This window comes from Selenomonas dianae, from assembly GCF_030644225.1.
Classification (GTDB): domain Bacteria; phylum Bacillota; class Negativicutes; order Selenomonadales; family Selenomonadaceae; genus Centipeda; species Centipeda dianae.
In genome coordinates this window covers 1,770,229-1,827,745 of the sequence record NZ_CP128650.1, presented here as the reverse complement: position 1 = coordinate 1,827,745, position 57,517 = coordinate 1,770,229, and the positions used below count along the sequence as shown (strand labels likewise).

The window sequence follows — 57,517 nt, the reverse complement described above, 5'->3', positions numbered from 1 at the left end:
TTGTCCGCGTGCGCCCGTGCCGCATCCTTTGCCTCCGTTACAACGCCGAGCGTGACCTCCGCCATATCGGGCGCGATCTGAGCCGAGCCGACCCCGTTCATCGTCAGCGTCGGCACTGCCTCCTCGGCGGATGCCGTCCCCGTCGGAATCACCAGCGCGAGGGCAAATATTGCCGCGCATACGAGTGAACCCAATGAAAAATGCTTCATGATAACCCTCCGTTCTTTCGAGCAGAATGCCTAAAACTGCGTTCATTATAGCATAGAGGGAGAGAAAATGGATTATGCAGAGGTAAAGATTTTGATGTGTAAATGCGCGGAGATATTTGCGAAAGACTTTCGGATTTGTTACAATAAATTTATCCTGATGGAACGGAAATGAATGGAATTGGAGCATCACATGCGGATACTGCTGGCGAATTTCTCAAAGATGGTCGGAGATACGGGCGGAGCGGCGAAGGTGAATGTCGCGTTTGCGAATGAGATGGTGCGGCGCGGGCATACGGTGACGACGGTCTACACGGACGACCGTGAGGGGGCGTTTTTCTATCCGCTGGACGAACGTGTGACGGCGTACAATCTCCAGCATTTTCGCGGGACACACTGCACGTTCCCGACCGCGCTCAAGATCAAGCGCGAGGTGCTGCGTGCATTCGGACAGCGATATGGACGCAGCGTCAACGATGAATTTTTTGCGAAACACATCCAAAAGAATATGGCGGCGGTACTGGATGAGGTACAGCCCGATGTCATTATCTGTTTTCAAACGAGCTCGGCAAAGATGCTCCTCTGTGATCTTCGGATCGAAACGCCCGTCATTATCATGTCGCACGGCGATCCCGTGGATCTGTTTCAGACCCATCCGAAGGAGGAACTGCCCGCACTCGAACGCTGTGCCGTGTTCCAAGTGCTCCTGCCGGGCTTTGCCGAGCGTGTGCAAAAATACATCCCAAACGTGCGCGTCGTTCCCATCGGCAACGTCGTTCCTCAGTATACGGAGCAGGCGGATTTGGCGCGTGAAAAAGAGATGTACAAGATCATCTTTATTGGGCGTATGGTACGCAACCACAAGCGCCCGCATCTCTTGATTGCGGCATTTTGTAAGATTGCGGCAGAGTTCCCCGACTGGACGCTCGAACTCTGGGGAGCAGAGGACAGCAAAAGCTATCAGAAGGAAATGCTGCGGATGATTGCGGCGGCAGGTCTGGAAGATCGCATTTTGTTTTGCGGGACGACGGCGGAAATCCCGCGCGTGTTACAGGGCGCTGATCTCTGTGTTGCGCCGAGTGCATACGAAGGTTTCAGCCTTGCGCATACGGAGGCGATGAGCATGGGATTGCCGCTGATCGGCTATCAAAGTTGTGTTTCTGTCGCCGAACTGATTGATGATGGTGTGAATGGGCTGCTTGCAGCAGACGGGGCAGAACCCCTCGCGGAGAAAATGACAATCCTTATGCGTGACCGCAATTTACGCGTGAAGATGGGGAATGCGGCGCGTGTATCCATGCGCGCCTATGCCCCCAAGATCATCTGGACAAAGTGGGAGAATCTGATGCGGGAGGTTATGTCCTCATGAAAAGCCGAGCATGGGGGACGCAAGGATAGGAGATCGGAATGCATATTGTATGTGTTATGTCGGCGCGATTTGATGGCTTCTTGCATATCACAGAGACGCTTGAGAAAATGGGACATATCGTGCGTTTCTTTCCAACTGAGCCGTATCGGGAAATATGTTCGTACGCCGAGAAGAAACTGGATAAACTCGGCTTTCATCAGGGGCGGGAGCGTTACCTTCACCAATGGCGGGAAAATCTTTATCGGACGATGGAGAAGTTTCATCCCGATGTGATCCTGTTCATCAATATCCCAAAGGCGATATTGGACGAGGTTGATCAAAAGAAAATCAAACAAGCGTTTACCCCTCCCCCCGAAAATTCTGTGCTGGCTCGTGGACAGCATTGTTGGTCAGGGAGGATGGGAGGCGTTTTTCCCATATTGTGATCGCATCTATGTCTTTGAGAAACGGGATGTGCTGTTTTTGCAGGAGCGGTATCAGATCCCCGCTGCATATTGTCCCGTGGGATATAACGCAGCATATGCGAGGGTGGAGGCACGCCGGGATAAGGAGATTGATATTGCCTTTATGGGGGCGCCGTATCGAAATCGTCTGCATATCTTGGAACAGGCTGCTGCCCATGCCGTGCGCAATGGATGGCGCATGGCAATTTATGGCCCGTTTTATGAAGAGCGATATTTTTGGAAGAAGCACCTCTTTCAGAGAAAATATCCATACATCACAAAATATCTTACCAATGGCATGGTGCTGCCGGAGGAGGCTGCGGAACTCTATGCACGCTCGAAAATCTGCCTGAACATCCATCTCTCCGCACATAAGGGGGTCAATCCGCGCACGTTCGAGATCATGGCGACGGGCAGTTTTCAGCTCGTTGACGAACGCGAGGACTATGCGGGGCTTGTGCCGGAGCAGGACATGGCGATTTTTCGCTCGACGGAGGAACTGATCGAAAAGATTTCATATTATCTTGCGCACGAAGATGAGCGCGAGCGCATTGCCGCACGCGGTCACGCTGCCGTTCTTGGTCGGTACAGTATGGAGGCATCTTTGCATCGGATACTCAATTGTTGCAGTGAATAACTTATTTTTGACTTTTTGTCATTTTTGGTGTACTATATTCACAGTTTGGAATTGCATACTTTAGAGAACTATGCAAAATAATCGAATACAAGGGGAGAACGATACTATGGCAAAGGAAACGTTTGAGTTTCAAGCGGAGACAAAGCAGCTGCTCGATCTGATGATCCACTCGATCTACACGAACCGCGAGATTTTCCTGCGCGAGCTGATTTCGAATGCGTCGGATGCGATGGACAAGTTGCATTTCGAGAGCCTGACGAACCGCGATATGCTTGAGGGCGATGAGAACTATGAGATTTTCCTCGTGCCCGACAAGGAGAGCAAGACGCTGACGATCTCGGACAGCGGCATCGGTATGTCGCGTGCGGAGGTCGTGGAGAACATCGGCACGATTGCAAAGTCGGGCACGAAGGCGTTCATGGAGCAGCTCGCAAAGGCGAAGGAGGAAAGCGGCGGCACACCCGACAAGGAGCTGATCGGGCAGTTCGGCGTTGGCTTCTACTCGGCATTTATGGTTGCGGAGCGTGTGACGATCGTAACGCGTCGTGCGGGTGAGCAGCAGGCGACGCGTTGGGAGTCGGCGGGCGACGGCAGCTACACGATTGAGGACGCGGAGAAGGAGACGCGCGGCACGACGGTGACGATCCATCTCGCGAAGGAGTTCACGGAGGGCGAGACGGACTATACGGATACGTTCACATTGGAAAGCCTCGTGAAGAAATACTCCGACTATGTGCGCTATCCGATTCGCATGAACGTCACGACGGAGGAGATGCCGCGCGACGATGAGGGCAAGGTCATCGAGGGCGCGGAGAAGATCAAAAAGACGGAGCTGCGCACGCTGAACTCGATGCAGCCGCTCTGGACGCGTGCAAAGTCCGAGATCAAGCCGGAGGAGTACAACGATTTCTTCCGTGACCAGTTCCACGAGTGGGAAGCACCGATGGAGGTGTTCCACACGAAGGCAGAGGGCACGGTGGAGTACACGGCACTCCTTGAGATCCCCGCGCGTGCGCCGTTCAACCTCTATCAGGCGGACTATGAGCCGGGGATTCAGCTCTACTCGCGCCATGTGTTCATCATGGACAAGTGCAAGGATCTCCTGCCGGACTACCTGCGTTTCGTCAAGGGGCTTGTGGACTCGCCCGACCTCTCGCTCAACATCTCGCGTGAACTCTTGCAGCAGAGCCGTGAACTCAAGACCATCGGGCGTGCGCTTGAGAAGAATGTACTCAAGACGCTCGGCAAAAAACTGGAGAAAAACCGCGAGGACTACGAGAAGTTCTGGAACGAATACGGCCGTATGCTGAAGATCGGCGTCTACAACAGTATGTACGCGGGGCGCGACACGGTGGACAAGCTGAAGGATCTCCTGCTCTTCCACAGCTCGAAGGAGGGGGCGCTCGTCTCCCTCAAGGAGTATGTTGCGCGGATGCCCGAGAGCCAGAAGAGCATCTACTACGCGACGGCGAAGGATCAGGCGACGATTGAGCAGCTGCCGCAGATGGAGCAGCTGCGCGAGCGCGGGTTGGAGGTGCTGTTCCTGCTCGACCCCGTGGATGAGTTCGCGATTGAGACGGTGCATGAGTACGAGGGGAAAAACTTCCATTCGATCAGCCGCGGCGACTTGGGTCTCGATGATGCGGAGAGCGAGGCGGCGAAGAAGGAAACGGAGGACATCGCCAAGGCGAACGACGATCTCATCAAGGATGTGAAGGAAGCCATCGGGGATAAGATCGCCGAGGTGAAGATCTCACAGCGGCTGCGCTCAAGCGCGGTCTGTCTGGTCGCGGATGAGGCGGGACCGTCGCTGTCGATGGAGCAGACCTTTGCCGAGATGAACAATCCGATGTTCAAGGCACGGCGCATCCTTGAGATCAATCCGCATCACGATCTCTTTGCGAAGCTGAAAGAGGTGCACGCGGCGGGCAAGGACAGCGAGGAGTTCAAGGACTACTGCGACCTGCTCTATACGCAGGCACTGCTGATTGAGGGCATCCTGCCGGAGAATCCCGTCGCCTTTGCGCAGAAGCTCGCAAAAATGATGGCAAAATAAGGAGAGACCGTGGAAGTCGAACTCTTTTCATCACAGTTCTTTGTGGCACTCTTTTCGATCATCGTGCTCGATCTCGTGCTCGCGGGTGATAATGCCGTCGTCATTGCGATGGCATCGAACCGGCTGCCCGCGCACCTCCGAAATCGTGCGATCTACGTCGGCACGGCGGGGGCGATCGTTGTCCGTCTCATCATGACGTATTTCGCGGTGCAGCTGCTCTCCGTGCCCTACTTGCAGGCACTCGGGGGGCTGGTGCTGCTGCCGATTGCGGTGAAGCTGATGAAACCGTCGGGCGGCGAGGCGCATATCGAGGCGGCGGAAACGTTCGCGGGCGCGGTCAAGACGATCATCGTTGCGGATGCGGCAATGGGCATTGACAATGTGATCGCGATTGCGGGGGCGTCGCACGGCGACTTTCTGCTTGTTGTGATCGGACTTCTCATCAGTATCCCCATCGTGGTGGGCGGCAGTCAGCTGATCGGCAAGCTGATGGAGAAATATCCCGTGCTCATCGTGCTCGGTACGGCAATTCTCGGATGGACGGGCGGTACGATGATCGTACACGACCGTACCATTGGTGTGATGATCTTGGCGGCGCTGCCGCAGGCGGAGCACCTTCTTCCTGCGGCACTCGCAGGCGCGGTGTGCGGCATTGGCGGCTATTTGCAGCGGAGAAAATGATATGGTCGGACTTGTGATTGTAACGCACAGCGCGACACTCGCGCACGGCATCGCCGAGACCTGCCGGATGATGGCAAAGGACGCACACATTGCGATTGCGGGCGGCATGGAGGACGGCGGTTTCGGGACGAGCTATGCGCGGATCGTTGCGGCGATCAATGCGGTGTACGGCGCGGATGGCGTTGTCATTCTCGTGGACGCGGGCAGCTCCATCCTCACGGTCGAGACAATCCTTGAGGAGATGTCGGAGCGTCGTCTGCGCGTGGCAGACTGCCCCGTGGTTGAGGGCAGTGTTGTGGCGGCGATTACTGCGGTCTGCGGCGGCAGCCTCGATGAGGTCGTCCGGCGTGCGGAGGAAACGCGCGGCGCGGTCAAGATTGACGATTGACAGTACGAATCCATAGTGTTACAATAGCAGATGAACGATGCTCTTTGAGGCGGGGTGCAAATCCCCACCGGCGGTACAGCCCGCAAGCCACTCGTGAGAGCGGCACGATTCGGTGAAACTCCGAAGCCGACAGTGAAGAAGGCAGCTGCCTTCGCAGTCTGGATGAGAAAAGGCGCGTCTATGAAAGGAAGCACAGATAAGATGTTATCAGTGCGTTCTTGGGACGATTTATGTGCCGCCGGAGGAGGATTCTTCCGGCGGCATTTTGTTTTTGCAAATTGTGTTGTGCTCCCAAGCGAACCTTAGTGGAGCAAGTGAGTAAAGTGCGGGGTACGCCCCGTCGGATTTCTTTCGTTCAAGCGAAGCGCGTTTAAGAAGTCCGACGGTATTTAAGCGTACAAGCGCACGATCACTTGCGCAACTAAGCGTTCGCGGGGAGTACAACATCAACCTGCCAAGACGGCATAGAACAGAACGGGATTGCTATGAACGACATTGACGAATCCTATATGCGCGAGGCTCTGCGGATCGCGGAGTACGCGCGCGGGCGTACGGCGCCGAACCCGCTCGTCGGCGCGGTCATCGTACGGGATGGCACGATCATCGCGAGTGGGTGGCATCGTGCGGCGGGCGAGCCGCACGCGGAAATTCATGCGCTACGGATGGCGGGGGAACTCGCACGCGGCGCGACCCTCTATGTGACGCTCGAACCGTGCGCCCATCACGGGCGTACGGGGCCATGCGCTGAGGCGGTGATTGCGGCGGGGATCAAGCGCGTGGTTGTTGCGCTCTGTGATCCGAATCCGCTCGTTGCGGGACGGGGGCTTGTCCTTCTCAAGGAGGCGGGCATCGAAGTTGTAACGGGCGTGTGTGAGGCAGAGGCGCGGCGACAGAATGAGGTGTTCCTCAAGTGGATCACGCAAAAACGCCCCTTTGTGACGCTCAAGACGGCAATGACGCTCGACGGCAAGATCGCAAGCCATACGGGCGCATCGCAGTGGATCACGGGGGAGGCGGCACGCGCACGTGTGCATATGTACCGTGACGAATACGACGCCATTCTTGTCGGGATTGGCACGGTTCTCGCTGACGATCCGAGCCTTACCGCGCGTCTGCCGGATGGTACGGGGCACAGTCCCCTGCGCATCGTGCTCGACAGTGAGGGGCGCACGCCGCTCGATGCAAAACTCGTGACGGACTGTGCAGCACCGACCTTGATCGTCGTGAGTGAACGTGCCGATCAGCGGCGCGTCAGGCTTCTTCATGCGTGCGGTGTGGAAACGCTGACACTCGGTGCGGAGCGTGTGGACATCGCCGCTCTGCTTGACTACCTCGGTGCGCGTGAGATCACATCGCTTTTTGTCGAGGGCGGCGGGACGGTCAACTGGTCATTCCTCGCGGGCGGCTATGTGGACAAGGTGCACGCCTTTATCGCCCCCATGCTGATGGGAGGCGCGTCGGCAAAAACGCCTGTGGGCGGCACGGGCTTCGACAGCCCACAGACAGCGCTGCACCTGCATGATGTGAGCGTCGAGCAGATGGGCGCGGACATCCTTGTCACGGGCTATCCGTGTGCGGCAGAGTGAGGGGGCGGAATGTTTACAGGAATTATTGAGGAGGTCGGCACATTTGGCGGACTTTCGGGCGGCAATATTGCCATCGGTGCAAAGCTCGTTCAATCGGACGCGCACATCGGCGACAGCATCGCCGTCAATGGGATCTGCCTTACGGTGACACAGTTCGATGCGCACGGATTTCGTGCGGCGGTCATGCCGGAGACGATTCGGCGCACGTCACTCGCGGGGCTGACCCACGGTGCGCCGCTCAATCTTGAGCGTGCGCTGCTCCCGACGACGCGTCTGGGCGGACACTTTGTCAGCGGGCATATCGACGGCGTGGGCGAGATCGCGGAGATGCGCGCGGAGGGCAACGCTATTTTGATGACAATTTCTGCTGATACGGAGATCCTGCGCGGGATTGTCGAGAAGGGTTCGGTCGCTCTCGATGGGATCAGTCTTACGGTCGCGGCGGTAGGAACAGCGGATTTTACCGTCAGTCTGATTCCGCACACACGCACGGTGACGAATCTCGGTGCGAAGCGCGTGGGCAGTCCGCTCAACATCGAGACGGACATTCTTGGGAAATATGCGCTGAAACTCCTCGGCGGCGAAAATGCTGCTGCATGGGGCGCAGGGCTTACACGGGACTTCCTTTTACAGCATGGATTTTAGACAACATGGTGTAATAGGCGTTCTCTCTGCGGTGCAAGTCCCACGCGAACGCCTCGTTGCGCAAGTGATCGCGTGCTTGTACGCTTAAATACCGTCGGACTTCTTAAACGCGCTTCGCTTGAACGAAAGAAATCCGACGGGGCGTACCGCACGCTTTACTCACTTGCTCCACTAGGGTTCGCTTAGGGACATCGCACCGCAGGCATTTGCAGGAATACAGTCAAATTCTTAGGAGAGATAGTATGTCAGATTTTGCAACGATTGAACAGGCAGTCGAGGACATCAAAAGCGGCAAGATGGTCGTTGTCGTGGACGATGAGGATCGCGAAAACGAGGGCGATATTATCGTCGCCGCCGAGACGCTCACGCCGGAGCATATCAATTTTATGGCGACAGAGGCACGCGGACTGATCTGTACGCCGATTGCGGGCAGCCGCCTTGATGCGCTTGAGATCGGGCAGATGGTGAAGAACAATACGGATAATCATGAAACGGCATTCACGGTCAGCGTTGACGCGCACGATACCACGACGGGCATCTCGGCATTCGAGCGCTGTCATACGGTGAAGATGCTGATCGACCCTCAGGCAAAGCCCGCGCACTTCCGCCGTCCGGGACACGTATTTCCCCTGCGCACCGTTGAGGGCGGCGTTCTGCGTCGTGCGGGACACACGGAGGCGACCGTTGACCTCGCACGGCTTGCGGGCCTGTTCCCTGCGGGTATGTGCTGTGAGATCATGGCGGACGACGGGCATATGATGCGTACGCCCGAGCTCAAGAAATTTGCAAAAAAGCACGGGCTGAACATTATTACCATCGCCGACCTCATCGAGTACCGCAAGCATACGGAGACCTTTGTCCACTGTATCTCAAACGTGGATTTCCCGAGCAAATACGGGCATTTCCGTCTGTTGGCGTACGAGAACACGCTCAACAGCCGTTGTGATCTCGCCGTTGTCAAGGGGGAGGTGCACGGCAAGGAGAACGTGCTCGTGCGCGTGCACTCGGAGTGTCTGACGGGCGATGCGCTCGGCTCGATGCGTTGTGACTGCGGCGATCAGCTCGCGGCGGCACTGCGCCAGATCGAGGCGGCGGGCGAGGGCGTCGTCCTCTATGTGCGGCAGGAGGGGCGCGGCATCGGGCTCGCGAACAAGATGCGTGCCTACGCCTTGCAGGATCAGGGGCGCGACACGGTCGAGGCGAACGTCGAACTCGGCTTTGCGCCGGATCTGCGGGACTACGGGCTAGGGGCGCAGATTCTCGCCGACCTCGGGCTTTCGACCATCCGCCTCATGACGAACAACCCTGCGAAGCGTGCGGGGCTTGAGGGCTACGGGCTGAAGATCGTCGAGCGCGTGCCGATTGTCATGCACGCAAATGAGTTTGACCGCAAATATATGACGGTGAAGAAGGAAAAGATGGGACATATCCTCAGTGATGAGGAATTGGGGAACGCATGAAAGGAATCGGACGATGAAAACGGTTTTATTGGTTCTTCTGGAGCAGTATGCGGATTGGGAAGCGGCGTATGTATCGACGGGGATTCATATGCTTGGGCAGGGAAAAATCGTGGTCAAGACAGTTTCCCTTTCGGAAGAGCCTGTAGCCTCCATCGGCGGCATCCATGCGACGGCGGATTATACGGTGGATTCTGCACCGAAGGATTACGATGCTCTGCTGCTCATCGGTGGGCTGTGTTGGCGTGAAGAGCGTGCCCGGCAGATAATCCCGCTGGTCGAGCACTGTGTGAACAGCGGCAAAGTGCTTGGTGGTATTTGTGATGCGGCGGCATTTTTGGCATCCATCGGTGTACTCAACTCGGTTAAGCATACCGGCAACCGCTTGTCTGCACTGCAAGAGTGGAAGGGGACGAAGTACAAGGGCGCAGAGAACTATCAGGCGAAGCAGGCGGTTTTCGATCAGAACATCATTACGGCAAACGGTTCTGCACCTCTTGAATTTGCCGGAGCAGTTCTGACTGCGCTTCATGTCGCTGAGGAAACTATGATTGAGGATTGGTATGTCCTGCATAAGCTAGGATATTATAATACATCGGCGCACAATCGTTTTGTGAAGATGATGGAGGAGTAAGGAGCAAATCATATGGCGAACATCATTGAGGGCTATATCAGCGGAAAAAATCTCAAATTCGGCATTGTTGCCGCACGGTTCAACGAGTTTATTGTCGGGAAACTTGTGAGCGGTGCACTCGATACGCTCCACCGTCACGAGACGGCAGACAGCGATATTGACGTGGCGTGGGTGCCGGGTGCGTTCGAGATCCCGCTTGCGGCAAAGAAGATGGCGGAGAGCGGCAAATATAACGCGGTACTCTGTCTTGGTGCGGTCATTCGCGGCGCGACAACACACTATGACTACGTCTGTAACGAGGTGTCGAAGGGCGTGGCGCAGGTTGGGCTTCAGACGGGCGTACCGACGATCTTCGGCGTGGTGACGACGGAGAACATCGAGCAGGCGATTGAGCGCGCGGGCACGAAGGCGGGCAACAAGGGCGCGGATGCGGCAATGGCGGCGATGGAGATGGCAAGTCTCCTCGGAAAGCTGTGAGTAGATGAAGATCGGTATACTCAGCGACACGCACGGGCATGAGGGCGCATGGGTACGCGCCTGTGAAAAATTCTTCACGGGCGCGGATCTGATCCTTCATGCGGGCGATGTTGCCTACCACGGACCGCGCAACCCGATGAAGGAGGACTACAATCCGATGGGGCTGATCGAGCGCATCAACGCATCGGAGATCCCCGTCGTCATCGCCAAGGGCAACTGCGACTCTGATGTGGATGCGAGCTGCCTTGAAGTCCCTCTCATGTCCCCCTATGCCTACGCCTTTTGGGAGGGACGGCGCATCATCGTCACACACGGCGATGCCGTCATGACCGATGCGGAAAAGGATCGGATGGCGCAGCATCTAAAGGCGGATCTCTTTATCAGCGGTCACGTCCACATCAACGTGCTTGAAAAACGCGGCAATACCGTGTTCCTCAATCCCGGCTCTGCTGCGCTCTCGAAGCGTCCCGACGGACGGAATACCGTTGCCGTCCTTGAGGATGGTACGATACGGATTTTTGACATAGATACGGGCGATGTTCTGCACGAACTCGCGCTCGATTGGTAAGGATACATATGGATCAACTCATTAAGGCGACGGCGGCAAATGGAGAGGTGCGTGCGTTTGCGGCGGTGACGACGGATGTGGTCGCCGAGGCGATGCGGCGACACGACTGCTACCCCGTTGCGGCGGCGGCACTCGGGCGCACGATGACGGGTGCACTGCTCCTCGCTGCGAATCTCAAGAACAAGGAATCTGTTACGATCAAATTCAAGGGGGATGGGCCGCTCGGCACGGTGACGGCGGATGCGACAGCAGACGGCTCTGTGCGCGGTTCTGTCGATCATCCGCACGTCAATTTGCCGCTGAATGCGCTCGGCAAGATTGACGTGGGCGGCGGCATCGGTGCGGGGATTCTCTCGGTCACGCGTTTCACAGGGCTGAAAGAGCCTGTGACGGGCAGCGTGGATATTGTCAGCGGCGAAATCGCCGACGATCTCATCAACTATCTCTACACCTCCGAGCAGACACCGTCCTCCATCGGGCTTGGCGTGCTCGTCAGCCCTGAACTGAAATGCCTCGGCGCGGGTGGATTCTTCCTTCAACCCCTGCCGGGGGCATCGGAAGAGGTAATCGACCGCATCGAGGAGAACCTGCGGGGCATCTCCTCCGTCTCCCACATGGTCGAGGAGGGCTTGGATGCTGCGGGCATCATCGGCAGGGTTCTCGGCGGGTTCGGCGATGTGAAGATCCTTTCGGCCACCGACCTCGCATTTCGCTGCAACTGCTCGAAGAACTACATCACCGACCGTTTGCTGACGCTCGGCGAGGCGGATCTGCGTGCACTGCGCGACGACGGCAGGGCAGAGGTGAAATGCCATTTCTGCAACGAGATGTACACATTTGACAGCGAGGATCTGAGCGTGATCTACAACGTCGCGCAGAAAATGCGCACGATGCGTGCGCGTGGGCAGCTGTGAGGAAGCGTGTGCGGGTCGTACGGGAGCAGCACACCACGTTTGACGGGATTCCCGCGCTCATCCGCTATAAGAATATCAAGAACCTCTACCTTCGCGTCCGCGACGGACACATCGAACTGAGCGTACCGCAGCGGATAACACAGAGAGAACTTGCGAATTTTGTCAGCCGCAGACGTGCATGGATCGACGATCGTCTGCGGCTTTTGCGCGTGCGTGCGGAGAGGCCTGCGCCGCAGTACGCGGAGGGTGAGCGGATACGCCTTTGGGGACAGGAATATACCATTCGATGTCAAACGCTTCCGTGCGGCAAAGCATATGCGCAGTGCGAGGGCGATGTCATTATCCTTCACGTTTCCAAATGTGCGGATGTGGACGTACGCCGTGCGGCAATCGAGGCACTCTACCGTGTGGAACTCGCGGCGGCGATTGAGCGCGAAGCGCCCGTATGCGAGAACATCGTCGGCAAGCGTGCCGCACGCTGGCGCATCCGTGCGATGACAACGCGCTGGGGCAGCTGCAACGTCCGCACAGCGGCGATTACGCTGAACCTCCAACTCGCACAGTACGATGTGCGTGCGCTGCGCTACGTTATCACGCATGAACTGACGCACCTCTGGGTGCGCGGGCACGATTCCCGTTTCTATGCACGTATGGACAGATATTTTCCGGATTGGCAGAACGTGCGGCGGGAATTGAACGAATGTGAATTGATATGATAGCATATGAATAGAAATGAAAATAATCGTTGACTTTTTCATCTAGCTATGATAAAATCAAAATAAATCAAATGACAAATAGAAAGGAGCGATCATGGCTCAGGCAATGGTTAGCTTCCGCATGGATGCGGAATTGAAAAAAACAACAGAGGAGATCTGCAAAGGGATGGGACTTACGTTGACATCGGCATTTACGATGTTTGCGGCAAAGGTGTCACAGGAAAGGGCAATACCGTTTAAGGTAGGATTGCCCCCGATTGATCCATTCGATTCAGAGGAAAATTTATCGCATATCGAGCGCTCGCTTGACCAGCTTGACCGTGGAGAGGGGATTGAAATGTCTATGCAGGAATTGGAGGGATTTATGAATGCCGTTACATAGTAAGTTTATACTGTCGCCCGAGGCGAAGGCTGATTTGGAATACTGGAAGCGTGTTCCGGCACCGAAAACGGTGGAACGTATCATGAAGTTGATTCGAGATACCATTGCAAATGGTTACAGGGGGATTGGACGACCCGAGCCGTTGAAGGAAAATCGCTATCGTGGCTGTTGGAGCAAGCGCATTGACAAAGAACATCGGTTTATCTTTCGCATTCGAAATAATACCTTGGAGATTGTTTCCTGTCGAACGCACTACGGAAAATAAGCGGAAGAAGATATTGGACTAATACATGGACAATGAAACGAGGGTACTGCACATTGCAGTACCCTCGTTTGTGTTGTTTAGGGAATCACTGATAAAATAGACCTTCGGGTTGGTACAGATTTTGTCTTGTCGAGGAAATAAACCCGACGCATAGCAAGGAGGATGTGGAGGATTTGTTGACGAGGGGAGGATGGGAACGATGAGCCGGTGAGGTTGAATTTACTTCGCCGCGCCGACTTTCTCCGCTTCCTCGCAGACAATGAGCCGTCCCGTATGCACGTCATAGATATAGCCGTGGATCACAATGGAGGCAGGGACGAGCGGATGCGTCCGCAGACGGCGCACATCGCGCACAAGGTTCTCCTCGATCGTACCGCTGATCGGCATGAAGTCGATGTAATGCGCCTCAGTCGCGTCAATCCCGTGTACATGGGCATCCGACGCGAAGAGCTCCCGTGCCTCCTCGTTTGTAAAGCCCATCATCCCGCAGTGTGTGTGTTGAATCACGAACCATTCCTTTGTCCCGAGCATCTTGTAGGAGATGAGGAGGGAGCGGATGACATCGTCCGTCACGCGCCCGCCCGCGTTGCGGATCACGTGTGCATCGCCCTTTGCCAGTCCCGCAAACTTCGCAGGATCAAGGCGGCAGTCCATACAGGTGACAATGGCGATGTTTCGCGCCGGATGATGCGACAGACCTCCCTTGTCGCCGAAGGTTTCGACGTAACGTGCATTTGCCGCATGAATCTCTTTTACATTTTTGTCCATCCAATCATCCCTTCCTCAATTATAGAAAAAACCGCCCGACAGACGGACGGTTTCCTCTATGCACTTGCTTACACGGCACGCTCGACGTTGCCGGAACGCAGGCAGCGCGTACACACATTGACGTGTTTGACCTCACCCTTCACAAGGGCGCGGACACGCTGAATATTCGGCTTCCACTTGCGCTTCGTCTTTACATGGGAGTGGCTCACATTGTTGCCGCTCATCGCCCCTTTGCCGCAGACCTCGCATACACTTGCCATTGCTACACCTCCTCGACGCGCACTTCACTCAAGTCACGCGCAATACCGTGATATTATACTATGATTCCATCCATTAGGCAAGACACTAAAAATATTTTTTATATAAAATCGTATGAGCCTATCGAACGATAACAGGATTTTATCATTAAAAGATGAAAAACATTCAAGTTTTTCTTGATATTTGGAAAAAATGTAGTATTATGTTTATAGAAGGAAAAATGTCTTTATACGGGGTGTGGTTATTTGACGGGCTGTGCGGACAGCTTGAGAAAGAGGGGGATTCAGATGATTACATTGCTGGGAAAAACACGGCAGATCAATCGTCTGCTTCAGCGCTCGGAAAGCGTTGAGTACGATGGGATCTCACGCGTGTTGAGCAATGTCCTTGAGGCGAACGTCTACATTACCGACGAGGGCGGAAAAATTTGCGGATATGCCCTGTTCGATGATGACGATGACCTCATGGTGAACGAAGTGATTGAGTTGGGACAGTTCCCACGGAAGTATGTCGACTGGCTCAACCGTTTGGAGGAAACGCACGCCAATATTCGCGTGGATGCGGACGGCGTTTCCTATGAGAAAGAGATGGCGGAACTTTTCTCCGGACAGAACATGGTCGTCACACCGATCTACGGCCCACGGCGCAGACTGGGGACACTCGTCGTGGCAAGCGGAAAGAAAGAGTTTGGAGATCCTGACCTTCTGCTCTGCGAGTACGGTGCAACCGTGGTCGGTATGGAGATGCTGCGCGATGCTGCACAGAAAAGTGAGGTTGAGGCGCGTCAGCGCGAGGCGGTACGCATTGCTGTGGAAACACTGTCGTACTCCGAGCGCAAGGCGGCGCACGCGATTCTACAGGAGCTCGCGAGCCAGGGGAAGTTCGAGGGTCGACTGATCGCCTCGCGCATCGCCGACGAGGCGAAGATCACGCGCTCGGTCATTGTCAACGCGCTGCGTAAATTCGAGTCTGCGGGGGTCATTGAGTCGAAGTCGCTCGGCATGAAGGGGACATTCGTGCGTGTCACGAACTCCTACCTCATGGAGAAGCTGCCCGAACTTGAGGAGTATGCCGCTGATGTCCAGTGGGCGAACCTCGGCAGCGGCGTGAGCCTCTGAGAACGTCGATACTATAACATAAATAAAAGTAGTTGACAAGCGGTCAAAAATCTCATATAATCACTTTCGTGAGTGTGCGGCGGATGCCCTTGAGGGCTCTCCGCCGCCTTCATGAGTTTGGCGCGTTGGTCAAGTGGTTAAGACACCGCCCTTTCACGGCGGCTTCACGGGTTCGAATCCCGTACGCGTCACCAGATACGGCCCGGTAGTTTAGTTGGTTAGAATGCCGCCCTGTCACGGCGGAGGTCAGGGGTTCAAGTCCCCTTCGGGTCGCCATTTTTCCTTTTGCCTCGGTAGCTCAGTTGGTAGAGCAGGGGACTGAAAATCCCCGTGTCAGTGGTTCGATTCCGCTCTGAGGCACCACGTTGTTGTCAAATCTCCAGTACAGATGTGCACTGGGGATTTTTTTGTAGGGTTTCATGGGATAGGGGCGCAAAGGAGATTTTGCCGTGGAATACTTCTCTCAGATGTTTCTCTCGTTTATCGCGTCGTGGGGCTATGTTGCCGTCGCCGTGCTCATGGCGGCGGAAAATGCGTGCATTCCGATTCCGAGCGAGCTGATCCTCGGGTTTGCGGGCTACCTCGTTTCTGCGGGACATATGACCTTCTCGGGTGCGCTGCTTGCAGGGATGATCGGCGGGCTTCTTGGCTCGGTTTTTGCCTATGAGGTCGGTGCACGCGGCGGGCGTCCGTTCGTGGACAAGTATGGGAAATACTTCTTCATCAAAAAATCCCACGTCGATACGGCACAGGATTGGTTTGACCGCTATGGCCTCAAGGCGGTGTTCTTCAGCCGTATGCTGCCCGTGATCCGCACATTCATCTCGCTGCCGGCGGGATTTGCGCGGGTTGATCCGAAGCGGTTCTTCACCTACACCATCGCGGGATCGCTCCCGTGGACGGCGGCGATCCTCTACGCCGGACTGATGCTCGGCGAGAACTGGACGGATCTCATGGCGTACGGGCATGAGGCGAGCCTCATCTTTGTTGTATGCTCTGCTATCGCCATCGTCTATTTCTATCTCAAATGGAGGAAGAAGCAGCAGCGTCATTTGCGCTGAAACACAAAAAACGTCATCTGCACGAAGAGCTCATGCAGATGACGTTTTTTCTTTCTTTATGCCTCCTCCGCCGGCGTGGGCGCCGTCCGGAACAGCGAAACTCCGAAGCCGATGAGTGCGCCGACGATGGCAGGGCAGACCCAACCCATCATAATCGCGTAGAACGGGATGTACTCTACGAGCAGCGCGTGGAGCGGTGCGCTTGAGAGCCCTGCTGCGTGCAGACCGTCGAGCAGCGAGAAGACAAGCGTCAGCGCCATTGCACACCGATAGATGCTCCTGCGCCAACCGATCCAGCGGTCGAATAGGGAGAGAATGACGAACACGATGACGAGCGGATAGATCACGACAAGGAACGGAACGGCAAGCGCAATGATCTGCGTCAGCCCGATATTCGACGCGGCAAAGCTGAAGAGAATCGAAAACAGAAGCAGCCGCTCATACGAGATGCGCCCCTTCAGCAGCTTGTTGAAGAACATCGCCGCGCTTGAGGTGATGCCGCAGCACGTTGTCAGGCACGCGAGCGCGATGATGACGGCAAGCAGGAGATTGCCCGCAGAGCCGAAGAAGATGCCGACTGCGCCCGAGAGAATCTGACCGCCGTTCTCCGAGTGACCGAGCACGGATGCGCTCGTTGCGCCGATGTAGGCGAGCGATCCGTAGACCATCGCCATGAGCGTCACCGTGATGAGCCCGGAGATGAGACACGCGGCACCGATGGCACGGCTGTCCGTGATCCCACGTAGGCGCACCGCATTCGCCACAAGCGCACCGATGGCGATCGAGGCGAGCAGATCCATCGTCTGGTAGCCGTCCTGAAAGCCCTGTGCATATGGCGCGTCGATGTAGCTGCCCGTCGGTTGGAGCACCGTTCCGAGCGGCGCAAAAAACGCCTGCACAAAGAGGATGAACAGCACGAGCAGAAGCGCCGGTGTCAGCATCTTGCCCACGCGGTCGATGATCTTGTTCGGGTTCCGCGCGAGATAGTAGGATGTCCCGAAGAATATCGCCGTATAGATGAACTGCGCAAGCGTAAGGTTTTCCTCACCGAGGAAGGGACGGATACCGATCTCGAACGAAACTGCACCCGTGCGCGGCATGGCAAACAGCGGCCCGATGATGAGGTAGAGGATGACGAGCAGTGCCGTCGCAAAGAGCGGCCACGTCTTTGCACGCAGCAGCGGGACATACTCGCCGCCCGCAAGAGCAATTGCCGTGATGCCGAGCAGCGGCAGCCCGATGCCTGTCGTCATAAAGCCCAGCATGGCGAGCATCGTGTGCTCACCCGCCGCCTGACCGAGGGCAGGCGGGAAGATAAGATTGCCCGCGCCGAAGTAGATGGAAAACATCATAAAGCCGAGTGTCAATAGGTCTTTCTTTTTGAGTGCGTTTATGGCAGTTCCCTCCCCAAACATAGATACAATAGAATAACAAGGAAAAAAATAATATCCCCCATTATTGCAGAATAAATCGCTCCTGTCAAATGTTTTGGTGCTTGACCGCGTGAAATTGTTGACGGTCAGGTAAGCCCCGAGAGCGACCGCATGACGAGATCAATGTCCTTGTTCTCCAACTCCTGAATAATGTGCAGGTAGGTCTTTTGTGTCGTCGTCATACTTGAGTGTCCCAACCTCCGTGCAACACTCGCGATGGAAACACCCGTGAAGAGAAGAAGTGAGGCGTGCGTGTGGCGCAGCCCGTGAATGGAGATCACAGGGATGCGGCACGCGCGGCAATGGCGGCTGAGGACATCGTTCACCGTAGAGTTATAGACCTTGGTGCGGATGAAGATGGGGGCGTCTGCGGGGCAGTGCTTGACCAGCTCGGAGAACTGAATGACCGTCTGCCAGTCGATCTGGATTTTACGCACAGACGAGCGGTTTTTCGTCGGCTGAAAACCGCTATTTCCCTTGTAGTCCCATGTCTTGTTGATGGATAATGTCTGATGTGCAAAGTCAAAATCATTGGGGGTGAGAGCAAGCGCCTCGGAAAAGCGCATTCCCGTCTTTGCGACCAGAAGGATGAAATAGTCCCAGTTCACACGATCCTTTAGCGTAAGCGAGCCGAGGAGCGTATGCAGTTCGAATTGGTTGAGATATTTGATCTTTTTCGCGGTCGGCTGCCGTCCCTTGATGATCGCCTTGCGTGTCGGGTCACGTTCGATCAGCCCTTCGTCCACGGCATCGAGAATCGCACCCTTGAGCTGGTGGTGGAAGTCCATCGTCGTCTGCCGCTCGTGAAACTCCGCATAGTCGTTGAGCAGCTGCTGATAGGCAATGCGGTTCATCTCTCTGACCTTCAGCGCGGGGATGAGCTTCACGAGCCATTTGTGTGTCATGAGGTACTTGTCCATCGTCACCTTTCGGATCGCGCCCTTTTTGTAGACTGCAATCCATTTTGCATAATATACATGGAACTGCATCTCGGATGAAACGGCTGTAAACATAAAATCTCCTCCATTTCTGTCGGGAAAACACTTACGCTGATGAAGGGTGATAAGATGGTCGAGGTGATCCAAATAAGCGCCTATTTTTCGTTGTTCTGCCAACGTTGGCAAAGAGATTGCCCCCATACACAACTTATCATAGTAAAAATATAGGCGCACTCCGCCTTCCTGTAGACGAAGAATCATCTTTCGAAAATCATATGACTTAAACCAATGCCAAAGAAAGCGATCATCCACCTCGTCAGTCGTTTTGAATACTTCATAGAGGGAGCTGACTATCACATTTTTCGCGGTGTTCTGGTATCCAATCGAACCGACGTTGATTCGGGCAGGGTTGTAGGCAAAGGATTGCGGCGACACAATAATATACATCCGTTTATCTGCATCCCGCATCGTTCCACCGTTCTCGAATTTCTCGTCTTGCGGCATGAACCCATTTTCATTCGTTATCGAATAACTCTCATATGGAAGATTCTCCCGATTCTTTTCTCCCGCTGAATAGGTTATATCCGAGAACTCACGCTGTTCCCAAGCGGTACGAAGTCTATTTTCGCAGAAAAATTTTCGATAAGGGAACGCGGTATACGTATTTTATGGATATTTATGATATAATTATCGTATGAATGCCGTTTTTATGGTGGAAAAGAACAGGGAAGTGCGATGAACAAACAAAAGCTTGCACAGTATATATGGGCATCGGCGAACCAGATGCGCGGTACGATTGCCGCAAACACCTATAAAGACTATATCCTTGCCTTTATTTTTTACAAATATCTCTCCGATTATGAGATCAGCTTCCTAAAGGCGAACGGCTACGATGATGCCATGATCGCGGATGAGGTAAATGAGGCAGATACTTCTTTGGTTCAGTTTGTGCAGAACAACATCGGCTATTTCATCGCGCATGAACATCTCTATGCCACATGGCTTGCGATGCGCAATGATTTCGATGTGTCCAATGTCAGTGATGCACTCGCCGCATTTAACCGCCTCATCTCGCCGACACATACCAAGGTCTTTGAGAAGATCTTTGATACACTGCAGAGCGGTCTGTCGAACTTCGGCAACAGTTCCGGTGCGCAGACCAAGGCAATCCGCAGCCTCCTCGCACTCATCAAGGACATCCCGACGGACGGGAGGCAGGGCTACGACGTACTCGGCTTTATCTATGAGTACCTTATCGGTATGTTTGCGTCCAATGCCGGAAAAAAGGCGGGGGAGTTCTACACACCGCATGAGGTCTCTCTGCTCATGTCCGAGATCATCGCACGGCACCTGCAAGAGCGAAATACAATCCAAATCTATGATCCGACGAGCGGTTCCGGCTCGCTCCTCATCAACATTGGCAGGAGTGCATCGAAATATATGTCCCCCAACGCCATTAAATACTATGCGCAGGAACTTGAGAAAAGCACATATGATCTTACCCGTATGAATCTCGTCATGCGCGGCATCAGCCCCGCCAACATCGAGGTGCGCAATGCGGATACGCTTGAGGAGGATTGGCCCAACGACCCTGCGAAGCCGTATGAGCCGCTCTACGTCGATGCCGTCGTTTCCAATCCGCCCTACTCAAAGGCATGGGATCCGTCCGACAAGGAGCATGACCCGCGTTATGTGCGCTTCGGACTTGCGCCGCGTGGCAAGGCGGACTATGCGTTTCTCCTGCACGATCTGTACCATCTGAGACCCGACGGCATCATGACGATTGTCCTGCCGCATGGCGTTCTCTTTCGCGGTGGTGAGGAGGGGACGATACGGAAGAATCTCATCGAGGAAAACCACATTGATGCCATCATCGGACTGCCGCCGAACATCTTCTTCGGTACGGGGATCCCGACCATCATCATGGTGCTGCGTCAGCAGCGCCCGCATACCGATGTTCTCATCATCGACGCCGCCAAGGGATTCGTCAAGGAAGGGAAGAACAACAGGCTCCGCGCCTCGGACATCAAGCGCATTGTGGACGTGATCGCCCGTCGTGCGGATGTGGCACGCTTTGCACGCGTTGTTTCGCGTGATGAGATTCGCGCGAACGAGTACAACCTCAACATCCCGCGCTATGTGAACTCTGCCGAACCCGCCGAACAGTGGGATGTGTATGCGTGTATGTTCGGCGGGATTCCCCGGACGGAACTCTCGGCAATGGAGCCATATTGGCGGACACTGCCGACACTAAAATCCGCGCTCTTTCATGATGCGGATGCGCCCTATGTGCGGCTTGCCGTAGATCATGTGCGGGATGCCATCGAGTGTCATGCGGATGTACGTGCATTCGCGCAGAGCATCCATGCGGCACTGTCCTCCTATCCCGGCGTTCTGCGCAGTGTGCTGATGGATGGGATGGCGCAGGTTGACATCGCACGTGCGGAGGCACAGCTGGGGGATGCGCTTTTCGCGTGCCTTGCTGATGCGCCTCTCATCGACCCGTATGCCGCCTATCAGATGCTCGACGAGGCGTGGGAGCATATCGCCGTTGATCTTGAGATGATACAGACGGAGGGCTTTTCTGTTGTGCGGGAGGTGGATATGGAGGAGCAGGACGGCCGTATCATCCCTTTTGCGCTCGTGCAGAGAACACTGCTCCGCACAGAGGTGGATGCCCTGCAGGCGATGCGGGAGGAGTTGGCGGAGATCCCGAATGCGTATGCGGACATCCTCGAAAATATGAGTGCGGATGAGCGTGAGGAATGCGCGGAGATCCTGAGCGAGGAGGGAGATGCGTTCCTTTCGAAGGAGGTCACGCGCAAGGAAAAAGAACTGCACAAGGACAACCGTCTTGCGTTTGGCGCATTGTGCCGGATCGTGGACAACGTGAGTGCGGTCATGAAGCGGGAAAAGAAACTCAAAAAGGAGATCAGAGAAGCGGAAGCGGCACTCACGGCAAAGACAAAGGCGTGCATCGAGCAACTTTCCGATGATACGGCGCGTGATCTGCTTGAAAAGAAATGGATTGTTCCACTGGTGGAGGACTTGCAGAGCCTCCCCGCGACGGTCATCAAGGAAGCAGTACACCGTATCGAGGTACTGCAAAATAAGTATGCGGTCACATTCTCCGCCATCGAGGAGGAGATACGGGAGACGGAGACGGCTCTCGCGCAGATGGTCGATCTGTTGGAGGGGAGCACATACGACCGTCATGGACTGGATGCGTTCAAAGCACTGTTGATGGGTGAACAAAATGGATAAAACAAGAACAACGCCCGCAATCCGTTTCAAGGGATTTACAGACGCTTGGGAACAGCGTGAGTTGGGGGAGATAGTGCAAGTCACGATGGGACAATCGCCGGACGGAAACACATATTCCAACGAACCGAACGGCTATATTTTGATACAAGGGAATGCGGATTTACAAAATGGTTGGGTAGTACCAAGGGTATGGACAACACAAATAACAAAAATTGCGGCATCCGGAGACTTAATCATGAGTGTTCGAGCACCTGCGGGTGCAATGGGAAAAACCGCCTATCATGCGGTGATTGGTCGAGGAGTTGCTGCAATCAAAGGAAATGAGTTCATCTACCAGTTGCTTGTCAAAATGGATTCTGATGGATTTTGGAAGACCTATTCATGCGGGTCTACGTTTGAGTCACTGAACTCCGACAATGTAAAAAAAGCAGAGATTTCTGTTCCAAAAAGTGAGGAACAACACGCCATCGGCAGCTTTTTCTCACAGCTCGACCATCTTATCACCCTTCATCAGCGTAAGTATGATAAACTTCAAAACATCAAGAAGTCGATGCTCGAAAAAATGTTCCCAAAAAATAACAGCAAATTTCCGGAGATCCGTTTTCGCGGATTTACCGACGCTTGGGAACAGCGTGAGTTGGGGGAGATAAGTGATTCTCTTGAATACGGGCTTAATGCTGCGGCAAAAAGGTTTGATGGGAGAAATAAATATTTAAGGATTACAGATATTGACGATACAACCAGAAGTTTTATGCACACAGATATAACCTCGCCCGATTGTGATACAACCTACGCAGGAAAATATCAACTGCAAAAAAATGAAATTGTCTTTGCCAGAACAGGGGCGAGTGTTGGGAAAACCTATATTTATAACCCGTCAGACGGTTGTGTTTATTATGCCGGCTTTTTAATTAGAGCAAGAATCAGCCCCCCATATTCAGCTGAGTTCGTGTTTCAAAATACACTTACAAAAGAATATGACAAATTCGTTCAAGTGACTTCTCAACGCTCTGGTCAGCCGGGAATAAATGCACAAGAGTATTCTTCATATAAAATAATTATGCCCGAACAGCAGGAACAACACGCCATCGGCAGCTTTTTCTCACACCTCGACCATCTTATCACCCTTCATCAGCGTAAGCTCGAAAAGCTGCAAAATATCAAAAAGGCAATGCTTGAAAAGATGTTTGTCTGAACGGGAAGAGGGGTGATGGCGATGGCGTTTCAGAGCGAGGAAAAGTTTGAGAAGGCATTGACGGAACGGCTCGCTTCCTCGATGGGGTGGGAGACCGAGATCCTCATGTACCCGACGGAGGCGGATTTGATACGGAACTGGGCGGACATCCTCTTTGCGAACAATCGCAGCCGCGACCGCCTGGGCGATTATCCGCTCACGCAGGGCGAGATGCAGCAGATTATCAATCACATCACGATTGATTGCAGGACACCGCTCGCGCTCAATGAGTTCATCAATGGCAAGTCGGTGTCCATCCGTCGTGAGAATCCGGAGGACAAGGAACATTTTGGCAAGAATGTCAGTCTGAAGATCTATGACCGTACGGAGATCGCCGCAGGTCAGAGCCGCTATCAGATCGCACGTCAGCCCGTTTTCCATGCGAAGTCGAAGCTGCTTGGCGATCGGCGCGGCGATGTGATGCTCCTCATCAACGGGATGCCGGTGATCCACATCGAGCTGAAGCGCAGCGGTATCCCCGTGAGCCAGGCATATTACCAGATCGAGAAATACGCAAAGGAGGGCGTTTTCACGGGGCTGTTTTCGCTTGTGCAGGTGTTTGTCGCGATGAATCCGGAGAAGACGGTCTATTTTGCAAATCCCGGCCCCGATGGGACGTTCAACAAGGACTATTATTTTCACTGGGCGGATTTCAACAATACGCCGATGAATGACTGGCAGGCGATTGCCTCCCATCTGCTCTCGATTCCGATGGCGCATCAGCTGATCGGCTTCTATACGGTGGCGGATCATGCGGACGGTGTGCTCAAGGTCATGCGCAGTTATCAATACTATGCGGCAAGCGGGATTGCGGCGGCGATGGCGACGATGCGGTGGGGTGAGGGGAATCAGCGCGGCGGCTATGTCTGGCATACGACCGGCTCGGGCAAGACGATGACGAGTTTCAAGGCGGCACAGCTGATTGCGGACGGAAACGATGCGGACAAGGTGATATTTCTGACCGACCGCATCGAGCTTGGCACGCAGTCCCTCAAGGCGTACCGCGCCTTTGCGGGGGTTCTTACCGTGATTCAGGCGACAGAGCATACGCGCGCTCTCAAAAGCAAGCTGCGGAGCAGCAATCCCGACGATACGCTGGTTGTGACATCCATCCAGAAGATGAGCAATCTTGCGGAGGAGGGCGGGCTGAGCGCCAAGGACAGAACGTCCATCGACGGTAAGCGGATGGTCTTTATCGTGGATGAGGCGCACCGCTCGACGTTCGGTACGATGCTCGCGGGGATTAAGGCGACGTTTCCGAACGCGGTCTTTTTCGGGTTCACGGGAACTCCGATTTTCGAGGAGAATGCGAAGAAAAAAAGCGATCAGATGGATGTGTTCGGTGCACGGATTCATACCTATACCATTGCGGACGGGATTCGCGACGGGAATGTGCTCGGGTTCGACCCGTATCAGGTGTTGACGTTCCGCGACAGGGATGTGCGCCGTGCGGTCGCGCTCCACGAGGCGAAGGCACAGACGGTGGCGGAGGCGCTTGCCGATCCCGCGAAGGCGAAAGTCTATCGGCATTTCACCACGGACAAGAAAATCAGGATGGCGGGCTATAAGGATACAAATGGTATATGGGTGCAGGGGATCGAGGATTACCTGCCGTCTGAGCAGTACCGCACAGAGGAGCACACAAGAACGGTTGTCGAGGACATTGGCGAGAACTGGGAGATGCTCAGTCATGCGGGGAAGTTTCACGCGATCTTTGCAACGAGCAGCATTGCGGAGGCGGTTCGATACTACCGCAGGATGAAGGCGGAGCTGCCGAAGCTTGCCGTCACCTGCCTTTTTGATCCGAACATCGACAACAACGATGGAGCGAAGGCAAAGCAGGATGATTTGCTTGAGATTATCTCGGACTATAACGTGCGGTATGCGCAGAACTTTACCCTTCCGATGCACGCGGCGTTTAAGAAGGATGTCGCGCTGCGTCTTGCACACAAGGAGCCGTATCGGTATCTCGCGCCGGAGCAGCAGCTCGATCTTCTCATTGTAGTGGATCAGATGCTGACGGGCTTTGATTCGAAATGGGTCAATACGCTGTATCTGGACAAGCTGTTGACGTACGAGAATATCATTCAGGCGTTCTCGCGGACGAACCGCCTCTTTGGTTCTGAGAAGCCGTTTGGCGTGATCCGTTACTATCGCAAGCCGCATACGATGCAGCAGAACATTGAGGCTGCGGTAAGGCTCTACGCCGAAAACCGTCCGCAGGGGTTGTTTGTGGACAAGCTGCCGTATCATCTGCGCAGGATGAATGAACTCTATGCGGACATTGCCGATCTCTTTGCGGCGGCGGGGGTCGCGGACTTCATGCAGCTGCCGGGCGATCGGGCGGAGCGTGGGAAGTTTGCCGCTCTTTTTCGTGATTTCAACAGCTGTCTGCGGGCTGCCGAGGTGCAGGGATTTCATTGGAAGAAGTCTGTTTACAAATGTGAGGACGGGGGCGGGGCGACGCAGATCATTACACTCTCCTTTGACGAGCAGCGCTATCGCACGCTGGCACTGCGGTACAAGGAGCTGTTTGCTGAGGTGGAGCGTACGCGTACGGGCGGCGGCGATGTGCCGTATGATCTCGTCGGCGATCTGATGGAGATTGATACGGAGGTCATTGATGCGGACTATATGAACAGCCGTTTCGAGAAATATCTGAAGGCGTTGGAACAGGGAGACGGGGCGCAGCAGGCAAAGGATGAGCTGCACCGAACGTTCGCCGCGCTCGGGCGTGAGGAGCAGAAGTATGCTGCTGTGTTCCTGCATGATCTGGAGAGCGGCAATGTCACAGTGGAGGCGGGCAGGACGCTGCGCGACTATATCACGCAGTATCAGTGTCATGCGAAGACGACGGAGATCGACCGGCTCACCGATGCGTTCGGACTTGATGGAAAGATGCTGAAAGAGATTTCGGGTCTTGGGCTTACGGCTGCGACCATCAATGCATATGGCAGATTGGATGCGCTGAAACAGACGGTGGATCTGCAAAAGGCGCAGGCGTTTTTGAAAGACTGTGACGGCAGGACGCTCCGTGTACCCGATGTCCATAGGAGGGTGGATGAGGTGCTCCGCACGTTTATCCTGAACGGTACACTTGCGCCTGAGATTCGTACGGCGCTTCTTTAAAATTTAGGCTTGACAGAAGGTGGAGTTACAGATATAATGTCTAAGTGTCGCACAAGCGGCGCAGGAAGATATTATGCGGAAGTAGCTCAGTGGTAGAGCACCACCTTGCCAAGGTGGGGGTCGCGAGTTCGAGCCTCGTTTTCCGCTCCATCTTTCGGCGACATAGCCAAGTGGTAAGGCCGAGGTCTGCAAAACCTTTATCCCCAGTTCGATTCTGGGTGTCGCCTCCAATATGAAATGCGGTCTGGAAGAATTTCTTCCAGACTTTTTTACTATCTGTATGACTGTGTAAATGAGAGGAAACGAATGCGGGGACGGTACAAAATACTTGTCTACGGGTGCCAGATGAACATCGCCGATGCGGAGCGCATGGAGGGGCAGCTCCAAGAGGCGGGGTACGTGCGGACGGAGGAGATGACGGATGCGGATGTCATTCTCATCAACACCTGTTGTGTGCGTGAGACGGCGGAGGACAAGGTCTATGGGAAGATCGGCGAGATCAAGAAGGTCAAGGAGAAACATCCGCGTCTGATCTTCGGTATCACGGGCTGTATGGCGCAGAAGGAGGGAGATAACCTCATGCGCCGTGCGCCGCACATCGACTTTGTGCTCGGTACGGGGAAGGTGCAGGAACTGACGCGTGTCATTGCGGAGGTTGCGGCGGAGCATACGCCTGTTGTGGATGTCGCGCTCGCGGACAAGAGTATCGCGGAGCATCTGCCCGTTGCACGCGGCGGGAAATTCTCGGCGTGGGTGCCGATCATGTACGGCTGCAACAACTACTGTACGTACTGCATCGTGCCCTATGTGCGCGGGCGTGAGCGCAGCCGTGCGCCGGAGGAGATCGTTGCGGAGGTGCGGCGTGCGGTCGCGGAGGGCTATACCGAGGTGACGCTGCTCGGGCAGAATGTAAACTCCTATGGCAAAGACCACAAACAGGCGGATTTTGCCGATCTCCTGCGTATGGTGGACGAGGTGGAGGGCATTCGCCGCGTACGCTTTATGACTTCGCACCCGAAGGACATCAGCGACAAGCTCATCGACACGATCAAGAACGGGCAGCATATCTGTGAGCACATCCATCTGCCCGTGCAGTACGGGAGCAATCGCATTCTAAAGGCGATGAACCGTGTCTATACGGTGGAGCAGTACCGCGAACGCGCCCGACGCGTGCGTGATGCGCTGCCGAATGCGAGCCTCACGACCGATCTCATTGTCGGTTTCCCGGGGGAGACGGACGAGGACTTTGCCGAGATGCTCGCATTTCTGCGCGAGATGCGCTACGACTCGGCATATACCTTCCTCTACTCGAAGCGTTCGGGTACGCCCGCTGCGACAATGGCGCACCAAGTCCCCGACGATGTGAAGCACGCACGACTGAACGCGCTGATGGCGGAGCAGAATGCCATCAGTCGGGAGATCAATGACCGCCTTCGCGGTGCGATGCTCGAAGTGATGGTGGAGGGCGCGAGCAAGAACGACCCGACTGTTTGGAGCGGGCGCACGCGCACGAACAAGATTGTGCTGTTCCCGCACGGAGCGGAGCAGGAGGGGGACTTCGTGCAGGTCAAAATAACGCAGCCGCAGACATGGGTGCTCAAAGGGGAAGTCGTTTCGTAGCTTTGGTGATATGGTGTAACGCTCCACTCGTGTTCGCGAGGAGCGTGCACTAAGGTATGTACTCAACTTAGGAGGTTTGTTATGGACGCGCAGAACGTCACGCCGATGATGCAGCAATATCTCTCCGCGAAGGCGGCGCATCCGGGCGAGCTTCTTTTTTTCCGCCTTGGCGACTTTTACGAAATGTTCTTTGACGATGCGAAGGTGGCGGCAAAGGAGCTCGGACTGACGCTCACGAGCCGCAGCGGCGATCTCGACAAAAGTCCGATGTGCGGCGTGCCGTATCATGCGGCGGACACCTATATCGCGCGCCTTGTCGCCAAGGGGTTCAAGGTCGCCATCGCCGAGCAGATCGGCGACCCGAAGGCAAAGGGGCTGACACACCGCGAGGTGGTGAAGGTCGTCACGCCGGGCACGGTGCTTTCGGATGAGGTGCTGCACGATGCGGCGAACATCTACATCGCACTCCTCCACGAAACGGAGGTCGGCACACTTTTTCTCGCGGGGGCAGACATTTCGACCGGCGAGGCGTTCTATGCTCTCTACACGGGAGAGAATGCTGTGCAGCAGATGCTTGACGAGCTTTATCGCCGTATGACGGCGGAGATTCTTATGACGGAGGGGTTCTCCCGCGCGGACACGGTGCGCACATTTGCGGCGCAGCGGCTCCCGCGCTGTGCCATCGGGACGGTTGTACCCGAGATGCGGGACGAGCTTCTTGCGCAGCATTTCCCTGCCGCAGGAATTCCGACGGATGCGGGAGCACGGACGGCAGTCGCGACGCTCCTCACCTATCTCCACGATACGGTACGGGCGGATCTCTCACAGATCAACCGTCTCACCTTCCTCGATGGGGCGGGGACGATGCAGCTCGACACCTATACGCTGCGCAACCTTGAGATCACGCGCAGTCTGCGCGACGGCGGCAAGAAAAATACACTCTTTGATGTACTCGACTTCACGCGTACGCCGATGGGGACACGTCTCCTGAAATCGTGGCTGGAGCATCCGCTTCTCACCCCGCACCGCATCGACGCGCGGCTCGATGCCGTCGCGGAGCTGGTCGAAAAATCTGTGCTGCGGGGGAAACTGCGCGAATCTCTGCGCTCGGTCTATGACTTCGAGCGGCTTCTCACACGCATTGAAACACAGGCGGCAAATGCGCGTGATCTTGCCCAACTGCGCGTTTCGCTCGCCGCCCTGCCCGCAGTGCGCGATACGCTCGACGTGGCAGAGAGTCGCCTCCTCATGCGTGCGTGTGCGGCGATTGAGACCTTTGACGCGCTGCGCGACACACTGGAACGCGCGATTGTGGACGAACCGGGGCTGTCCGTGCGCGACGGCGGCATCATCCGCACGGGCTACGATGCTGCGCTCGACGAGCTGCGCACCTTTTCGCACGACAGCAAGTCCCTGCTGCAGGAGATGGAGGAGCGTGAGCGCACACGCACGGGCATCAAAACGCTCAAGATCGGCTACAACAAGGTATTCGGTTACTATATTGAAGTGCGCCATAGCGGACGCGACCAAGTACCCGAGGGTTACATCCGCAAGCAGACGCTTGCGAACACGGAGCGGTTCATCACGGAGGAGCTGAAGGACTTCGAGGCGAAGATTCTCGGCGCAGAGGAAAAGATCACCGCGCTGGAGTATCACATCTTTACGCAGCTCCGCGAACAAGTGAAGGCGCAGCTCGTCCCCATCCAGAATGTCGCGCGAAGCATTGCGCGTGTCGATGTGCTCCAAAGCCTCGCCGAGGCGGCGGCAAACTATCGCTATGTGCGTCCGCAGGTGGCGGCGGATGGTGCGATTCTCATACGGGACGGACGTCACCCGCTTGTGGAGCGCATTCTGGATCGTGAGGTGTTTGTCCCGAACGATACTGACCTCAGTCATGGCGGGACGGAAACGATGCTCATTACGGGGCCGAATATGGCGGGCAAGTCCACCTATATGCGTCAGGTCGCCCTTCTCACCCTCATGGCACAGGTCGGCAGTTTCGTCCCCGCACGGACGGCGCAGATTGCGCCCGTCGACCGCATCTTTACGCGCATCGGCGCGAGCGACGATCTCGTGAGCGGGCAGAGCACCTTTATGGTGGAGATGAATGAGGTCGCGCAGATTCTGCGTGAGGCGACGCGTGACAGCCTCGTCATCCTCGACGAGATCGGGCGCGGTACGAGTACGTTTGACGGCATGAGCATCGCGCGCGCGGTGGTGGAGCACATCGACACGCGGATCCATGCCAAGACCCTGTTTGCGACGCACTATCACGAGCTGACGGAGATGGAAAACGCACACATCCGAAACTACTGCATCGCTGTGCGCGAAAAGGGGAAAAACGTCGCGTTCCTGCGCCGCATTGTCGCGGGGGCGGCGGACAAGTCCTATGGTATCCACGTCGCACGCCTTGCGGGACTGCCCGCAAAGGTGACGGCACGAGCGGAGGAGATTCTCTCCGCGCTTGAGCAGAAGGAAGCCGCCTCCGCCGGCGCCGAGATACCCGCCGCAAATACGCAGGAAATGCCGCCCGCCGACGGAATGGCATCCCTCTTTGCGGATGGAACGCTTGCAGAGCTGCGGACGCTCGACATTATGACCATGACGCCGCTGGAGGCGATGAACACACTCTATCGCTTGCAGGAACAGGCACGCAAGGAGGCAGGAGAGGCATGACGCAGATTCATGTACTGGATGATACGACCATCAATAAGATTGCGGCGGGCGAGGTCGTGGAGCGTCCCGCCTCCGTGGTCAAGGAACTGGTCGAGAATGCGATGGATGCGGGTGCGACGGCGATTGAAATTGAAATTATGGGCGGCGGGGTCAGCTTCATCCGCGTGACGGACAACGGGCACGGCATGACGCGCGAAGATGCACAGACGGCGATTCTGCGCCATGCGACAAGTAAGATCACGTCGGTTTCCGACCTTCAGACCGTTGCGACCCTCGGCTTTCGCGGTGAGGCTCTGCCGACCATTGCTTCCGTCTCGCGCTTTTCTCTCCTCACGCGCAAGGAGACGGACGATCTCGGGACACGCGTGGACATCCTCGGCGGGAAAACACCGGAGTACGAGGATGCGGGCTGTGAGATCGGTACGACGATACGCGTCGAGGATCTTTTTTTTAACACTCCCGCCCGCAAGAAATTTCTCAAGACGAATACAACCGAGGCGGGGAGAATCAGCGATTTTGTCATTCGCCTTGCACTCTCGCGTCCCGATATTGCATTCCGCTTCATCAACAACAATCGCCTGACGATCATGACGGCGGGGGATGACAGCCTGCGCCACACGATTGAGAGCATCTACGGCGGCACTGTGGCGGGGGCGCTGATCCCGCTCGACTTCCGCGATGCGGAAGCGGAGATCCGTATCACGGGCTATATCTCGAAACCGTCCGTGATCCGCAGCAGCCGGGCGTGGCAGACGTACATTGTCAATGGGCGCACGATACAGAACCGTGCGATTGCAAAGGCGATTGACAACGTGTACCGTGCGCTCGTCCCGAAGATGGGGTTTCCGCTCGCCGTTCTCTGCATCGAGGTGCCGCAGCGCAGTATCGACGTGAACGTGCATCCGCAGAAAACAGAGATGAAATTCGAGGATGAGGGGCGCATCTTCAAGGCGGTTTACAAGTCTGTGCTCGACGCGATTCGCGGGGCGGCGGGGGAGAGTACGGCGATAGCGGCATCGGTCGAAAAGCCGAAGTTCCACTATGAATCCGTGCCGCTCGGCGTTTGCGCACCGGCGCATACGGGTGTCCCGTACGCGCCGCAGCGTGCGGGCGCAAACGCTGCGACCGTACGAGCCGACCAATACGCTATGCCGCCCGTGCGTCCGCAGACTGTCCACGAGGCGGTGCAGTGGCGGGGACAGAGCGTTGACCTGCGCACGGCGCAGGATCGTGCGGCTGCGGCACGCAGCGAGGAACGCGCCGCATTTGCCGCGCAGAATGTACCTGCTGCCGCGCCGCCCCGTGCGGGGCAGGGCGTGGAGATGGAGGCGCGTCTCCTCCCCATCGGACAGGTCGATCTCACCTACATCATCGCCCAGAGTACGCAGAGTCTCTATATCGTCGATCAGCACGCGGCGCATGAGCGCATTCTCTTTGACCGATTCTCGGCACAGGCGGACGGCATTCCGTCGCAGCAGATGCTTGTCCATGCGATTCTCTCCTTTGACACACGCGAGGCACAGTACATCGACGAGAATGCGGAACTGCTGGATCGTCTCGGCTTTCACCTTGAGCCGGCAGGCGAGCGGGAATATCGCCTGACGGAAGCTCCTGCTGATATTCCGCTCGATGAGGCGGCGGATACGATACGCGAGATCCTCATCTCCCTCGGTGACCTGCACGCCGCAACGCCCGCGCACCTACGTCAGGCGGGACTTGCAACGATGGCGTGCCGCGCCGCGATCAAGGCGGGCGAGGAACTGAGCATCCGACAGATGGAGATATTGCTGGAGGAACTGCGAAACACACCCTTTCCGTTCACCTGTCCGCACGGGCGGCCGACGATCCTGCGCTTTGATACGCACGACCTTGCAAAGATGTTCAAGCGCACGGGGTTCAACCTATGAGGACGGGAGAGATCAGCGCGATTGTGACGACCGTGCGGCGCGGACAACGGTACACGGAGGCAAATCGTGCGCTTGCCGCACGGACGGCGCAGCAGCTCGGCATCCCCAATGTCCCGCGCGGCAGTGATTCACTCGAAGAACTGCGTGCGGCGTACGGCGTGGATGCGGTGCTCGTCGCACGGCGCGGACTTCTCACCGCGGTAACGAGCGAGGGCGAGCTGTTCTTTCATCCGGGCATGGCGCATCTGCGCATCAAAAATCTGCTGCTCGGGCATGGCGATCACCTCGTTTCTGCGCTCGGACTGACGGAGGGAATGCACGTCCTCGACGGCACGCTCGGCACGGGGGCGGATGCGATTGTCGAGAGCTTTGCCGTCGGGGAGCGGGGGACAGTCACGGCACTTGAGGCGAATCCCTTGATTGCGGCGGTCATCGCGGACGGGCTTGCGCACGCCACGGGCGACAATTACGAGATGCACGCAGCGATGCGCCGCATCTCCGTACATCATGCGGACGCGCTTTCCTTTCTGCGGGATGCCAAAGATCGCAGCGTTGATGTCGTCTATTTCGACCCGATGTTTCGCCGTCCGCTCCACGAGAGTGCGGGGATGAATGCCCTGCGCACCCTCGCGGATATGCGTGCGCTCACGGAGGAAACCATTGCCGAGGCGTGCCGCGTCGCCCGCCGCCGTGTCGTCATGAAGGAACGGCAGGGGAGCAAAGAATTTGAACGCCTCGGCTTCACACGCATCACAGGCGGCAAGTACAGCCGCATCGCGTACGGCGTGATGGAACTCTAAAAACTTTATTTCCATTTAAGTTTATTTCACATTCCACCGATATACACGGTGGAATGTTTTATTCTAAAATAAAAGAAGGAGGTGAGGCGATGAGGATTGCAGACGATTCGACAGTGCTGGTCGGGCAGGGACGCAGGGGGACCGACCACGGACGAAGAGCGATGGGCAGCAGCGGCGCGTCGTTTGCACAGGTACTGGAGGGAGCAAAGCAGCGCGTACGTTTCTCGCAGCACGCAGAGGAGCGGCTGCAGCGGCGCGGGGTCATGCTCACCCACACAGAGCTGGAAAAGCTCGGAACTACGATTGACCGTATGCGGGAGAAGGGCGCAAAGGAAGCCCTGATCTACATGAAGGACAGTACGGCAATGGTCGTCTCTGTGACGAACCGCACCGTGATCACGGCGCTCGACGACGTGACTGCGGCAGACAGCATTTTTACGAATATTGACAGTGCAGCCATCATCTGACAAAGCCGGACCTACGGGAGGCTTTTGACCGCGCGCGACTGGTGCGGTCAGCGATGAGACACGGGGATTGTCTCGAAAAACAGGGGAGCAGTATATCCTGCGGGATCACTGCGTCCCCATGATGGCTTTCCTTTGCACTGTCACACACGGCAAAGGAGAGATTTATTATGATGCGTTCCATGTTCTCGGGTGTTTCGGGGCTCAAAGGTCACCAGACCCGCATGGATGTCGTCGGCAACAACATTGCGAACGTCAACACCACAGGATTCAAGGCGAGCCGCGTCACGTTCGCGGATATGATCTCGCAGAACCTCTCGGGCGCAGCCGCGCCGAACGGCACGCTCGGCGGCGTGAACCCGAAGCAGGTCGGTCTTGGTATGTCGGTCGCAAGCACCGATCTCATCTACTCGAACGGCTCGGTACAGCAGACGGGCAAGAACACGGATGTCGCCATCTCGCGCGGCGACGGACTTTTCGTCGTTTCGAAGGGCGATCAGAAATACTACACGCGCAACGGCGCGTTCGAGTTCGACGCGCAGGGCAACCTCACGATCCCGAGCACGGGTCTCTATGTGCAGGGGTATATGGCGAACAACGGTGTTGTGACCCCGTCGGGGGAGAACACGACAAAGATCCAGATCCCGGCAGGCAAGTCAATGGAGGCATCCTCCACGATCTCCGCGACGTATACGAAGAACCTCAACGCGACCACGCCGGGCTACGATGTAGCGAACGTCCTCGTGAAGTATGCGGACGGTACATCCGGCACGACGAACAACTATGCGCCGACGGAAAAGGGCAAGCTCGTCCTCACGATGAGCACGGGCAAGAAAATCTATCTGGGCGATTCTGCGCCGCAGCAGACGGTGGGGAATCCCACGACGGGCAACAACCTCTATACCTCTACGATCACAAATGTTACGGCGAGTTCGACGGGCAAGGTCGATGCCAAACTTGAGATGGATAAGAACAATTCTTCCAGTCCGAAAAAAATAAACGGCTCGGATTCGACGGTAATCACACGCACGGGCGCGACGGCACTGTCCTCCGGCACATACGCCTATGGCGATGCGTACAACATCAGCGGCAAGATCACAGCGATTCGCAGTGTGGCCGGAACGTCGGATGTTGAACTGGATCTCGGATCGGACAATACGATCACACCGGGGACTCCGGTTACGATCACTGTGCCGAAGCCGACGAGCTTTACCTACAAAAAAGGCGATACCTATACGGGGCAGCTCAAAATCACGAGCCTCACGCCGCAGACGGGTGCGACGGTGACGACGGCGGACGGCAACAGTGCCGTACTCTCTGCTCCGACACCTGCGATTACAAGTTCGGCAGCGACGTACCAGCATAATGCCAATGCTTCGGATGGGACGATTACGGCGATCACGCGTGAGTCCACCTACGAGTACGGCGGCAAGACAGTCTCCACGATTGCACTCAATACGAAGAGCGGCGCCTCCATCGGGGGGCTCATCGGCAAGGAGTACAACCGCGGCGATACATTCTACCCGTCCGTGACGACGCTCGTCACGGTCTACGACTCGCTCGGGGCGGCACACTCCATCCCCGTGGTCTTTACGAAGTCGGCGAACAACAAGTGGACAATGTCGCTCGGCACGGGCGGTGACACCTACAGTATCACGGAGAAGGACGGCACGACGACGAATGTGACGCTCACGAAGAGCGAGCTTACCTTTGACTCGACGGGCGCGTATCTCAGTGGTTCCGCCGCGCTGAACCTCACCTATGGGAACGGCGCGTCGCCGCAGCAGGTCAGTATGAACCTCGCCTCCATCACGCAGTACGCGGGTACTTCGACGGTCGCGGCGACCTCGGACGGCAATGCGGCGGGTACGCTTTCGAGCGTTTCCATCGACAGCTCGGGTGTCATCACGGGGACGTACACGAACAACGTCCGCCGCGTCGAGGCACAGATCGCGATGGCGCAGTTCAACAACCCCTCGGGTCTGACGAAGATGGGCGGCAATCTCTATCAGGAGTCGAACAACTCCGGCACGCGCACGGTCAGCGGCGCCTCCGACATCGGCACGGAGCTGACGACCTCCGCGCTTGAGATGTCGAACGTGGACATCGCCGACCAGTTCTCCGATATGATTATCACACAGCGCGGCTTCCAGTCCAACTCCAAGATTATTACGGTCTCGGACGAGATGCTTGAAACGCTGATCAACATGAAACGGTAAATTACATACGTCACTTGAAAGAGCTGTCTGCGGACGGCTCTTTTTCATCAGGCGTTCGATAGCTTCTATTTATACAGTATGTACTTTACTAATAATGTATCCGTGCGGTATAATGACACACGTTATATTATCACTGTGCAGGGTGGGACTCTGCAGGAATGGGGGAATCAATTTATGGAAATGGTCTTGGGCTTCATCGTCCTCCTCGTCTGCCTCATTGTCGGTGTGCGGCACGGCGGACTTGGGCTCGCGGTCATCAGCGGCTTCGGCCTTGTGATCTACACGTTTATCTTCGGCTATCAGCCGGGCAAGCCGCCGATTGATGTCATGCTCATCATCCTCGCGGTGGTGACGTGTGCGGGCTTCCTTCAGACGTCGGGCGGTCTTACGGTCATGCTGAAGTATGCGGAGAAGTTTCTGCGCAACAACCCGAAGCACGTCACGATCCTTGCGCCGCTCACGACGTGGTTTCTGACGGTGCTCTGCGGGACGGGGCACGTCGTCTACACGATGTTCCCGATCATCTACGACATCGCCATCAAGCAGGGGATCCGTCCCGAGCGTCCGATGGCAGTCGCGTCGGTCGCCTCACAGATGGCAATCTGCGCCTCGCCCGTGTCGGTTGCGGTCGTCTCGATGGTTGCGTTTCTTTCAGCCTCGGGGCATGAGTTCACGGTGTTCCAAGTGCTCTCGGTGTCGATTCCCGCAACGGGGCTTGGCGTGCTCTTTGCGGCGCTCTGGAGCTACCGCCGCGGCAAGGAACTCGATCAGGATGAGCGGTTTCAGGAGTTCATCCGTGATCCTGAGAATAAAAAATATGTATACGGTGATTCCGAAACCCTGCTTGACAAGAAATTGCCGAAGGAATACTATCGTGCGATGTATATCTTCTTTGTCGGTATCATTGCAATCGCAGTGCTCGGCAACTTCCCGGAGCTGCTGCCGAAGTTCCCGCCGAAGCCGGATGCCGCGCCGAAGGCGGTCTCGATGGTCGTTGTGATCCAGATGGTGATGCTGCTCGTGGGTGCGACGATCCTCGTCACATGCAAGGTCAAGGCGAAGGATGTCGGCAACTCGCAGGTGTTCCGCTCGGGTGTGGTCGCACTCGTGTCGGTCTACGGCGTTGCATGGATGGCGGACACCTACTTCATGAACCACATGAGCTTCCTCAAGGAGTTCCTCGGCTCTGCGGTGCAGAACTATCCGTGGGCGTATGCGGTGCTCGCGTTCCTCACGTCGAAGCTCGTGAACTCGCAGGGAGCGGCAATCGCGATCGTCGTGCCGATGGCACTGAACGTTGGTATGGATCCGATTCTCGTGCTCTCGTTCATCTCGGCGTGCTACGGCTATTTCTTCCTGCCGACGTATCCGTCCGATCTCGCGTGCATCGGGTTCGACCGTTCGGGTACGACGCGCATCGGCAAGTACATCTTGAACCACTCGTTCATGATCCCCGGGCTGATCGGTGTCAGTTCGGGCTGCTGCGTCGGGTATCTGGTTGCACATTTGATATTCTGAGCGGATATGACAAAAGCCTCCCCCGTGCGGGGGAGGCTTTTGTGCTTTCTATAGGATCGCATGATCCGTCTGATGGCTGAGGATGTCCTTGCTGAACTCGATGAAGGACTGCGCGGCACGCGAGATATAGCGGTCGCGTTTCCATGCGAGTCCGACATCCACGTAGACCGGTGTGGCAAGCGGTATCGCGCGTACGCCGGGTGCGTCGCGGGCGATCATTTCCAGTAGGAAGGCGTTGCCGACACCGCTCGCGACGAGTCCAAGGATGGTGACGACCTGATTGGACTCAAGGACGATGTTGGGCGTGACATCCGCCGCCTTCATCTTTTGCAGCATGGTCTGACGGAGGAACGAGCCTTCCTTGAGCATGATGAGGCTGCGCTCCTCGATGTCCTGTAGGGTGACTGCCTTGCGTGCGGCAAGATCGCTGTCCTCCGGGATGCAGCAGACGATCTGGCTGCGTGCCATTGGGAGAAGTTGGAGGTTCGATGAGGAGTCGGGGATGATGATGATGCCGAAGTCCAGCTCGTCGCGCTCCAACTGTTCGCGGATGGCGACCGATCCCTCCTCGTGCAGATATACGTCGAGATGCGAGTAGCGGCGCTGAAAGCTCGAAAAGATCCGCGGGAACAGATACGCGCCCATCATCGGCGGAATGCCGATTTTGATCGTCCCCTTCTGCAGCTGCTTGTAATCGTTGACTTCGAGCACGGCATCCTGTATGTTGCGCAGAGCGACTTCGACGCGCGCGAGGAATACAGCGCCCTCCGGCGTGAGCGAGAGCTGCTTCTGGCTGCGGTCGAAGAGCTGTATGCCAAGCTCTGCCTCAAGCTTTTTGATGGCGACGGTGATGTTCGGTTGAGAGACGCGGAGGCGTTCGGCAGCGCGTGTGATGTTTTTCAGGCGGCTTGCCATTTGGAAATATTCCAATTGCCGTAGTTCCATAAGACCATCCCTTCTGATAAGTTTCTTTTATGCGCTATCTATTATATCATATTTTCAATGAATATATGATAGGATAATATAAATTTATTGAAAAAAATTGATTCTTTTCTTGAGTTTTTTTCAAAAAGAGGTAGGATTTTTCGGGGACTTATGGAATAATATAGGAAGATGTGGACGTGTGTCTGATGGAACAGACAAGCGTGTGTCTGCATATCGAGAGAAAGGGAATGGGGGCATTCGTTTTGGAAAAATCAACGGTCATCGGGCTGATTATGGGTGTCATTTCGATCTTTGTCGGTATGATTTTGAAGGGCGCGCCGCTGTCGGCGCTCAACAACCCGGCGGCATTCCTCATTATCATCGGCGGTACGTTCTCATGTCTGTTCATCGGTTTCCGTATGGAGCAGATGGGGAACTTCATCAAGCTGATCAAGAAGACCTGTCAAGTTCCGCAGTTGCAGGAAAAGGGGCAGCTCGTACAGCAGTTCATCGAGCTGTCGCAGATTGCGCGCCGTGAGGGCATCCTTGCACTTGAGAGTAAGGCACAGGAGATTCAGGATCCGTTCTTCCGCACGGGTCTCGGCATGGTCATCGACGGCATGGATCCCGACTTCGTGGGCGATGTGTTGGATGCGGAGCTCTCGATCATGCAGGAGCGTCACGCCGAAGGGCGTTCGATGTTCACACAGGCGGGGACGTACGCGCCGACGTTGGGCGTTCTGGGCGCGGTCGTCGGTCTGATCGCGGCTCTTGGCAACCTGAACGATATTGACAAGCTCGGTCATTCGATCGCTGCTGCGTTCGTTGCGACGATCCTAGGTATCTTTACGGGATACGTTCTCTGGATGCCGTTCGCGAACAAGCTCAAGATCATGTCGGAGCAGGAGGTCAGTCAGAAGCGCATGATCATCGAGGGAATCCTGTCGCTGCAGGCGGGCGATTCTCCGACGGCGATCGAGGCAAAGCTCATGGTATTCATCCCGCAGACGGAGCGTGAGGCACTGAAGGGAGAGGGCTGATATGGCGCGTAAGAAGCATGCGAAGCCGCATGAGGAGGAAGCGGGCGAGGCTTGGCTGCTGCCCTACTCCGATCTGATGACGCTGCTCTTGGCGCTCTTCATCGCTCTGTTCGCGATGTCGCAGACGGATGCGTCAAAGATGCAGGCGCTCGCACAGGCGTTCACGGCGGCGTTTAATATGGGCGGGCCGTCGTTCTTCTCCGGCATGGGGCCTGCGACGGCGATCAACTCGGCGACGACGCAGGGACAGGACAATGCCAACGATGCTTATATGAAGGAAAATGAGACGCTGCGCGAGGTGCAGGAGAAAATCGAGCAGTATGTCAAGGAGAACAATCTCCAAGATCAGGTGTCGACGGAGCTGTCTGAGGACGGGCTGATGATCCGTCTGAAGGAGAAGGCTCTCTTTGCCTCCGGCTCTGCGACATTGGAGGGGCAGGCGGAGCAGATCGTACCTGTGATCGCGAGTCTCCTCGCTGCGCTGCCGGAGCGTGTGACGATCTCCGGGCATACGGACAATGTGCCGATCTCAACGGCGCAGTTCCCGTCGAACTGGGAACTGAGTTCCGCGCGTGCGGTGAGTCTCATGCGTGGTCTCATGGGGGTGCAGCCGTCGCTGAACCCGGCACGGTTCAGCGCACTCGGCTACAGCGAGTATCGTCCGATCGCCTCAAACGATACAGACGAGGGACGTGCCCAGAATCGGCGCGTTGAGGTGTTCATTGCCCGAAGTATGCGGTTCAGTCAGGACGATTCGATCAGTGCTTCGGATGGTAAAGTGGTGACGAGTGCCAATGCTCCCTCGACGACAATGCCGACGGCAAAGCCGTCGTCCGAGTCTGCGGCATCCGGCGGAACGCCGGAGATGGGGACGTCGATGCGTCCGACACATTCTTCGCCCGGGCTTGTACCGGCGCCGCTGCAGCACTGAGCGCAGGAAGGTGAATGACAAGGGGGCTGTTGCGTATGCAATGGCTCCTTTTTGTATCAGGGACAGGAAGGGTCTTCCGTATGATTTTGGGCATCGGCAGTGATATTGTCCATATCCCGCGTGTGGTGCGTGCTGTTAAGCATCCACATTTTTTGGAGCGCGTCTATACGGCGGGGGAACGCGCCTATGCCGCGATGCGGGGGAAGGGGATGACGGCGAGCCTTGCCGCGCGCTTTGCGGGCAAGGAGGCGGTGCTCAAGGCGTTCGGGACAGGGCTGCGCGGCGGCTGTCTGCATGATGTGGAGATTCTGCCCGATACACTCGGCGCGCCAAAGGTACACCTCAGCGGGTATTTTGCCGCGCGTGCGGCTGAGATGGGTGTGACAAATGTATGGATCACGCTCAGTCATGAGCGTGACTATGCGCTCGCCTATTGTGTTTTGGAGGGTCAGCGATGAATGTATCGTTTGCAGAGGATATGCGTCGGATTGATGCGCGTGCGGTCAGCGACTACGGGCTGCCCGCTGTCGCCCTGATGGAAAATGCCGGACGGCGGTCGGCGGAAGAAGCGGCAGCAATGGTCGGGGGCGCGGCGGACAAGGTGTTTGCGGTCTTTGCCGGTGGCGGGAACAACGGCGGGGATGCGTTTGCAGCGGCACGGCATCTGATGAATATGGGGGCGCGTGTGAAGATGTTCTTTACGGGGACGGAAGAACGTCTCGGCGAGGCTGCGCGTGCGATGTACGATGCCCTGCGTGCGATGGGGGTGGAGATCCGCCCGCTTGCGAGTGATCGGGACTGGGATCGGCTGCGCGTATCGCTGCGGTTTGCGGATGCGGTTGTGGACGGCATTCTCGGTACGGGGACGCGCGGGGAACTGCGTGCGGAGACGGTGCGGCTCATCGAGGAGATCAATGCGGCGGGGAAACCGGTCATGGCGATTGATCTGCCGAGCGGCGTGGAGGCGGATACGGGGCGCATCGCTGCGGCGGCTGTGCGTGCGCAGCGGACGTTGGCACTCGGGCTGCCGAAGGTGGGGCATCTCATCGGGCAGGGAGCGAATGCCGCCGGCAAGCTGCTCGTGGACGATATTGGCATACCTCATGCGCTGTTGGACGGGGAGGAACTGCGCCAGTCTCTCATCACACGGGAGACTGCGGCGAAGCTGCTGCCCGTACGCGCACGCGATGCACACAAGGGAACGTGCGGACGCATTCTCGTCCTCGCGGGATCGCTCGGTATGACGGGGGCGGCGGCACTCGCGGCACAGGCGGCGCTGCGCATCGGGGCGGGACTGGTGACACTCGCCGTGCCGGAGAGGATCTATCCTGTGCTTGCGGCGAAGATGACGGAGGCGATGGTCGTGCCCGTGCCCGATGAGGGGACGGGACGTTTCGGCGGGCTCAAGGCGCTTGAGTCTGCGCTTGCTCTTGCGGCACAGGCGGACGCTGTGCTGATCGGGCCGGGACTTGGCCGTGCGGTAGAGACGAGCGAGTTTGTCCGGCTCTTTGCCGCTGATGTGAAGGCTCCGCTCGTGATGGATGCCGATGCGATCTATGCGTTCCGCAGTCATCTTGGCGATCTGCGGGATTTGCCGCAGGTGCCGATTCTGACACCGCACCTCGGTGAGTTTGCGGGGCTGTTGGGCAAGAATACGGACGAGGTCGCTGCGGATCTTCTGCATGAGGCACGGGAGGCGGCGCGCGCCCATCAGGCGGTATTCGTCGTCAAAAGTGCGTGTACGATCGTCGTCTATCCCGACGGGGATGCGTTCTTTACCACGGTCGGCAATGCGGGGATGGCGACGGCGGGAGCGGGCGATGTCCTCGCAGGGGCGATTGCGGGGCTGATGCGTCAGATGGAGAGCGGGATGACACCGCTCGTCGGGGTCTATGCGCACGGTCGTGCGGGGGATCTTGCCTATGAGGCACACGGAAACGGCCTCGTGGCGGGCGATATTCTGCGCCGTTTGCCGAAGGCTCTGAGGGAACTCGGTTGACAAGTCCGTCCTGCGGTACTATGATAGGACATAAAATTTTAGGAAAGAGGAAGAGCTATGGCAAAGGCGGATATTGACTGGGGAAATCTGGGGTTTGGCTATCGTGCGCTGCCGCAGCGCTATGTATCGGACTATGCGGACGGCGCGTGGGATGCGGGCGGGCTCACGTCCGATGCGACCGTTGTGCTCAGTGAATGCGCGGGCATCCTGCACTACTGTCAGGAGGTGTTCGAGGGGCTGAAGGCATATGAAACGGTGCATGGCGATATTGTGACGTTCCGTCCCGACCTCAATGCGGCGCGTATGTATCACTCGGCGGCGTATCTTGAGATGCCGTCGTTTCCGCAGGAGCGTTTTCTGGAGGCGGTGGATGCGGTGGTCGCTGCGAATCGTGACTATGTGCCGCCGTACGGTTCGGATGCCTCGCTCTACCTGCGCCCTCTGATTTTCGCCACGGGCGAGGTCATCGGGGTAAAGCCGGCGGATGCGTATCAGTTCCGTCTCTTTGCTACGCCGGTCGGCCCGTACTTCAAGGGCGGGGCGAAGCCCGTGCGCCTCTGTGTGAGTGATTTTGACCGTGCGGCACCGCACGGTACGGGGCATATCAAGGCAGGGCTGAACTATGCGATGAGTCTCCATGCCTATATGATGGCACACGCAGCTGGGTTTGACGAGAATATGTTCCTCGATGCTGCAACGCGCACCTATGTTGAGGAGACGGGCGGGGCGAACTTCCTGTTTGTCACGAAGGATGGTACTGTCGTCACGCCGAAGTCGAATTCCATCCTGCCGTCGATCACGCGCCGTTCCCTGCTCTATATCGCGGAGCACATTCTCGGGATGAAGGTGGAGGAACGGCCCGTTCCCTTTGCGGAGCTTCCGGAGTTTGCCGAGTGCGGCTTGTGCGGAACCGCTGCGGTGATCTCGCCTGTCGGCTCGGTGACGTACGGGGACAAGGTGATCACCCTCCCGAGCGGGATGGAGCACATGGGTCCTGTTCTGCAAAAACTCTATGACACGCTGCGCGGTATTCAGCTCGGCACGGTGGAGGCGCCCGAGGGCTGGATCCGCAAGATCTGCTGATTTTTCATTCGTTTTCGTCTCCTTTGCGAGAGGGGGTTCCACCGGGGGTGGAATCCGTTCGCTGAGGGGACGAAATTTTTTTGAAAGAGTGCGGCAGGTCACAAGGATTTTTGCGGCAGAGCGAGAAATCATATATAATATCATTTGAAAATATGTCGAAAGGGTTTGTTGACCGTGGGTGTTCCTTATGCCTCTTGATCTTACGATACCGACACAGTTTCGCGGTATCCTGTCAACCATTACGCTGCTCGATGTCGTCGATATTCTGATTGTGGCGTTTATCCTCTACCGTGTTTATGTGATGCTGGAGGATACGCGTGCCATTACGCTCGCCAAGGGGATTCTCGTGCTCCTCGGTGTAACGGTTGTTGCGAGCTATTTCGAGCTGCATGTGATCTCGTGGCTGCTTCAAAAGTCTGTGACACTGCTCTTTGTCGCGCTGCCGATCGTGTTCCAGCCGGAGCTGCGGCGCACGCTCGAACATCTGGGGCAGGGGCGTTTTTTCCGTGCGGGCGGACTGGTCGATGAGGAGGAGGCACAGAGTACGATCCGCGAGATCCGCAGCGCGGTCAAGATCCTGTCGGCGAACAAGATCGGTGCGCTGCTCGTCATCGAGCGCGATATGGGGCTGAACGACATCAGTGCGACGGGCATTCAGATCGACGGTCTCATTACGTCGGATTTTCTGATGAACGTGTTCATTCCCAACACGCCGCTGCATGACGGGGCGGCGGTGATCCGCGGCAAGCGTCTGATTGCGGCGGGCTGCCTTCTGCCCTTGACGGAGAACCGCTCTCTCTCGACGGAACTTGGAACGCGCCACCGTGCGGCCATCGGTCTCTCGGAGCAGTGTGATGCACTCGTCGTCGTGGTGAGCGAGGAGACGGGGACGATCTCGATTGCGGAGAACGGGCGGATTCACCGCCATCTGGACGCCGATCAGCTGACGCATATCCTGACCCCTGCATTTGCATACAGTTCGCGTCCGTCCATTTTGGAACTTGTTCGAAGCTGGAGGAAGAAATGATGGAAAGGCTTCGGAGTATGGTGCAGCACAATCTGCCGGCAAAGATTGTTGCGCTCATCGTTGCGGTTGTGCTCTGGCTCTATGTGATGAACGATCAGAATCCCGCGATGGAGGGGACGTATACCGTCCCGGTGACGATCGAGAATGCGCCGGAGGGCTATCAGATGTCCGCCGATGCCGATTCGGTGACGATCCGTGTGCGCGGACCGCGTTCCTTCTTCGTTGCGGCGGAGCGCGGAGATTTCCACGCACGGATGAGCCTTGCCGACTTCACGGAGGGAACGCGGGCGTATGCCGTGGAGGCTTCGATCCCGTACGGGTTCGATCTCGTTGGGATCTCGCCGGATAAGATCAATGTGAATCTGGATCGGATCGTGGAACAGCCTGTTCTCGCGGTTGTGGCGACGGACGGTTTTCCTGCGGAAGGGTTCACCGTGGCGAAGTTTGAGCAGGAATATAAAACGGTCATGATTGAGGGTCCGCGCAGTCTGGTCGATCAGGTTGCCCAAGCGACGGGACATATCAATTTGAACGGGCTTTCGAGCGACGATACGGCAGAGGTGAAACTGGTGCCGTTGAATGCAGATGGACGAGAAGTGGCGGGGGTCACCCTCAACCCGTCCACAACGCACGTTTTCCTTAAATTTGCACGCAGTCTCTCACGCAAGGTGGTGGAGGTCGAGGCGCATCCGCGCAGTGATCTTCCTCCTGCACTGAAGCTCGAAGGGATCACGGTGGAGCCGTCCCGCATTGAGATCGCGGGAACGGGGGATGTGATCGGCACAATCACAAGCATCGGGACGGAGGAGTTCTCCCTCGCGGATGTGCATACGACGGAGAAACGCACGGTGAAGCTCGTGCTGCCTCCGGGCGTGACGGTGACGGATCCGAATGTGACGGTGGAGATCAAGGTTGGAGCAATGAAATGATTCGCGTGAAAAATCTGCGCGTTCCCTATGATGACGTGCGTCCGCTCGCAGAAATAGCGGCGGAGCGTCTGAACCAATCACCCTGCGCTGTGCGCGGGGTGATTGTTGTTCATAAGGCACTGGATGCGCGGCGCAGGAAGGGGACGCCGATTGCGTGGGTCTATGCGCTGGATGTCGCACTTGACCATGAGCGTGCAGTGCTCGGACGTCTGCGCAGGGATGCGGATGTGATGCCGGCACCGGTGTCCGTACCGATGGAGATCCCCCGTGTGGGTGCAGTTCCGGCACATCGTCCCGTGGTTGTGGGGTTCGGCCCTGCGGGGATCTTTGCCGCATGGACGCTCGCGCGTGCGGGGCTCTGTCCGCTCGTGCTCGAACGCGGGCAGGATGTGGATCGCCGTACGGCGGATGTCGCGCGGTTTTGGCAGACGGGCGTGCTCGATCCCGCATCGAATGTACAGTTTGGTGAGGGCGGTGCGGGAACGTTTTCGGATGGGAAACTGACGGCACGCAGCAATGACCCGCGTATGCACGAGATCATCGAGGCGTTTATCGCGGCGGGCGCACCCGAGGAAATCCGCTGTCTGCAAAAGCCTCACATCGGGACGGATGTTCTGCGGGATGTGGTGAAAAATCTGCGCCGTGCCATCATCCGCATGGGCGGTACGGTGCGCTTCGGTGCACAGGTGACGGGTGTGGAGCTGCGTGCGGGACGGGTTGCGGCTCTTGTGGTGAACGATGCGGAGCGGATTCCCGTGGAGGCGGTCTTTTTCGGCATCGGGCATTCGGCACGCGATACCTATGCAATGCTGTGTGCGGCAGGGCTTCACATGGAGGCAAAGGCGTTTGCTGTGGGGGTGCGCATCGAGCACGCACAGGCATGGATCGACCGGATGCAGTACGGAGCGGCGGCGGGCAGTCCGCAGCTCCCTGTGGCGGACTATGCCATGACCTACCGTGACGAGGCGGGGGGGCGCGGTGTCTACTCGTTCTGTATGTGTCCCGGCGGCACGGTGGTCGCTGCGGCTTCGGAGATGGGGCGGCTCGTGACGAACGGGATGAGCAACTATCACAGGGATTCGGGCGTTGCCAACAGTGCTCTCCTCGTACAGGTCAGTCCCGCAGACTGGGATGGCACGGTGCTCGGTGGCATTGCTTTTCAGCGAACCATTGAGGAGCGTGCATTTCGTGCGGGTGGCGGGGACTACCGTGCTCCTGTGCAGTCTGTGGGGGACTTCCTTGCGGGAAAAACAGGGGCGCGGGATTTTACTGTTACGCCGACGTATGCGCCGGGCGTGCGGACTGCGGATCTGCGTGCCGTACTGCCGGAGATGTGTACGGCATCGCTTGCGCGTGCGCTCCGATTCTGGGAGGAGCGCGTGCCGGGCTTCGGCGCGGCGGATGTCCCGCTAACGGGGGTGGAGTCGCGTTCCTCCGCGCCGTGCCGGATTGTGCGTACGGCGGCGACGATGGAATCCGTTTCGGCGGCGGGGGTGTATCCGATCGGCGAGGGGGCGGGCTATGCGGGCGGTATCATGAGCGCCGCACTCGACGGACGGAAAGCCGCGCTTGCATTTTTGGGGAAGATACAGTAGATTATGATAAGGAATGTATCATATATAGGGGGCTGTTCATGATGAGACTTTTTGGTACGGACGGCGTACGCGGTGAGGCCAATACGGAGCTGACACCGGAGCTTGCCTATTATCTTGGGCGTGCAGCGACGCTTTATTTCGGTGAGAAGTCGGATGTGCGTCCGCGCATTCTGATCGGGCGCGATACACGCATCTCGGGCGAGATGTTCGAGGCGGCTCTGACATCGGGCATTTGCTCGGCGGGAGGGATTGCCCTTCTCGCAGGGGTTGTGCCGACTCCTGCGGTCGCCTATCTCACGCGCGAGCACAAGATGCAGGCGGGCATTGTGATCTCTGCCTCGCACAATCCGTTTCATGACAACGGGATCAAGTTCTTCGGCGGGGACGGCTACAAGCTGCCGGATGCGGTGGAGGATGAGCTGGAGACACTCGTGCGCCGCCTTCAGACGAATGACGATGCGGCGCGTCCGACGGGACGAGACATCGGCGTTGTGGAGTACCGCGACGATCTTCTGAATCAGTACATCGACTATGTGGCGGGGACGTGTTCGGAGCGTTTCGACGGGATGAAGATCGTACTGGACTGTGCGAACGGTGCGGCGTACGAGGCGATGCCGAAGGTGCTGCGCCGTCTCGGGGCGGAGGTCAAGGTCATCCATGCGCTCCCGAACGGGGTGAACATCAACGACGGGTGCGGCTCGACACATCTGGACTCGCTGCGCCGTACGGTGTTGGAGTGCCATGCGGATCTCGGCATTGCACATGACGGGGATGCGGATCGCTGCCTTTGTCTTGATGAAAAGGGCGAACTGATCGACGGCGACCACATTCTCGTCGCGTGTGCGGCGGAGATGATTCGTGCGGGTCGTTTGCCGCACAAGACGGTCGTGACGACGGTGATGGCAAACATCGGCTTCCACAAGGCGATTGCAGCGCTTGGCGGGCGCGTCGATGTGACGGCGGTCGGCGACCGCTATGTGCTTGAGTCCATGCGCAAGAACGGCTATACGATCGGCGGCGAGCAGTCGGGGCATATCATCTTTGCTGCGCACGCAACGACGGGCGACGGGCTCATCACGGCGCTGCAGGTGCTTGCGGCACTCCGCCGCAGCGGGAAGAAGGCATCGGAGCTGAACGCAATGATGACGACGTATCCGCAGCTTCTCGTCAATGTGCGCGTCAAGACGAAGGCGGGCTGGGAGGAAAATACCGCCATCCGCGCCGCGATTGCGGAGGGGGAGCGTATTCTCGGCAGCGAGGGGCGCGTGCTCGTGCGTCCCTCCGGCACGGAGCCGCTCATCCGCGTGATGGCGGAGGGCAGCGATCAAACGCAGCTGGAAGAGGTCTGCGGTGCGATCGTTGAGGTTGTAAAGCGGGAGCAGGGTGAGGCATAATGTCACATCTCTCCGCCGTGCTGCTCGTGCTCCTCGCAGGGACGGCATGGGCGGCGAGCGGAACGGCGGCACAGCATTTCTACACGCAGTCCGTTCACATCCCAATTGAGCTGACGCAGGTACGCCTTTTTCTCTCAAGCGGGCTGTTTTTCCTGCTTGCATGGTGGAGCGGGGGGCTTCGGCGCGGTGTGCGTTCCTTACGCCGGAATCCGCGCCTCCTCGGACAACTCGTACTGCACGGTATTCTCGGCATTATGATCGTGCAGTTTTCATACTTCATGGGGATTGCGGAGGGGGATGCGGCGGCAACGACGGTCATCTGCTATACAAGCCCCGCGATGATGACGCTCTACCTTGCCGTGCGCTATCAGCGGCTGCCGTCACGGGCGGAAGCAGGGACGATTGTCGCTGCGGTGGCGGGGGTGTTCCTCCTCGTTACGGGCGGCGATCTCGGACGGCTCTCCGTGCCGATGTCCTGCATTGTGTGGAGTCTGATCTCGGGGGCGACGTTCGTCTTTGCGATGATCTACCCCGTTCATCTCCTGCGCCTCTTTGACCGCTTCTTTCTGCTTGCCGTATGTATGCTGTTCGGGGGCATTTCACTCCTGCCTGTGACGCAGGTGATTGCGGAGGTCGGGACGTTCTTTACACCGACGACGTGGCTTGATCTTCTTATCATCATCGGACTTGGGACAATTGTCGCGTTTTTTGCGTTCAATGCGGGGCTGCGTTGGCTGAGCCCCGAGGAAACGGCGATTACGGCGACGGTCGAGCCGGTCGCGAGCGTTGTCTTTGCGTGGCTCGTTTTCGATACACATTTTGTTGCGATGCAGATGGTTGGGGTCGCACTCGTCATTGCGGCAATTTTGACGCCGAATGTATTGCGGAAATGTGGACATACATGAAGATTCTGCTTTGACGAACGGACGCGCCGCACGGTGGATGATTCATTTGGGGGAGGTTTGTTTTTGCAGGAGACGACGGAGATCATTGAACTGAGGGATATGTACGAGGCGGCTGCCATCCTTGGGGAGCGTGATATGCTGCTCCAATGTATGCAGGAGGTGTTTTCCTGCTGTATGGTGAGCCGTGGAACGGCTCTTTCCGTGACGGGTGCGGAGGCGGATGTCAGCGATGTGCGTACACTGGTGCGGGAACTTCTCTTTTATCAGCGGCAGGGGGCAAAGCTGACGACGCATGAGGTGCGCTACGGTGCACAGCTCGTGCGTGCGGGGCGGACGGAGGAGCTGCACGCGCTCTTTGCCGAGGTGCTGCTCGTGACGGCAAAGGGGAAGGAGGTGCGTGCCAAGACACTCGGTCAGCGTGACTACCTCGCAAAGATTCGGCGCAATGCCGTGACGCTTGGCGTAGGACCTGCAGGGACAGGAAAGACCTACCTCGCGGTTGTGATGGCAGTCGCGGCGCTCCGCAGTCGTGAGGTAAGCCGCATCATTCTGACACGTCCCGCTGTCGAGGCGGGCGAGCATCTGGGCTTTCTGCCCGGAGATCTCACGGAGAAGATCAATCCCTATCTGCGCCCGCTCTACGATGCCCTGCAGGACATCCTCGGCGCGGAGGGCTACCAGAAGATGATGAGCCGACAGCTCATCGAGGTGGCTCCGCTTGCCTATATCCGAGGGCGCACACTGGAAGATGCGTTCATCATTCTCGATGAGGCACAGAACACGACGGGAGCGCAGATGAAGATGTTCCTCACGCGTCTCGGCTTCGGCTCGCGCATGGTGGTGACGGGAGATCTCGAACAGGTGGATCTCCCGCGCGGCACGGTGTCGGGACTGAAGCAGGCGTGTCAGATCCTGCGCGGTGTGAAGGGCGTGGGTATTGTGCGGCTCGAACCCGTCGACATCATCCGCCACGAGGTCGTGACGCGCATTGTCGAGGCATACGGTACGTGGGAGAAGAAGCGGGGGCACGCACATGGAGATTGAGATTCGGACGGAGCCGGAGACGCTGGCGGTGTCCGAAGAGGAAATGGCGGCAGTGCGCCGTGCGATTTTGACGGTCGGGCGGCTTTACGATGCGGAGAAAACGGAGGTCAGTGTGACGCTCACGGATGACGCACATATTCATGTGCTCAACCGCGCGTACCGCAGCGTCGACCGCCCGACGGACGTGCTCTCCTTTGCCCTCACGGAGAGCGAGGAACCAGAGATTGTCGGAGGCAGGGGGGATGAGGTGCTCGGCGACCTCGTCATATCGCTTGAGCGCGTGGCGGCGCAGGCGGACGAATACGGACACAGCCCGCTGCGCGAACTCTCCTTCCTCACCGTCCATGGGATGCTGCACCTCCTTGGCTATGACCATATGGAGGAGGCGGATCGACGGGAGATGGAGGAGGAGCAGCGCATAGTGATGGGGGAACTGGGGATTTCGCGATGAATGCACATAAATCCGGATTCGTTGCCGTGATCGGGCGGCCGAATGTCGGCAAATCCACATTGATTAATGCGCTCATCGGGCAAAAGATCGCCATTATGAGCGACAAGCCGCAGACGACGCGCAGCCGTATCCTCTGCATTTTGACGGAGGAAGATGCGCAGATCATCCTGCTCGATACACCGGGCGTGCATAGGCCGAAGCACAAGCTCGGCGACTATATGGCAAAGGCGGCGGAGGGGGCGCTGCACGGTGTCGATGTCGTCGTCTTTGTCGTGGATGCGACGGAGAAGATGGGGGCGGGCGAGCAATACATTTTGAAACAGCTCGCAAACATCCGTGTACCCGTCCTGCTCGCCGTGAACAAGGTGGACTGCATTCCGCGTCAGCAGGTGCTGCCGATCCTCGCGCATTATGCGAAGGCGTATGACTTTGCGGGGATCGTCCCGATCTCGGCGCGCGACGGGGAAAATCTGGACGGGCTTCTCGCGGAGATCAAGACACATCTGCCCGCAGGACCGCAGTACTATCCCCCTGACATGGTGACGGATCAGCCCGAGCGGCTCATTGTCGCCGAACTCGTGCGCGAGAAGGTGCTCGAACTGACGCGGGATGAGATCCCCCATGCCGTCGCCGTTGACATCGAGGAGATGACGACGCGCCCCAAGGAGGATGTCTACATCCGCGCTGTAATCTATGTGGAACGCGAGTCGCAGAAGGGCATTGTGATCGGCGCACGCGGTGCGCTCCTCAGAAGCATTGGGGAGCGTGCGCGGGCGGATGTGGAGACGCTGCTCGGCGCAAAGGTCTATCTCGACCTCTGGGTCAAGACGCGCAGGGACTGGCGCAATCGGGCAAACGCCCTGAGAGAGTTCGGGTTTGACGGAGATGAATGAGGAGGGGGACGTGCCGTGACGCTGCGGATGAATAAAATTTATCGGCGTACGATGAAAGAAGTATCGCGCAGCTTTGTCAACGGGCTGCTCGTTCTCGTGCCTGTTATCATCACCCTGCTTGTCATCGAGTGGACGCTGCGCTTTACCGAGGGGGTTCTCGGTCAGTATCTCCCGTTTTATTTCCCGGGGATGGGCATTATCACGCTCGTTCTGGTGATCTATGTTGTCGGCTGGGCATCGACGAATTGGGCTCTTGCGCGGATCATTTCGTTTGGTGAATATCTGATCGGGACGATCCCGTTCGTGAAGTTTATCTACACAAGTGTCAAACGCCTCTCGGAGGCGGTGCTCGACTCAAGCAGCAACTTCAAGCGTGTTGTTCATGTACCCTATCAGGGCGGGCGGGCGCTCGGCTTTGTCATGGCGGATCTGCCGCCGCGCTTTCAGGCGGCGATGGGCGGCGGCTATGTCTGCGTCTTTGTGCCGTGGAGTCTCAACATGACCTCGGGGACGACCATCCTTGTCAAGGAGGAGGATGCGGTGACCATCGACATTCCGAAGGAGGAGGCGCTCCAGTATATGCTGACGGCGGGCGCGGTCATGCCGCTCGCCGAGGTGAAAAAAAAGGCGGCAAAGAACCGCTCCAAGGAGGTATTTCCCGATCCTGCCAAGGCGACGGAGGCGTAGATGGCGCTCTATGGGGCGGAGGGCATCGTGCTCGGCGCACGCAGCTGGGGCGAGGCGGACAAGGTCATGACAATCTTTACGCGTGAACACGGGATTGTGCGCGCTGCTGCGTTCGGCTGCCGTCGCCCGCGAAGCCCGTTGGCGGGGGCTATGCAGATGTTTGTCCATGCCGATTTGCAGTTTGCCGAAGGCGGGCGGCTCGAAACCGTCAAAACGGCGAGCGTGCGCGCCCATCATGCAAAGCTCTCACTCGATCTCACGGCGCTCGCCTATGCAACGTTCGCTGCGGAGGTCATTCGTGAGTTTATGCCCGAGGGCGTTGCAGATGCGGCGTTCTTTGATCGGCTTGCGGCAATCCTGACGGCATTCGAGACGCGCAACCCGCGTGTGACGGCTCTTGCCGCCGTCCTCCAGACACTCGCGGCGGCGGGGTTGCGGCAGAGCTATGAGCACTGTCTGCACTGCGGCAGACAGATTACGGGCAACGCGTTCTTTCTCGCCCGCGAGGGCGGCGTGCTCTGTGCAGACTGCCGTACGGCGGAGGCGGCAGAGTTTCCCGCCGAACTGCGTGCGCTGCTCGTCGCATTGGAGCAGCTCGATTGGGATCATCCGCCCACCCTGCAGCTGCGCGGCGGTATACTGATGAGGGCGGAGTCCATCGTGCTTGCACATGTGCAGGAACTGGTCGGCCATCCCCTGCGTTCACTCTCCTTTTTATCCCAACTGGAATAGTTTTTGTGAAAGATTTAGCATACGATGAAAAAATAGTCCTAAAAAAAAAGGAAAAGTGATGATGACGGCGAAAATATAACAGGTAGTCATATGCGCGTAAGTTTTTGCTGCATGAAGAACAGGGAACGGAGGGAAAGTCTGTCATGATCATGCTGACGAAGTTCAACTCCAAGACGAACAAAAAAGGAGAGTTTGTCCTCAACGCCGAGATCATCGAGAGCATTGAGGAGACGCCGGACACGGTGGTAACGCTTACAAACGGGAAGAAGCTGATCGTCGAGGAGCCGATGGAGGAGATCGTGCGCCGCACGATTAAGTATCGACGTGCACTTCATCAAAATTAGTTGGCGAAATTCCATTCCTTTGGTATAATGGAGAGAACGGTGTTCCTCTACATGGCAAGGGAGTGCCTGTGTGTGGAGCCGCTGCGGCTTCGTGGTCATTTTTAGGGAGGGAATAAACTCATGGCGGAGGAAAAGGAAGAGCAGGGGACGGAGCAGCCAAAGCAGAAATCGCCCATGCTCATGATGATCGTCGTCGTTGTTGTGGCGGTTCTTGTCGCAGTGGCGGCAGCCGGCGGCATCTCGTACTACATCTTCTCGCAGACGGAGACATCGTCACATGCCGACGATGGCGGCGGGAGCAAGGCGAATCACGACCCCGGGGTGTTCTACAAGCTCGGCGACCCGAAGGAAGGCGTTCTCGTCAACGTCGGCGGCGGCCGGGCAGGCAAGTTCCTGAAGGCGGGCATCGTCCTTGAACTGAACCCGGGCAAGTCGGATAATGTCGTGGACGGCAAGGTTGCCTCGGTCGCGGAGACGAAGATTCTCGACACAACGATGCAGTTCCTGCGCGCAGCGCCACTCGAAGAGTTTGACGCCTCCAAGCAGGATGAACTCAAGAAGCAGCTGAAGGATGCACTCAATGAGCGTCTGGGTCAGGGCTCCGTTTATGATGTTTACATCACGAGCTTCCTGCTGCAGTAAGTAAGATGAATCACTGCACAATGGGAAGGGGGAAGAGTCTTGGCTGAGGACGTACTGTCTCAATCCGAAATAGATAAGCTCCTCTCGGCTCTTTCAGATGGCTCGGTTTCCGCCGAGGAAGTCAAGGCAGAAGAAGAGGGACGCAAGGTCAAGGTCTATGACTTCAAGCGGCCGGACAGGTTCTCAAAGGATCAGATTCGAACGCTCTTCATGCTGCATGAGAGTTTCTCGCGTCTCCTGAACACCTATCTTTCGGCAAGTTTGCGCACGATGGTCGAGATCGAGGTGGTATCGGTCGAGCAGATGACCTATCAGGAGTTTGTTCAGTCGATGGTGAATCCTGCGGTCATTGGTATCCTTGCGCTGCCGCCGCTGAAGGGGAATATCATCGTCGAGGTCGGTACGGATGTGGCATTTTCCTACATCGACCGCGTCTTTGGAGGAGAAGGGAAATCCGGCATCAAATCGCGTGCGCTGACGGATATTGAAACGGCGGTGATGCGCCGTTTCATTGATACCGTGACGAATTATTTCAGGGAAGCATGGAGCAACGTGGTGGAGTTCCGCCCAAACTTCGAATCAATGGAAACAAATCCGCAGTTTGCGCAGATTGTTCCGCCCAGCGACATGGTCGTGCTTGTTACCATCCACATCAAGATGGGCGAAGTGGACGGTATGATGAACATCTGTATTCCCTATCTGGTTCTTGAACCTGTTATGTCGAAACTCACGACATCGTTCTGGGTGGCGTCCTCTGTGGATAAGGAGAGTTCGCCCGAACAGGTGGCGGAGCTTCAGCGCAAAATCGAGCGTACGAAGGTGTCGTTCTCCGTGGAACTCGGTTCGGTCGACATCACGGTCAACGAGTTCCTTACCCTCGGGTTTGGCGATGTACTCCAACTCGATACCATGACGAAGGATGAGCTTGTCTGTTACGTTGGTTCCAATGCAAAGTTCCGTGCGCGTCCGGGAACATCCGGAAAACGTATGGCTGTGCAAATATCCGGCATTATAGAAGGAGATGACGACGCGAATGAGTGATGATATGATCTCGCAGGAGGAGATTGATGCCCTCCTGAGCGGTGGGGCGGCAAGCGATTCGCCTGCGGAAGAACCCGCAGCCGATTCGTCTCCTTCCGGTAGTGTTTCCGGTATTACCGATCTGGAGCGCGACGCGCTCGGTGAGATCGGCAATATTTCGATGGGCGGCGCCGCAACGACGCTGTCCGTCCTCCTTGGGCGAAAGGTGTCGATCACGACACCGACGGTTTCGGTGTCGAATTTGCGTGTGCTCAAGGAAAAGTATCCCCTGCCCTTCCTCGTCGTCGAGGTGGGCTACAGTATCGGCATTGAGGGGAACAATGTTCTCTGTATCCAGGCAAAGGATGCTGCGATCATTGCCGATCTGATGATGGGCAATGACGGCACGAATCCGGATCAGGAACTGAGCGAACTGCATATGAGCGCGGTCAGCGAGTGCATGAACCAGATGATGGGCAGCGTCGCGACCTCGCTTTCCTCGATGTTCAGCAAAAAAGTGGACATTACTCCTCCTGTGGTCACGCTGGTTGACCTCGGGACAGAGGAAGTTGTTTCCAAGCTGCTCGACAAGGTTGACCCGATCATCCAGGCATCCTTCCGCATGGAGGTGGATGGTCTGATCGACAGTGAGATCATGCAGCTCCTGCCGGTGGATGTCGCGAAGGACATGGTCGATGCGCTGATGAATCAGCAGAACGATGTCGACAACGAGGAAGAGGCTATTGCAGCTGCTGCCGCTCCGCCCCCGCCGCCTGCCGCCGCACCTGCGCCGGCACCGGCTCCTGCGATGCCCGCAGCCGCCGCAGCGCCTGCAAACTATGGATATGGAGCACCGCCTATGCAGCCACACGTGGCATCGAATGTACCGGTACAGTCGGCACAGTTTACACCGCTGAGTACCGCGCCGGTACAGGTAAATGATGCGAATATCGGTCTTATTCTCGATGTGCCTCTCCAGGTCAATGTGGAGCTTGGTCGGACGAAGAAGTCGATCAAGGATATCCTCGATCTGACGAAGGGATCCATTGTGGAGTTGGATAAACTCGCCGGTGAGCCCGTGGATATTATGGTCAACGGGAAATATCTGGCAAAGGGCGAAGTCGTTGTCATTGATGAGAACTTTGGCGTTCGCATCACGGAAATCGTCAGCCCGTTGGAGCGTGCAGCGCGTCTCCAATAACGGAAGGCATATGGAAGTTTTGGGAGTCGTTGTAGAAAATCCTTGTCACAGAGGGCAGATTTCGTTATAATGAATAACGAAAAAAAGCACATACTCTATGTGTGTGTTTGATGTCCCTTTTGGATAAGGATATTCTGTCGGATTAAGGAGAGATGAGAAAATGGCAACTCGCGTTCTGGTCGTAGATGATGCAGCTTTTATGCGAATGATGGTGAAGGACATCCTGTCGAAGAACGGTTATGAAATCGTCGGCGAGGCTGAGAATGGCATGAAAGCTCTGGAGAAGTATCAGGAGCTGAAGCCCGATCTCGTAACGATGGATATCACGATGCCGGAGATGGACGGCATCACCGCAGTCAAGGAGATCAAGAAGGTCGATCCCGCTGCAAAGGTTGTTATGTGCAGCGCGATGGGGCAGCAGGCAATGGTTATCGAAGCGATTCAGGCAGGCGCGCGTGACTTTATCGTGAAGCCGTTCCAGGCGGATCGCGTGCTGGAGGCCATTCGCAAAGCCGTCGGCTGATGAACGGACGGATCTTTTCACTGTCCCTGCTGCTCGGATGCTTCCTTCTTTTGTTGTGCATGGGAGATGTATCTGCCGCAGGTGAGACGGGCGGCGGATATTTAGCCGGATATCAAGAGGCTGACCCGCGCCCGTCGGCCGTGTCATGGTGGTCGACGGTCGCCTATGTGGTCAGCCTTTTTGCTGTCTTTGCATTTGTGGTCGTGCTGGCGTACGTCGTTGCACGTGCCTTTGGCAAGAATTCCATGCAGAGGCTTGCGGCACGCGGGGGACAGGTCTATCTGCAGCTGCCGCTCGGTCCGAACCGTTCGGTCTGCGTGGT

At 57.0% G+C, this 57,517-nt stretch carries 55 protein-coding genes, 5 tRNA genes, 1 pseudogene and 1 riboswitch (2 of these 62 running past the window's edge); of the genes and pseudogenes, 54 read left to right on the top strand and 7 right to left on the bottom strand.

The window, feature by feature from the left end:
• Window positions 1-209, bottom strand: the 5' portion of a protein-coding gene (locus tag QU667_RS08925; protein ID WP_304986843.1) for an SIMPL domain-containing protein. 508 nt of this gene lie to the left of the window's left edge; only the first 209 of its 717 coding nucleotides appear in the window; it begins with the start codon at window positions 207-209; the stop codon falls past the left edge of the window.
• A gap of 190 nt (window positions 210-399) precedes the next feature.
• Here QU667_RS08925 and QU667_RS08920 point away from each other — a divergent pair, with 190 nt between their 5' ends.
• The 16 genes from QU667_RS08920 to QU667_RS11605 all read left to right on the top strand — a co-directional run bounded on the left by QU667_RS08920 (window position 400) and on the right by QU667_RS11605 (window position 13,424).
• The gene (locus QU667_RS08920) at window positions 400-1,575 is read left to right on the top strand and encodes a glycosyltransferase (protein WP_304986842.1); all 1,176 of its coding nucleotides are present in this window, start codon (window positions 400-402) and stop codon (window positions 1,573-1,575) included.
• A 56-nt stretch (window positions 1,576-1,631) separates the two neighbouring features.
• A complete protein-coding gene (locus tag QU667_RS08915) occupies window positions 1,632-2,000 on the top strand; it encodes a hypothetical protein (protein ID WP_304986841.1) in 369 nt (122 codons plus the stop codon).
• Entirely contained in the window at window positions 1,948-2,655 is a 708-nt protein-coding gene (locus QU667_RS08910) for a CgeB family protein (RefSeq protein WP_304986840.1), read from the top strand. The genes QU667_RS08915 and QU667_RS08910 overlap by 53 nt, the downstream gene beginning before the upstream one ends.
• A gap of 106 nt (window positions 2,656-2,761) precedes the next feature.
• Complete coding sequence (gene htpG / locus QU667_RS08905; RefSeq protein ID WP_304986839.1) at window positions 2,762-4,711, top strand: molecular chaperone HtpG; 1,950 nt, start codon at window positions 2,762-2,764, stop codon at window positions 4,709-4,711.
• A 9-nt stretch (window positions 4,712-4,720) separates the two neighbouring features.
• Window positions 4,721-5,392, top strand: a complete 672-nt coding sequence (locus QU667_RS08900) for a TerC family protein (protein WP_304986838.1) — start codon at window positions 4,721-4,723, stop codon at window positions 5,390-5,392.
• 1 nt (window position 5,393) lies between these two features.
• Window positions 5,394-5,780: a dihydroxyacetone kinase phosphoryl donor subunit DhaM gene (gene dhaM / locus QU667_RS08895; RefSeq protein ID WP_304986837.1), complete on the top strand. Its 387-nt coding sequence runs from the start codon at window positions 5,394-5,396 to the stop codon at window positions 5,778-5,780.
• Window positions 5,781-5,817: 37 nt separating this feature from the next.
• Window positions 5,818-5,958: riboswitch (FMN riboswitch) on the top strand.
• Between the two features lie 307 nt (window positions 5,959-6,265).
• Window positions 6,266-7,366, top strand: a complete 1,101-nt coding sequence (gene ribD / locus QU667_RS08890; RefSeq protein ID WP_304986836.1) for a bifunctional diaminohydroxyphosphoribosylaminopyrimidine deaminase/5-amino-6-(5-phosphoribosylamino)uracil reductase RibD — start codon at window positions 6,266-6,268, stop codon at window positions 7,364-7,366.
• Between the two features lie 9 nt (window positions 7,367-7,375).
• Window positions 7,376-8,011 carry a riboflavin synthase gene (locus QU667_RS08885; protein WP_304986835.1) on the top strand — a complete coding sequence of 212 codons (636 nt, stop codon included), beginning with the start codon at window positions 7,376-7,378 and terminating at the stop codon, window positions 8,009-8,011.
• A 242-nt stretch (window positions 8,012-8,253) separates the two neighbouring features.
• Window positions 8,254-9,471 carry a bifunctional 3,4-dihydroxy-2-butanone-4-phosphate synthase/GTP cyclohydrolase II gene (locus QU667_RS08880; RefSeq protein ID WP_304986834.1) on the top strand — a complete coding sequence of 406 codons (1,218 nt, stop codon included), beginning with the start codon at window positions 8,254-8,256 and terminating at the stop codon, window positions 9,469-9,471.
• 13 nt (window positions 9,472-9,484) lie between these two features.
• Window positions 9,485-10,102, top strand: a complete 618-nt coding sequence (locus QU667_RS08875; protein ID WP_304986833.1) for a DJ-1/PfpI family protein — start codon at window positions 9,485-9,487, stop codon at window positions 10,100-10,102.
• Window positions 10,103-10,114: 12 nt separating this feature from the next.
• On the top strand, window positions 10,115-10,579 hold the full coding sequence (gene ribH / locus QU667_RS08870) for a 6,7-dimethyl-8-ribityllumazine synthase (RefSeq protein ID WP_304986832.1): 465 nt from the start codon (window positions 10,115-10,117) through the stop codon (window positions 10,577-10,579).
• A gap of 4 nt (window positions 10,580-10,583) precedes the next feature.
• A complete protein-coding gene (yfcE, locus tag QU667_RS08865) occupies window positions 10,584-11,147 on the top strand; it encodes a phosphodiesterase (protein ID WP_304986831.1) in 564 nt (187 codons plus the stop codon).
• An 8-nt stretch (window positions 11,148-11,155) separates the two neighbouring features.
• A complete protein-coding gene (gene hslO, locus QU667_RS08860; protein WP_304986830.1) occupies window positions 11,156-12,061 on the top strand; it encodes an Hsp33 family molecular chaperone HslO in 906 nt (301 codons plus the stop codon).
• A complete protein-coding gene (locus QU667_RS08855) occupies window positions 12,058-12,777 on the top strand; it encodes a M48 family metallopeptidase (protein WP_304986829.1) in 720 nt (239 codons plus the stop codon). The genes hslO and QU667_RS08855 overlap by 4 nt, the downstream gene beginning before the upstream one ends.
• Window positions 12,778-12,871: 94 nt before the next feature.
• Window positions 12,872-13,159, top strand: coding sequence for a type II toxin-antitoxin system RelB/DinJ family antitoxin (locus tag QU667_RS08850; protein ID WP_304986828.1), 288 nt, complete (start codon window positions 12,872-12,874; stop codon window positions 13,157-13,159).
• Entirely contained in the window at window positions 13,146-13,424 is a 279-nt protein-coding gene (locus QU667_RS11605) for a Txe/YoeB family addiction module toxin (protein ID WP_343749045.1), read from the top strand. The genes QU667_RS08850 and QU667_RS11605 overlap by 14 nt, the downstream gene beginning before the upstream one ends.
• Window positions 13,425-13,643: 219 nt before the next feature.
• Here QU667_RS11605 and QU667_RS08845 read toward each other — a convergent pair whose 3' ends face one another.
• Together QU667_RS08845 and rpmB are read right to left on the bottom strand one after the other, a co-directional pair.
• Entirely contained in the window at window positions 13,644-14,192 is a 549-nt protein-coding gene (locus QU667_RS08845; RefSeq protein ID WP_304986827.1) for a beta-class carbonic anhydrase, read from the bottom strand.
• 68 nt (window positions 14,193-14,260) lie between these two features.
• Window positions 14,261-14,452 (bottom strand): 50S ribosomal protein L28, encoded by a 192-nt coding sequence (rpmB, locus tag QU667_RS08840; RefSeq protein WP_304986826.1) that lies wholly within the window; start codon window positions 14,450-14,452, stop codon window positions 14,261-14,263.
• A 285-nt stretch (window positions 14,453-14,737) separates the two neighbouring features.
• Between rpmB and codY the strand changes: the two genes are divergently transcribed.
• From codY to QU667_RS08815, 5 genes are all read left to right on the top strand, one after another.
• Window positions 14,738-15,568, top strand: coding sequence for a GTP-sensing pleiotropic transcriptional regulator CodY (codY, locus tag QU667_RS08835; RefSeq protein ID WP_304986825.1), 831 nt, complete (start codon window positions 14,738-14,740; stop codon window positions 15,566-15,568).
• A 119-nt stretch (window positions 15,569-15,687) separates the two neighbouring features.
• Window positions 15,688-15,762: transfer RNA gene (locus tag QU667_RS08830), tRNA-Glu, on the top strand.
• Between the two features lie 5 nt (window positions 15,763-15,767).
• Window positions 15,768-15,844: transfer RNA gene (locus QU667_RS08825), tRNA-Asp, on the top strand.
• A gap of 11 nt (window positions 15,845-15,855) precedes the next feature.
• A tRNA-Phe gene (locus QU667_RS08820) sits at window positions 15,856-15,931 on the top strand.
• 86 nt (window positions 15,932-16,017) lie between these two features.
• A complete protein-coding gene (locus QU667_RS08815) occupies window positions 16,018-16,629 on the top strand; it encodes a DedA family protein (RefSeq protein ID WP_304986824.1) in 612 nt (203 codons plus the stop codon).
• A 56-nt stretch (window positions 16,630-16,685) separates the two neighbouring features.
• On the opposite strand, the gene brnQ is transcribed toward QU667_RS08815, so the two are convergent.
• The 3 genes and pseudogenes from brnQ to QU667_RS11600 form a co-directional block, all read right to left on the bottom strand.
• On the bottom strand, window positions 16,686-17,981 hold the full coding sequence (gene brnQ / locus QU667_RS08810) for a branched-chain amino acid transport system II carrier protein (RefSeq protein ID WP_304986823.1): 1,296 nt from the start codon (window positions 17,979-17,981) through the stop codon (window positions 16,686-16,688).
• A gap of 167 nt (window positions 17,982-18,148) precedes the next feature.
• Entirely contained in the window at window positions 18,149-19,075 is a 927-nt protein-coding gene (locus tag QU667_RS08805; RefSeq protein ID WP_304986822.1) for a site-specific integrase, read from the bottom strand.
• A 93-nt stretch (window positions 19,076-19,168) separates the two neighbouring features.
• Window positions 19,169-19,447, bottom strand: a pseudogene (locus QU667_RS11600) (hypothetical protein); the annotation flags it as partial.
• Between the two features lie 288 nt (window positions 19,448-19,735).
• On the opposite strand from QU667_RS11600, the gene QU667_RS08800 reads away from it, so the two are divergent.
• The 12 genes from QU667_RS08800 to QU667_RS08745 all read left to right on the top strand — a co-directional run bounded on the left by QU667_RS08800 (window position 19,736) and on the right by QU667_RS08745 (window position 37,831).
• On the top strand, window positions 19,736-22,264 hold the full coding sequence (locus QU667_RS08800; protein WP_304986821.1) for a type I restriction-modification system subunit M: 2,529 nt from the start codon (window positions 19,736-19,738) through the stop codon (window positions 22,262-22,264).
• A complete protein-coding gene (locus QU667_RS08795; RefSeq protein WP_304988442.1) occupies window positions 22,257-23,459 on the top strand; it encodes a restriction endonuclease subunit S in 1,203 nt (400 codons plus the stop codon). Before QU667_RS08800 ends, QU667_RS08795 begins: the two co-directional genes overlap by 8 nt.
• A gap of 15 nt (window positions 23,460-23,474) precedes the next feature.
• Window positions 23,475-26,627 carry a type I restriction endonuclease subunit R gene (locus QU667_RS08790; RefSeq protein ID WP_304986820.1) on the top strand — a complete coding sequence of 1,051 codons (3,153 nt, stop codon included), beginning with the start codon at window positions 23,475-23,477 and terminating at the stop codon, window positions 26,625-26,627.
• 75 nt (window positions 26,628-26,702) lie between these two features.
• Window positions 26,703-26,777: transfer RNA gene (locus tag QU667_RS08785), tRNA-Gly, on the top strand.
• Between the two features lie 6 nt (window positions 26,778-26,783).
• Window positions 26,784-26,857, top strand: a tRNA-Cys gene (locus QU667_RS08780).
• Window positions 26,858-26,933: 76 nt separating this feature from the next.
• Complete coding sequence (gene miaB / locus QU667_RS08775) at window positions 26,934-28,247, top strand: tRNA (N6-isopentenyl adenosine(37)-C2)-methylthiotransferase MiaB (RefSeq protein ID WP_304986819.1); 1,314 nt, start codon at window positions 26,934-26,936, stop codon at window positions 28,245-28,247.
• A gap of 81 nt (window positions 28,248-28,328) precedes the next feature.
• Entirely contained in the window at window positions 28,329-30,923 is a 2,595-nt protein-coding gene (gene mutS, locus QU667_RS08770) for a DNA mismatch repair protein MutS (protein ID WP_304986818.1), read from the top strand.
• Window positions 30,920-32,830 (top strand): DNA mismatch repair endonuclease MutL, encoded by a 1,911-nt coding sequence (mutL, locus tag QU667_RS08765; protein ID WP_304986817.1) that lies wholly within the window; start codon window positions 30,920-30,922, stop codon window positions 32,828-32,830. The genes mutS and mutL overlap by 4 nt, the downstream gene beginning before the upstream one ends.
• Window positions 32,827-33,630, top strand: coding sequence for a class I SAM-dependent methyltransferase (locus tag QU667_RS08760; protein ID WP_304986815.1), 804 nt, complete (start codon window positions 32,827-32,829; stop codon window positions 33,628-33,630). Before mutL ends, QU667_RS08760 begins: the two co-directional genes overlap by 4 nt.
• Before the next feature lie 89 nt (window positions 33,631-33,719).
• The gene (locus QU667_RS08755; protein ID WP_304986814.1) at window positions 33,720-34,097 is read left to right on the top strand and encodes a TIGR02530 family flagellar biosynthesis protein; all 378 of its coding nucleotides are present in this window, start codon (window positions 33,720-33,722) and stop codon (window positions 34,095-34,097) included.
• A 167-nt stretch (window positions 34,098-34,264) separates the two neighbouring features.
• Window positions 34,265-36,313: a flagellar hook-basal body complex protein gene (locus QU667_RS08750; protein WP_304986813.1), complete on the top strand. Its 2,049-nt coding sequence runs from the start codon at window positions 34,265-34,267 to the stop codon at window positions 36,311-36,313.
• A 174-nt stretch (window positions 36,314-36,487) separates the two neighbouring features.
• On the top strand, window positions 36,488-37,831 hold the full coding sequence (locus QU667_RS08745) for an anaerobic C4-dicarboxylate transporter (protein ID WP_304986812.1): 1,344 nt from the start codon (window positions 36,488-36,490) through the stop codon (window positions 37,829-37,831).
• 48 nt (window positions 37,832-37,879) lie between these two features.
• Here the strand turns inward: QU667_RS08745 and QU667_RS08740 are convergent, their stop codons facing one another.
• Window positions 37,880-38,776 carry a LysR family transcriptional regulator gene (locus tag QU667_RS08740; RefSeq protein WP_304986811.1) on the bottom strand — a complete coding sequence of 299 codons (897 nt, stop codon included), beginning with the start codon at window positions 38,774-38,776 and terminating at the stop codon, window positions 37,880-37,882.
• A 227-nt stretch (window positions 38,777-39,003) separates the two neighbouring features.
• Between QU667_RS08740 and motA the strand changes: the two genes are divergently transcribed.
• The 21 genes from motA to QU667_RS08635 all read left to right on the top strand — a co-directional run.
• Entirely contained in the window at window positions 39,004-39,795 is a 792-nt protein-coding gene (motA, locus tag QU667_RS08735) for a flagellar motor stator protein MotA (protein WP_304988441.1), read from the top strand.
• 1 nt (window position 39,796) lies between these two features.
• Entirely contained in the window at window positions 39,797-40,726 is a 930-nt protein-coding gene (locus QU667_RS08730) for a flagellar motor protein MotB (protein WP_304986810.1), read from the top strand.
• A gap of 80 nt (window positions 40,727-40,806) precedes the next feature.
• Complete coding sequence (gene acpS / locus QU667_RS08725; RefSeq protein WP_304986809.1) at window positions 40,807-41,184, top strand: holo-ACP synthase; 378 nt, start codon at window positions 40,807-40,809, stop codon at window positions 41,182-41,184.
• A complete protein-coding gene (locus QU667_RS08720) occupies window positions 41,181-42,725 on the top strand; it encodes an NAD(P)H-hydrate dehydratase (protein ID WP_304986808.1) in 1,545 nt (514 codons plus the stop codon). The genes acpS and QU667_RS08720 overlap by 4 nt, the downstream gene beginning before the upstream one ends.
• Window positions 42,726-42,782: 57 nt before the next feature.
• Complete coding sequence (locus tag QU667_RS08715) at window positions 42,783-43,808, top strand: branched-chain amino acid aminotransferase (protein ID WP_304986807.1); 1,026 nt, start codon at window positions 42,783-42,785, stop codon at window positions 43,806-43,808.
• Window positions 43,809-43,995: 187 nt separating this feature from the next.
• Complete coding sequence (gene cdaA / locus QU667_RS08710) at window positions 43,996-44,835, top strand: diadenylate cyclase CdaA (protein WP_304986806.1); 840 nt, start codon at window positions 43,996-43,998, stop codon at window positions 44,833-44,835.
• Complete coding sequence (locus QU667_RS08705; RefSeq protein WP_304986805.1) at window positions 44,832-45,764, top strand: CdaR family protein; 933 nt, start codon at window positions 44,832-44,834, stop codon at window positions 45,762-45,764. Before cdaA ends, QU667_RS08705 begins: the two co-directional genes overlap by 4 nt.
• Entirely contained in the window at window positions 45,761-47,359 is a 1,599-nt protein-coding gene (locus QU667_RS08700) for an NAD(P)/FAD-dependent oxidoreductase (RefSeq protein WP_304986804.1), read from the top strand. The genes QU667_RS08705 and QU667_RS08700 overlap by 4 nt, the downstream gene beginning before the upstream one ends.
• A 38-nt stretch (window positions 47,360-47,397) precedes the next feature.
• Entirely contained in the window at window positions 47,398-48,753 is a 1,356-nt protein-coding gene (gene glmM / locus QU667_RS08695) for a phosphoglucosamine mutase (protein WP_304986803.1), read from the top strand.
• Window positions 48,753-49,658: a DMT family transporter gene (locus QU667_RS08690; RefSeq protein ID WP_304986802.1), complete on the top strand. Its 906-nt coding sequence runs from the start codon at window positions 48,753-48,755 to the stop codon at window positions 49,656-49,658. Before glmM ends, QU667_RS08690 begins: the two co-directional genes overlap by 1 nt.
• A 63-nt stretch (window positions 49,659-49,721) precedes the next feature.
• Window positions 49,722-50,702, top strand: coding sequence for a PhoH family protein (locus tag QU667_RS08685; RefSeq protein ID WP_304986801.1), 981 nt, complete (start codon window positions 49,722-49,724; stop codon window positions 50,700-50,702).
• Window positions 50,692-51,153, top strand: coding sequence for an rRNA maturation RNase YbeY (ybeY, locus tag QU667_RS08680; protein WP_304986800.1), 462 nt, complete (start codon window positions 50,692-50,694; stop codon window positions 51,151-51,153). Before QU667_RS08685 ends, ybeY begins: the two co-directional genes overlap by 11 nt.
• Window positions 51,150-52,046: a GTPase Era gene (gene era / locus QU667_RS08675; protein WP_304986799.1), complete on the top strand. Its 897-nt coding sequence runs from the start codon at window positions 51,150-51,152 to the stop codon at window positions 52,044-52,046. The genes ybeY and era overlap by 4 nt, the downstream gene beginning before the upstream one ends.
• A gap of 27 nt (window positions 52,047-52,073) precedes the next feature.
• A complete protein-coding gene (locus QU667_RS08670) occupies window positions 52,074-52,733 on the top strand; it encodes a DUF502 domain-containing protein (RefSeq protein ID WP_304986797.1) in 660 nt (219 codons plus the stop codon).
• Window positions 52,734-53,465: a DNA repair protein RecO gene (recO, locus tag QU667_RS08665; protein WP_304986796.1), complete on the top strand. Its 732-nt coding sequence runs from the start codon at window positions 52,734-52,736 to the stop codon at window positions 53,463-53,465.
• A 143-nt stretch (window positions 53,466-53,608) separates the two neighbouring features.
• The gene (locus QU667_RS08660) at window positions 53,609-53,809 is read left to right on the top strand and encodes a flagellar FlbD family protein (protein WP_009438920.1); all 201 of its coding nucleotides are present in this window, start codon (window positions 53,609-53,611) and stop codon (window positions 53,807-53,809) included.
• Between the two features lie 120 nt (window positions 53,810-53,929).
• Window positions 53,930-54,451, top strand: a complete 522-nt coding sequence (locus QU667_RS08655) for a flagellar basal body-associated FliL family protein (RefSeq protein ID WP_304986795.1) — start codon at window positions 53,930-53,932, stop codon at window positions 54,449-54,451.
• A 39-nt stretch (window positions 54,452-54,490) separates the two neighbouring features.
• The gene (fliM, locus tag QU667_RS08650) at window positions 54,491-55,492 is read left to right on the top strand and encodes a flagellar motor switch protein FliM (RefSeq protein WP_304986794.1); all 1,002 of its coding nucleotides are present in this window, start codon (window positions 54,491-54,493) and stop codon (window positions 55,490-55,492) included.
• A complete protein-coding gene (gene fliY, locus QU667_RS08645; RefSeq protein ID WP_304986793.1) occupies window positions 55,485-56,672 on the top strand; it encodes a flagellar motor switch phosphatase FliY in 1,188 nt (395 codons plus the stop codon). The genes fliM and fliY overlap by 8 nt, the downstream gene beginning before the upstream one ends.
• Before the next feature lie 160 nt (window positions 56,673-56,832).
• Window positions 56,833-57,195: a response regulator gene (locus QU667_RS08640; RefSeq protein ID WP_006692844.1), complete on the top strand. Its 363-nt coding sequence runs from the start codon at window positions 56,833-56,835 to the stop codon at window positions 57,193-57,195.
• Window positions 57,195-57,517: the 5' portion of a FliO/MopB family protein gene (locus QU667_RS08635; protein ID WP_304986791.1), read on the top strand. The gene runs 190 nt beyond the window's last position; the window shows 323 of its 513 coding nt (coding positions 1-323); its start codon is at window positions 57,195-57,197; the stop codon falls past the right edge of the window. Before QU667_RS08640 ends, QU667_RS08635 begins: the two co-directional genes overlap by 1 nt.

Bases quoted from the DNA above. Each gene is read 5' to 3' on its own strand.
- QU667_RS08920 (WP_304986842.1), top strand. From the start codon at position 400: ATGCGGATACTGCTGGCGAATTTCTCAAAGATGGTCGGAGATACGGGC.
- QU667_RS08915 (WP_304986841.1), top strand. From the start codon at position 1,632: ATGTCGGCGCGATTTGATGGCTTCTTGCATATCACAGAGACGCTTGAG.
- htpG (WP_304986839.1), top strand. From the start codon at position 2,762: ATGGCAAAGGAAACGTTTGAGTTTCAAGCGGAGACAAAGCAGCTGCTC.
- dhaM (WP_304986837.1), top strand. From the start codon at position 5,394: ATGGTCGGACTTGTGATTGTAACGCACAGCGCGACACTCGCGCACGGC.
- ribD (WP_304986836.1), top strand. From the start codon at position 6,266: ATGAACGACATTGACGAATCCTATATGCGCGAGGCTCTGCGGATCGCG.
- QU667_RS08885 (WP_304986835.1), top strand. From the start codon at position 7,376: ATGTTTACAGGAATTATTGAGGAGGTCGGCACATTTGGCGGACTTTCG.
- QU667_RS08880 (WP_304986834.1), top strand. From the start codon at position 8,254: ATGTCAGATTTTGCAACGATTGAACAGGCAGTCGAGGACATCAAAAGC.
- QU667_RS08875 (WP_304986833.1), top strand. From the start codon at position 9,485: ATGAAAACGGTTTTATTGGTTCTTCTGGAGCAGTATGCGGATTGGGAA.
- ribH (WP_304986832.1), top strand. From the start codon at position 10,115: ATGGCGAACATCATTGAGGGCTATATCAGCGGAAAAAATCTCAAATTC.
- yfcE (WP_304986831.1), top strand. From the start codon at position 10,584: ATGAAGATCGGTATACTCAGCGACACGCACGGGCATGAGGGCGCATGG.
- hslO (WP_304986830.1), top strand. From the start codon at position 11,156: ATGGATCAACTCATTAAGGCGACGGCGGCAAATGGAGAGGTGCGTGCG.
- QU667_RS08850 (WP_304986828.1), top strand. From the start codon at position 12,872: ATGGCTCAGGCAATGGTTAGCTTCCGCATGGATGCGGAATTGAAAAAA.
- QU667_RS11605 (WP_343749045.1), top strand. From the start codon at position 13,146: ATGCCGTTACATAGTAAGTTTATACTGTCGCCCGAGGCGAAGGCTGAT.
- QU667_RS08845 (WP_304986827.1), bottom strand. From the start codon at position 14,192: ATGGACAAAAATGTAAAAGAGATTCATGCGGCAAATGCACGTTACGTC.
- rpmB (WP_304986826.1), bottom strand. From the start codon at position 14,452: ATGGCAAGTGTATGCGAGGTCTGCGGCAAAGGGGCGATGAGCGGCAAC.
- codY (WP_304986825.1), top strand. From the start codon at position 14,738: ATGATTACATTGCTGGGAAAAACACGGCAGATCAATCGTCTGCTTCAG.
- brnQ (WP_304986823.1), bottom strand. From the start codon at position 17,981: ATGATGTTTTCCATCTACTTCGGCGCGGGCAATCTTATCTTCCCGCCT.
- QU667_RS08805 (WP_304986822.1), bottom strand. From the start codon at position 19,075: ATGTTTACAGCCGTTTCATCCGAGATGCAGTTCCATGTATATTATGCA.
- QU667_RS08800 (WP_304986821.1), top strand. From the start codon at position 19,736: ATGAACAAACAAAAGCTTGCACAGTATATATGGGCATCGGCGAACCAG.
- QU667_RS08795 (WP_304988442.1), top strand. From the start codon at position 22,257: ATGGATAAAACAAGAACAACGCCCGCAATCCGTTTCAAGGGATTTACA.
- QU667_RS08790 (WP_304986820.1), top strand. From the start codon at position 23,475: ATGGCGATGGCGTTTCAGAGCGAGGAAAAGTTTGAGAAGGCATTGACG.
- miaB (WP_304986819.1), top strand. From the start codon at position 26,934: ATGCGGGGACGGTACAAAATACTTGTCTACGGGTGCCAGATGAACATC.
- mutS (WP_304986818.1), top strand. From the start codon at position 28,329: ATGGACGCGCAGAACGTCACGCCGATGATGCAGCAATATCTCTCCGCG.
- mutL (WP_304986817.1), top strand. From the start codon at position 30,920: ATGACGCAGATTCATGTACTGGATGATACGACCATCAATAAGATTGCG.
- QU667_RS08760 (WP_304986815.1), top strand. From the start codon at position 32,827: ATGAGGACGGGAGAGATCAGCGCGATTGTGACGACCGTGCGGCGCGGA.
- QU667_RS08755 (WP_304986814.1), top strand. From the start codon at position 33,720: ATGAGGATTGCAGACGATTCGACAGTGCTGGTCGGGCAGGGACGCAGG.
- QU667_RS08750 (WP_304986813.1), top strand. From the start codon at position 34,265: ATGATGCGTTCCATGTTCTCGGGTGTTTCGGGGCTCAAAGGTCACCAG.
- QU667_RS08745 (WP_304986812.1), top strand. From the start codon at position 36,488: ATGGAAATGGTCTTGGGCTTCATCGTCCTCCTCGTCTGCCTCATTGTC.
- QU667_RS08740 (WP_304986811.1), bottom strand. From the start codon at position 38,776: ATGGAACTACGGCAATTGGAATATTTCCAAATGGCAAGCCGCCTGAAA.
- motA (WP_304988441.1), top strand. From the start codon at position 39,004: ATGGGGGCATTCGTTTTGGAAAAATCAACGGTCATCGGGCTGATTATG.
- QU667_RS08730 (WP_304986810.1), top strand. From the start codon at position 39,797: ATGGCGCGTAAGAAGCATGCGAAGCCGCATGAGGAGGAAGCGGGCGAG.
- acpS (WP_304986809.1), top strand. From the start codon at position 40,807: ATGATTTTGGGCATCGGCAGTGATATTGTCCATATCCCGCGTGTGGTG.
- QU667_RS08720 (WP_304986808.1), top strand. From the start codon at position 41,181: ATGAATGTATCGTTTGCAGAGGATATGCGTCGGATTGATGCGCGTGCG.
- QU667_RS08715 (WP_304986807.1), top strand. From the start codon at position 42,783: ATGGCAAAGGCGGATATTGACTGGGGAAATCTGGGGTTTGGCTATCGT.
- cdaA (WP_304986806.1), top strand. From the start codon at position 43,996: ATGCCTCTTGATCTTACGATACCGACACAGTTTCGCGGTATCCTGTCA.
- QU667_RS08705 (WP_304986805.1), top strand. From the start codon at position 44,832: ATGATGGAAAGGCTTCGGAGTATGGTGCAGCACAATCTGCCGGCAAAG.
- QU667_RS08700 (WP_304986804.1), top strand. From the start codon at position 45,761: ATGATTCGCGTGAAAAATCTGCGCGTTCCCTATGATGACGTGCGTCCG.
- glmM (WP_304986803.1), top strand. From the start codon at position 47,398: ATGATGAGACTTTTTGGTACGGACGGCGTACGCGGTGAGGCCAATACG.
- QU667_RS08690 (WP_304986802.1), top strand. From the start codon at position 48,753: ATGTCACATCTCTCCGCCGTGCTGCTCGTGCTCCTCGCAGGGACGGCA.
- ybeY (WP_304986800.1), top strand. From the start codon at position 50,692: ATGGAGATTGAGATTCGGACGGAGCCGGAGACGCTGGCGGTGTCCGAA.
- era (WP_304986799.1), top strand. From the start codon at position 51,150: ATGAATGCACATAAATCCGGATTCGTTGCCGTGATCGGGCGGCCGAAT.
- QU667_RS08670 (WP_304986797.1), top strand. From the start codon at position 52,074: ATGAATAAAATTTATCGGCGTACGATGAAAGAAGTATCGCGCAGCTTT.
- recO (WP_304986796.1), top strand. From the start codon at position 52,734: ATGGCGCTCTATGGGGCGGAGGGCATCGTGCTCGGCGCACGCAGCTGG.
- QU667_RS08660 (WP_009438920.1), top strand. From the start codon at position 53,609: ATGATCATGCTGACGAAGTTCAACTCCAAGACGAACAAAAAAGGAGAG.
- QU667_RS08655 (WP_304986795.1), top strand. From the start codon at position 53,930: ATGGCGGAGGAAAAGGAAGAGCAGGGGACGGAGCAGCCAAAGCAGAAA.
- fliY (WP_304986793.1), top strand. From the start codon at position 55,485: ATGAGTGATGATATGATCTCGCAGGAGGAGATTGATGCCCTCCTGAGC.
- QU667_RS08640 (WP_006692844.1), top strand. From the start codon at position 56,833: ATGGCAACTCGCGTTCTGGTCGTAGATGATGCAGCTTTTATGCGAATG.